The organism is Streptomyces sp. NPDC029466, from assembly GCF_055574515.1.
Genome location: NZ_JBVHZH010000014.1, coordinates 111,264 through 155,368 on the forward strand (window position 1 = coordinate 111,264; position 44,105 = coordinate 155,368).

Annotated in this window: 37 protein-coding genes and 1 rRNA gene; 13 read left to right on the top strand and 25 right to left on the bottom strand. The window is 72.2% G+C overall.

Going from position 1 to position 44,105, the window contains the following annotated elements; all coding sequences use genetic code 11:
* Positions 1–146: 146 nt before the first annotated feature.
* The 9 genes from ACZ4XD_RS13970 to ACZ4XD_RS14010 all read right to left on the bottom strand — a co-directional run bounded on the left by ACZ4XD_RS13970 (position 147) and on the right by ACZ4XD_RS14010 (position 11,614).
* Complete coding sequence (locus ACZ4XD_RS13970) at positions 147–1,292, bottom strand: pseudouridine synthase (RefSeq protein ID WP_468041743.1); 1,146 nt, start codon at positions 1,290–1,292, stop codon at positions 147–149.
* Positions 1,292–1,990, bottom strand: coding sequence for an SMC-Scp complex subunit ScpB (scpB, locus tag ACZ4XD_RS13975; protein ID WP_468041745.1), 699 nt, complete (start codon positions 1,988–1,990; stop codon positions 1,292–1,294). Before scpB ends, ACZ4XD_RS13970 begins: the two co-directional genes overlap by 1 nt.
* Positions 1,987–3,276, bottom strand: a complete 1,290-nt coding sequence (locus ACZ4XD_RS13980; RefSeq protein ID WP_468041747.1) for a segregation and condensation protein A — start codon at positions 3,274–3,276, stop codon at positions 1,987–1,989. The genes scpB and ACZ4XD_RS13980 overlap by 4 nt, the downstream gene beginning before the upstream one ends.
* A 212-nt stretch (positions 3,277–3,488) precedes the next feature.
* Positions 3,489–4,154, bottom strand: coding sequence for a hypothetical protein (locus ACZ4XD_RS13985; protein ID WP_468041749.1), 666 nt, complete (start codon positions 4,152–4,154; stop codon positions 3,489–3,491).
* Positions 4,139–5,155, bottom strand: coding sequence for a ParA family protein (locus ACZ4XD_RS13990; RefSeq protein WP_018087947.1), 1,017 nt, complete (start codon positions 5,153–5,155; stop codon positions 4,139–4,141). The genes ACZ4XD_RS13985 and ACZ4XD_RS13990 overlap by 16 nt, the downstream gene beginning before the upstream one ends.
* Positions 5,156–5,644: 489 nt before the next feature.
* Entirely contained in the window at positions 5,645–6,760 is a 1,116-nt protein-coding gene (ald, locus tag ACZ4XD_RS13995; RefSeq protein WP_168483645.1) for an alanine dehydrogenase, read from the bottom strand.
* 168 nt (positions 6,761–6,928) lie between these two features.
* Positions 6,929–9,067: a tetratricopeptide repeat protein gene (locus ACZ4XD_RS14000; protein ID WP_468041752.1), complete on the bottom strand. Its 2,139-nt coding sequence runs from the start codon at positions 9,065–9,067 to the stop codon at positions 6,929–6,931.
* 169 nt (positions 9,068–9,236) lie between these two features.
* Positions 9,237–9,863 (bottom strand): NUDIX domain-containing protein, encoded by a 627-nt coding sequence (locus ACZ4XD_RS14005; RefSeq protein ID WP_042157481.1) that lies wholly within the window; start codon positions 9,861–9,863, stop codon positions 9,237–9,239.
* A 95-nt stretch (positions 9,864–9,958) separates the two neighbouring features.
* Positions 9,959–11,614 carry a CTP synthase gene (locus ACZ4XD_RS14010; protein WP_042157483.1) on the bottom strand — a complete coding sequence of 552 codons (1,656 nt, stop codon included), beginning with the start codon at positions 11,612–11,614 and terminating at the stop codon, positions 9,959–9,961.
* Positions 11,615–11,996: 382 nt separating this feature from the next.
* Between ACZ4XD_RS14010 and ACZ4XD_RS14015 the strand changes: the two genes are divergently transcribed.
* Positions 11,997–13,838 (top strand): glycoside hydrolase family 15 protein, encoded by a 1,842-nt coding sequence (locus ACZ4XD_RS14015; protein ID WP_468041756.1) that lies wholly within the window; start codon positions 11,997–11,999, stop codon positions 13,836–13,838.
* Between the two features lie 71 nt (positions 13,839–13,909).
* Here ACZ4XD_RS14015 and ACZ4XD_RS14020 read toward each other — a convergent pair whose 3' ends face one another.
* Entirely contained in the window at positions 13,910–15,127 is a 1,218-nt protein-coding gene (locus ACZ4XD_RS14020; RefSeq protein ID WP_468041758.1) for a beta-1,3-glucanase family protein, read from the bottom strand.
* 260 nt (positions 15,128–15,387) lie between these two features.
* On the opposite strand from ACZ4XD_RS14020, the gene ACZ4XD_RS14025 reads away from it, so the two are divergent.
* Both ACZ4XD_RS14025 and ACZ4XD_RS14030 read left to right on the top strand, forming a co-directional pair.
* Positions 15,388–16,440, top strand: a complete 1,053-nt coding sequence (locus tag ACZ4XD_RS14025) for a LacI family DNA-binding transcriptional regulator (protein ID WP_468041760.1) — start codon at positions 15,388–15,390, stop codon at positions 16,438–16,440.
* Between the two features lie 104 nt (positions 16,441–16,544).
* The gene (locus ACZ4XD_RS14030) at positions 16,545–18,176 is read left to right on the top strand and encodes a PucR family transcriptional regulator (protein ID WP_468041762.1); all 1,632 of its coding nucleotides are present in this window, start codon (positions 16,545–16,547) and stop codon (positions 18,174–18,176) included.
* Between the two features lie 26 nt (positions 18,177–18,202).
* Here the strand turns inward: ACZ4XD_RS14030 and ACZ4XD_RS14035 are convergent, their stop codons facing one another.
* Together ACZ4XD_RS14035 and ACZ4XD_RS14040 are read right to left on the bottom strand one after the other, a co-directional pair.
* Complete coding sequence (locus tag ACZ4XD_RS14035) at positions 18,203–18,439, bottom strand: hypothetical protein (protein WP_468041764.1); 237 nt, start codon at positions 18,437–18,439, stop codon at positions 18,203–18,205.
* A 168-nt stretch (positions 18,440–18,607) separates the two neighbouring features.
* The gene (locus tag ACZ4XD_RS14040; RefSeq protein ID WP_468041766.1) at positions 18,608–19,771 is read right to left on the bottom strand and encodes a glycosyltransferase family 4 protein; all 1,164 of its coding nucleotides are present in this window, start codon (positions 19,769–19,771) and stop codon (positions 18,608–18,610) included.
* Positions 19,772–20,439: 668 nt separating this feature from the next.
* On the opposite strand from ACZ4XD_RS14040, the gene ACZ4XD_RS14045 reads away from it, so the two are divergent.
* Positions 20,440–20,859, top strand: coding sequence for a YciI family protein (locus ACZ4XD_RS14045; RefSeq protein ID WP_468041809.1), 420 nt, complete (start codon positions 20,440–20,442; stop codon positions 20,857–20,859).
* Between the two features lie 36 nt (positions 20,860–20,895).
* Positions 20,896–22,041: an RNA polymerase sigma factor gene (locus ACZ4XD_RS14050; protein ID WP_468041768.1), complete on the top strand. Its 1,146-nt coding sequence runs from the start codon at positions 20,896–20,898 to the stop codon at positions 22,039–22,041.
* Between the two features lie 149 nt (positions 22,042–22,190).
* On the opposite strand, the gene ACZ4XD_RS14055 is transcribed toward ACZ4XD_RS14050, so the two are convergent.
* The 6 genes from ACZ4XD_RS14055 to ACZ4XD_RS14080 all read right to left on the bottom strand — a co-directional run bounded on the left by ACZ4XD_RS14055 (position 22,191) and on the right by ACZ4XD_RS14080 (position 27,615).
* The gene (locus tag ACZ4XD_RS14055) at positions 22,191–22,982 is read right to left on the bottom strand and encodes a hypothetical protein (RefSeq protein WP_468041770.1); all 792 of its coding nucleotides are present in this window, start codon (positions 22,980–22,982) and stop codon (positions 22,191–22,193) included.
* A gap of 208 nt (positions 22,983–23,190) precedes the next feature.
* The gene (recN, locus tag ACZ4XD_RS14060; RefSeq protein ID WP_468041811.1) at positions 23,191–24,918 is read right to left on the bottom strand and encodes a DNA repair protein RecN; all 1,728 of its coding nucleotides are present in this window, start codon (positions 24,916–24,918) and stop codon (positions 23,191–23,193) included.
* Positions 24,919–25,139: 221 nt separating this feature from the next.
* A complete protein-coding gene (locus tag ACZ4XD_RS14065; protein ID WP_468041772.1) occupies positions 25,140–25,370 on the bottom strand; it encodes a hypothetical protein in 231 nt (76 codons plus the stop codon).
* A gap of 106 nt (positions 25,371–25,476) precedes the next feature.
* The gene (locus ACZ4XD_RS14070) at positions 25,477–26,418 is read right to left on the bottom strand and encodes an NAD kinase (RefSeq protein WP_245698632.1); all 942 of its coding nucleotides are present in this window, start codon (positions 26,416–26,418) and stop codon (positions 25,477–25,479) included.
* On the bottom strand, positions 26,415–27,230 hold the full coding sequence (locus tag ACZ4XD_RS14075; protein ID WP_467163346.1) for a TlyA family RNA methyltransferase: 816 nt from the start codon (positions 27,228–27,230) through the stop codon (positions 26,415–26,417). The genes ACZ4XD_RS14070 and ACZ4XD_RS14075 overlap by 4 nt, the downstream gene beginning before the upstream one ends.
* 7 nt (positions 27,231–27,237) lie before the next feature.
* Positions 27,238–27,615 carry a hypothetical protein gene (locus tag ACZ4XD_RS14080; RefSeq protein ID WP_468041776.1) on the bottom strand — a complete coding sequence of 126 codons (378 nt, stop codon included), beginning with the start codon at positions 27,613–27,615 and terminating at the stop codon, positions 27,238–27,240.
* A 194-nt stretch (positions 27,616–27,809) separates the two neighbouring features.
* On the opposite strand from ACZ4XD_RS14080, the gene ACZ4XD_RS14085 reads away from it, so the two are divergent.
* Positions 27,810–28,157 (top strand): SCP2 sterol-binding domain-containing protein, encoded by a 348-nt coding sequence (locus ACZ4XD_RS14085; protein ID WP_468041778.1) that lies wholly within the window; start codon positions 27,810–27,812, stop codon positions 28,155–28,157.
* Between the two features lie 207 nt (positions 28,158–28,364).
* Here ACZ4XD_RS14085 and ACZ4XD_RS14090 read toward each other — a convergent pair whose 3' ends face one another.
* The 3 genes from ACZ4XD_RS14090 to ACZ4XD_RS14100 form a co-directional block, all read right to left on the bottom strand.
* Entirely contained in the window at positions 28,365–29,318 is a 954-nt protein-coding gene (locus ACZ4XD_RS14090; protein ID WP_468041780.1) for an ABC transporter ATP-binding protein, read from the bottom strand.
* A 256-nt stretch (positions 29,319–29,574) separates the two neighbouring features.
* A complete protein-coding gene (locus tag ACZ4XD_RS14095) occupies positions 29,575–30,720 on the bottom strand; it encodes a FecCD family ABC transporter permease (protein ID WP_468041782.1) in 1,146 nt (381 codons plus the stop codon).
* Positions 30,717–31,766, bottom strand: a complete 1,050-nt coding sequence (locus ACZ4XD_RS14100) for a FecCD family ABC transporter permease (RefSeq protein ID WP_468041785.1) — start codon at positions 31,764–31,766, stop codon at positions 30,717–30,719. Before ACZ4XD_RS14100 ends, ACZ4XD_RS14095 begins: the two co-directional genes overlap by 4 nt.
* 62 nt (positions 31,767–31,828) lie before the next feature.
* On the opposite strand from ACZ4XD_RS14100, the gene ACZ4XD_RS14105 reads away from it, so the two are divergent.
* On the top strand, positions 31,829–32,857 hold the full coding sequence (locus tag ACZ4XD_RS14105) for an ABC transporter substrate-binding protein (protein WP_468041788.1): 1,029 nt from the start codon (positions 31,829–31,831) through the stop codon (positions 32,855–32,857).
* A gap of 173 nt (positions 32,858–33,030) precedes the next feature.
* Positions 33,031–33,921, top strand: coding sequence for a siderophore-interacting protein (locus ACZ4XD_RS14110; RefSeq protein ID WP_468041791.1), 891 nt, complete (start codon positions 33,031–33,033; stop codon positions 33,919–33,921).
* A gap of 22 nt (positions 33,922–33,943) precedes the next feature.
* Here ACZ4XD_RS14110 and ACZ4XD_RS14115 read toward each other — a convergent pair whose 3' ends face one another.
* Complete coding sequence (locus ACZ4XD_RS14115) at positions 33,944–34,969, bottom strand: HAD-IIA family hydrolase (protein ID WP_468041793.1); 1,026 nt, start codon at positions 34,967–34,969, stop codon at positions 33,944–33,946.
* 171 nt (positions 34,970–35,140) lie between these two features.
* Between ACZ4XD_RS14115 and ACZ4XD_RS14120 the strand changes: the two genes are divergently transcribed.
* The 5 genes from ACZ4XD_RS14120 (at position 35,141) to ACZ4XD_RS14140 (ending at position 41,833) form a co-directional block, all read left to right on the top strand.
* Positions 35,141–36,406, top strand: a complete 1,266-nt coding sequence (locus ACZ4XD_RS14120; protein ID WP_468041796.1) for a DUF1015 family protein — start codon at positions 35,141–35,143, stop codon at positions 36,404–36,406.
* A gap of 153 nt (positions 36,407–36,559) precedes the next feature.
* Entirely contained in the window at positions 36,560–38,089 is a 1,530-nt protein-coding gene (locus ACZ4XD_RS14125) for a pyridoxal phosphate-dependent decarboxylase family protein (RefSeq protein ID WP_468041798.1), read from the top strand.
* Positions 38,090–38,124: 35 nt separating this feature from the next.
* Positions 38,125–39,453 carry a lysine N(6)-hydroxylase/L-ornithine N(5)-oxygenase family protein gene (locus ACZ4XD_RS14130; RefSeq protein WP_468041801.1) on the top strand — a complete coding sequence of 443 codons (1,329 nt, stop codon included), beginning with the start codon at positions 38,125–38,127 and terminating at the stop codon, positions 39,451–39,453.
* Positions 39,450–40,016 carry a GNAT family N-acetyltransferase gene (locus tag ACZ4XD_RS14135; RefSeq protein WP_468041803.1) on the top strand — a complete coding sequence of 189 codons (567 nt, stop codon included), beginning with the start codon at positions 39,450–39,452 and terminating at the stop codon, positions 40,014–40,016. The genes ACZ4XD_RS14130 and ACZ4XD_RS14135 overlap by 4 nt, the downstream gene beginning before the upstream one ends.
* The gene (locus ACZ4XD_RS14140) at positions 40,016–41,833 is read left to right on the top strand and encodes an IucA/IucC family protein (RefSeq protein WP_468041805.1); all 1,818 of its coding nucleotides are present in this window, start codon (positions 40,016–40,018) and stop codon (positions 41,831–41,833) included. Before ACZ4XD_RS14135 ends, ACZ4XD_RS14140 begins: the two co-directional genes overlap by 1 nt.
* A 114-nt stretch (positions 41,834–41,947) precedes the next feature.
* Here the strand turns inward: ACZ4XD_RS14140 and ACZ4XD_RS14145 are convergent, their stop codons facing one another.
* The 3 genes from ACZ4XD_RS14145 to rrf all read right to left on the bottom strand — a co-directional run.
* Complete coding sequence (locus ACZ4XD_RS14145; protein ID WP_468041813.1) at positions 41,948–42,694, bottom strand: tetratricopeptide repeat protein; 747 nt, start codon at positions 42,692–42,694, stop codon at positions 41,948–41,950.
* Positions 42,631–43,809 (bottom strand): hypothetical protein, encoded by a 1,179-nt coding sequence (locus ACZ4XD_RS14150; protein ID WP_468041815.1) that lies wholly within the window; start codon positions 43,807–43,809, stop codon positions 42,631–42,633. The genes ACZ4XD_RS14145 and ACZ4XD_RS14150 overlap by 64 nt, the downstream gene beginning before the upstream one ends.
* Positions 43,810–44,013: 204 nt before the next feature.
* Positions 44,014–44,105 (bottom strand): 5S ribosomal RNA (rrf, locus tag ACZ4XD_RS14155); the annotation flags it as partial.

Sequence of the window (44,105 nt, forward strand, 5' to 3'; positions counted from 1 at the left end):
CCCCCCCCCCCCCCCCCCCCCCCCCCCCCCCCCCAGCCCCCGGAGGTCCGTCACCGCACCCACAAACCACCCGGCCCGCCGCAGGCGCAACGGCGACCAACGACCACGGCGGGACAGCCGAAGACGTGGGAAGGCAAAAGCGAACGCTAAAGCTCGACCTCGCGCATGAGCATGCCGACCTCCGTGTTCGTCATCCGGCGGAGCCAGCCGGACTTCTGGTCGCCGAGGGCGATGGGGCCGAAGCTCGTGCGGACGAGCTTGTCGACCGGGAAGCCGGCCTCGGAGAGCATCCGGCGCACGATGTGCTTGCGGCCTTCGTGGAGGGTGACCTCGACGAGGTAGTTCTTGCCGGTGTTCTCCACGACCCGGAAGTGGTCGGCGCGGGCGTAGCCGTCCTCCAGCTGGATGCCGTCCTTGAGCTGCTTGCCCAGGTCGCGCGGGAGCGGGCCCTGGATCGCGGCCAGGTAGGTCTTCTTGACGCCGTAGCGCGGGTGCGTCAGGCGGTGGGCCAGCTCACCGTGGTTGGTGAGCAGGATGATGCCCTCGGTCTCGGTGTCGAGGCGGCCGACGTGGAAGAGCCGGGTCTCGCGGTTGGTGACGTAGTCGCCGAGGCACTGGCGGCCGTCGGGGTCCTCCATCGTGGAGACGACGCCGGCCGGCTTGTTCAGCGCGAAGAAGAGGTACGACTGGGTGGCGACCGTCAGGCCGTCGACCTTGATCTCGTCCTTCTCCGGGTCGACCCGGACGCCCTGCTCCATGACGATCTGGCCGTTGACCTCGACCCGCGCCTGGTCGATCAGCTCCTCGCAGGCCCGGCGCGAGCCCATCCCGGCCCTGGCCAGCACCTTCTGGAGCCGCTCGCCGTCCTGGTCGCCGAACGTCTTGGGGGTCTTGATCTGCGGCTTGTTGTGGCGGGCGCGGTTGCGCTCCTCCACCTGGGCGTCGTACTCACGGGGCCGCGCGGGCGCCTGTCCACGGCCGCGCTGCGGGCCGCCCTTGGGACCGCCCTTGGCACCGGGACCGGACTTGGCACCGGTACGGGGCCCGCCCTTGGCGCCGCCACGGGCCGCCGCGCCCCGGCTGCCCGTGCTCTTGGGACCGCCACTCTTGGCGCCGCCGCCCTTGGACCCGCCGCGCTCGTCCTTGCCGCCCGGGCCACCGGTTCCGCCGACGTCGTAGCGACGCTCCTCGGGACGGGGACGGCCGGCGCGCTGCTGCTTCTCGTCCCTCTGGTTGCCCGCGCCGCGGTAGTTGCCCCGCCCGCTGTCGTTGTTCCTGCCGCTGCTTCGCATCAATGATCCGTCTGAGAGTCGCCGCTGTCGTCTACGTCGAACGACGGGATACCTTCCGGGGAGTCGCCCTCGACCGCGTCCGCCTCCGGGAGGAACGGTGCGAGCTCAGGGAGCTCGTCGAGGCCGCGCAGGCCCATCCGCTCCAGAAAGTAATTCGTCGTCCTGTACAGGATCGCACCTGTTTCAGGTTCCGTCCCCGCCTCCTCCACCAGGCCGCGCTGGAGGAGCGTGCGCATCACACCGTCACAGTTCACGCCGCGTACGGCCGAGACACGGGAACGGCTGACCGGCTGACGGTACGCGACCACGGCCAGAGTCTCCAAAGCCGCCTGGGTGAGCCGGGCCTGCTGCCCGTCCAGAACGAAGCTCTCCACCGCGTCCGCGTACGCGGCACGGGAGTAGAAGCGCCAGCCCCCGGCCACCAGGCGCAGATCGAAACCGCGCCCCTGGCGGGTGTAGTCGTCGGACAGCTCGCGCAGCGCCAGCGCGACCGCACGGCGGGGCCGCTGCAACACCCTGGCCAGGTGTTCCTCGGTCGCGGGCTCGTCGACGACCATGAGGACGGCCTCCAGCGCGGGCTTCAGCTCCAGCTCGGCGACACCCAGCGCCCCGGCCGGCGTCCCTGGCTGCTCTCCCGGGGTGCCGCCCGTACCGGTCTCCGTGATGTCGTACGCCTCGCCACCGGCCGCGCCGCTCATGCCCGCTCCTCTCCTGCTCGCTCTGCCCGCGCCGCCGCGGCGGCGCGCTGTGCCGGTTCCTGGTCGAACTCGTCGGTGACCACCGGCTCGGCCCCCTCCGCGCCCGTCCAGCGGACCGTCAGCGCCCCCAGGGCCTCGTCCTGGTCCAGGACGACCACCCGCTCCCGGTAGAGCTCCAGCAGGGCCAGGAAGCGCGCCACGACGGTGAGGGTGTCCGGTGCGTCCGCGCACAGCTCCTGGAAGCTGCTCTCACCCGCCCCCCGCAGCCGCGCCATCACCACCTCGGCCTGCTCCCGCACGCTCACCAGCGGCGCATGGATGTGATCGACATAGACCTGCGGCCGCGCCTTGGGCTGCATCGCCTTCACCGCGAGCTTGGCGAAGCCCTCCGCCCCGGTGCTGATGACGACCTCGGGCAGCAGCTCGGCCAGCTGCGGCTCCAGGCCGACCGTACGCGGATGGCACCGGGCCTCGTCCGCCAGCCGGCCGCTGAAGATGTCCGCGATCCGTTTGTAGGCGCGGTACTGCAGCAACCGGGCGAAGAGCAGATCACGGGCTTCCAGCAGCGCGAGGTCCGCCTCGTCCTCCACTTCGGCCGCGGGCAGCAGCCGGGCCGCCTTCAGATCCAGCAGCGTCGCCGCCACGACCAGGAACTCCGTGGTCTGGTCCAGGTCCCAGTCCGGCCCCATGGCACGGATGTGCGCCATGAACTCGTCGGTCACCTTCGACAGCGCGACCTCGGTGACGTCCAGCTTGTGCTTCGAGATCAGCTGGAGGAGGAGATCAAAGGGGCCCTCGAAGTTGTCGAGGTGGAGGGTGAAGCGACCGTCGGTGCCTTCGGGGGGCTCGGGGCCCCCGGGGTTCTCGGTGCTCTCGGTGCTCTCGGTGCCGTCGGCGTTCTCGCTGCCATCGGCGTTCTCGCTGTCGTCGGCCTTCTCGGCACCCTCGCCGCTCTCGGGCGCAGTCCGGACGGACGCGGTACCGGGGGCCGTCGCGGGGCCCTCCCCGGCGGCGGCCGTCTCCGCCGCGCCGGAATTCTCCGGCGTCTCGGGCACCACGGGCTCATCCGGCACCTCGGCCGCCACGAGCCCCTCCGGCCCCTCGGAGCCCCGCAGCTGCCCGGGCACCTCCTGCACCGAAGGTGACGCGGGCGCCTGGGGCCCGCCCGGCGCCTGGGGCCCGCCCGGCGCCACCGCCTCCCCCCGCGCCACCAGCCCCGCGCCCGCCCCGCGGCCGAGGCGTCTGCGGGGGCGGGGCGCGGGGGATTCGTCGTTGGTCGTCGGCATCGCGGTCCATGGTGCTGCGGTCCCGTGCCGGGGCGACGGGCTGGTCACGGGCGGGAGACCCCGCCGAGGAGGCAGGCTATCCCGGCCCACCCGGCGTGACGTTTCCGCACCGCGGCGGCCGGCGCGGGAATTCTCGGCCGTCCTCCGCGGGCGACCACGGCGGCGGCCCCGACGGTGCCGACCGGCGGGCACGGACCGACCGGAAGCGGGCGTCAGCGGCCCCGCAGCCGCCGCACCAGGATGCTGGCGTCGCCACGGGACTCCAGGTCGGCGAGGACGACGGCGACCGCCTCGCGGACGATCCGGCCGCGGTCTACGGCGAGGCCGTGTTCGCCGCGCAGCACCAGCCGCGCATGTTCGAGGTCCATGAGCTCCTCGGCGGAGACATAGACGGTGATCTTCTCGTCGTGCCGTTCCCGGCCGCTGGGGCGGCGGTTGGCGCCGCGGGAACCTCCGCGGCGGCGGCCCTGGCCCCCGGTCTGCCCGGTTGCGGCGGCCGGCTCGGCACCGGCCTGGCCGCCCTTGGCCGTCTTGGCCCGGTGCCCCTTGGCGGTCTCGCCGTCCGTCTCGCGGCCGCTGTGCTCGGCCGGGGAGCCGACGGCGGGCACCCGGGGCGGGGTGGCCGGTCCGCCGTCACCGGCCGTCGCCGCCGGGGTGTCCGAGCCGCCGGCCCCGGGCCGACGCTGCCGTACCGCGGTGCCCGCCTCCGGCCCGTCCGCCGCCGGATCGGGCTCGCCGGCCGGTGCGGGTACCCGGGGGGTCTCGCCGCCGGCCGGGGAGCCGTTCGCCGATCGGCGGGGGCTGGAGGGCTGTAGCCCCACTCCCCCGGTGGTACGGAACAGTTCGTCGGCTCCCGGCAGACTCACTCGGCGTGACACCGGGCGAGCACCTCCCTGGCGAGCTGACGATAGGCGGCGGCACCAACGGAGTTGGAGGCGTACGTGGTGATCGGCTCACCGGCGACGGTGGTCTCCGGGAAGCGGACCGTGCGGCCGATGACGGTGTGGTAGACGTGGTCGTCGAAGGCCTCGACGACCCGCGCCAGGACCTCACGGCTGTGCACGGTGCGGGAGTCGTACATCGTCGCCAGGATGCCGTCCAGCTCCAGCTCGGGGTTGAGCCGCTCCTGGACCTTCTCGATCGTCTCGGTGAGCAGCGCGACACCGCGCAGCGCGAAGAACTCGCACTCCAGCGGCACGATGACCTTGTGAGCCGCCGTCAGGGCGTTGACGGTGAGCAGGCCGAGGGAGGGCTGGCAGTCGATGACGATGTAGTCGTAGTCGGCCAGCAGCGGCTTCAGGGCACGCTGGAGCGTCGACTCTCGCGCGACCTCACTGACCAACTGCACCTCTGCCGCTGACAAATCGATATTGCTGGGCAGCAGGTCCATGTTGGGGACCGCGGTCTTCAGCAGCACCTCGTCGGCCGACATGCCCCGCTCCATGAGCAGGTTGTAGACCGTCAGGTCGAGCTCCATCGGGTTGACGCCGAGCCCGACCGACAGGGCGCCCTGCGGGTCGAAGTCGACGAGCAGCACCCGTCGTCCGTATTCGGCGAGCGCGGCGCCCAGGTTGATGGTCGAGGTGGTCTTGCCGACCCCGCCCTTCTGGTTGCACATCGCGATGATTTTGGCGGGGCCGTGGTCCGACAGCGGTCCCGGGATGGGGAAGTAAGGGAGCGGGCGTCCGGTCGGGCCGACGCGTTCGCGGCGCTGGCGCGCGGCGTCCGGCGCGAGCGTCGCGGCGTATTCGGGGTCCGGCTCGTACTCCGCGTCCGGATCGTAGAAGTGCCCCTCGGGCAGGTCGTCGTAGTCGGCGAGACGGGCGGGTTCTCCACTGCCCCGGTCGCCGGCCATGGCGTTCACGTGATGGCCGTCCATGCTCTGGTGGGCTGTCGTGGAAATACTCTGATGGGCTGCGAAGGTATGGACCGCAACGGAGCCGACAGCCTCGCGCCCCGAGGGACCCTGGTCCCGTACAACCACTCCTGGTTGACCGCCTCCGGGAGTAAATGTCGACTCATTCACAAGTCGTCTTACCTCCTTGGACGTGACCAGGAAACTTTATCGATAGGTCAGCGTGGCACCATGCCGACGGTTGGCGACTCTATGGCGTGTCGGGCGTCCGCAGCAACACAATCCACCGGACCCGGCACGATGTGTCGGTAACCGGACCCCCCGATGTCAAGGGCGCAAGCGGTATCGGACCGATGTTTCAGGGGTACGCGAATCGGTTAAAGGGTTACGTTCGCGGCGAGTTGAGTGCCGGCGGCGCGGAGGGCGGCGCGCCGCGGGTCGCACACGCGACCGGCCGGGCCTTGTCGACAAGGCCCGGCCGGTGGTGCGGCGTTGACGTCCGCGGTTGACGTCTCAGCCGAGGAGGGTGCGCAGTTCGACGTGCTCCAGGCCGTGCGCCTCGGCGACGGGGCCGTAGACGACCTTGCCGTCGTGCGTGTTCAGGCCCTTGGCCAGCGCCGGGTCACGGCGCAGCGCCTCGACCCAGCCGCGGTTCGCCAGCTCCACGATGTAGGGCAGCGTGGCGTTGGTGAGCGCGTGGGTGGAGGTGTTGGGCACCGCGCCGGGCATGTTGGCGACGCAGTAGAAGACCGAGTTGTGGACCGGGAAGGTCGGCTCGGCGTGCGTGGTCGGACGGGAGTCCTCGAAGCAGCCGCCCTGGTCGATCGCGATGTCGACAAGAACACTTCCGGGCTTCATCTTGGCGACGAGCTCGTTGGTGACCAGCTTCGGCGCCTTGGCGCCGGGGATCAGGACGGCACCGACGACGAGGTCGGCGTCGACGACGGCCTTCTCCAGCTCGTAGGCGTTGGAGACGATCGTCTGCACCTTGGTGCCGAAGATCTTGTCGGCCTCGCGGAGCTTGTTGATGTCCTTGTCGAGCAGGGTGACGTGGAAGCCGAGGCCCACGGCGATCTGGAGCGCGTTCCAGCCGGAGACGCCACCGCCGATGATGACGGCCTTGCCCGCGTGGACACCGGGGACGCCGCCGGGCAGCACACCGCGGCCGCCGGCCTGGCGCATCAGGTGGTAGGCGCCGACCTGCGGGGCGATACGGCCCGCGACCTCGGACATCGGGGCGAGCAGCGGCAGCTGGCGGCCGGCCGTCTCGACGGTCTCGTAGGCGATGGCGGTGGTGCCGGACTCCAGCAGGGCGTCCGTGCACTCCTTGGACGCGGCCAGGTGCAGGTACGTGAAGAGCGTCTGGTCCTTGCGGAGGCGGTGGTACTCCTCCGCGATCGGCTCCTTGACCTTCAGCAGCAGGTCAGCGGTGGTCCAGACCTCGTCGGCGGTGTCCAGGATGGACGCACCGGCGGAGACGTACTCCTCGTTCGTGATGGACGAGCCGAGACCGGCGTCCTTCTCGATGAAGACCTGGTGTCCGTGGCGGACGAGCTCGTGGACTCCGGCGGGCGTGATAGCCACGCGGAACTCGTTGTTCTTGACCTCGCGGGGGATGCCGACCTTCACGTCGATCACGGTCCTTGCTAGAGAGGGTGCAGGAGGAATTATCCCCTCATGCCTTGCATGACGGAACTGGCCGCGCCGAACGCGGTCCAGCCAGTCTATTGAAGGAGCTCCTCTTGTCTAGCCTTGCAAAGCATTAATTCTTGCGAGAAGCACCACCGATTTCGTAGGTCACTCCGGATGATCTCCAAGGAGTCGCTCTCCGGCCGCGCGATGGAGCCGTGCCGCGGCCGGATCTCCGAGCCGGTCGAGGGTGTCCGCAATCCGCAGCTGAAGGGCCGCCTCCAGTCGTCCGTCGCCCGCCTTACGGGCGGTTTCCAGGGCTTCGAGGCAGGTCCGCAGCGCTTCCTCGGGCCGCCCCGCGTACTCCTGCACCCGGGCCACCTCACCGGTCGCCCGCGCCTGGCCGGCCATGTCGCCGAGCCTCCGGAAGGCCCCGACGGCGGCCCGCCACGCCTTGAGCGCCTCGCCCCACCGGCCCGCATGGGTGAGCGCGCCGCCGATCCGGCCGTGCAGCCGCGCCGCGTCCGCGCCCTCACCCCGGGCGAGCCGCAGCTCCAGGGCCCGGCCGTACCAGTCGGCGGCCCGCTGCCAGTCGCCCAGCTCGGTGTAGGCGCCGCCCAGCGACTCCAGCGCCCGGCCGGTGGCCACCGGGTCCTTCACCGAACGGGCCGCCTCCAGCGCACCCCGGTAGCGGGTGGCCGCCTGTGCGGTCCGGCCCGCCTGGCCGTCCAGGTCCCCGAGGTTCAGGAGGGCGGCGGCCCGCTCCCGCGGCAGTCCGCGCCGCTCGGCGACCCGCAGGACGAGCCCGTGCAGCGCGTAGAGGTCCGGCGCGGCGGCCTCGGCGCCCTGGTGGGCCAGCAGGGTCCGGGTCAGCGCGGCCATCAACCGCCGGTCCAGGGTGTCGAGTTCACCGTCGGCGACGGCGATCCGGGCGGCGTCGAGCAGGGCGCCGCGGCGGCCGCGCAGCCAGTGCGCTGCGGCGGCCCGGGAGCCGAAGCGCAGCGAGCGCGGCAGCCCCGCGGTCTTCTGCCGGGCCGGGGAATCGGCCGGCTCGCCCATCGCCCGGCAGGACTGCAGCAGCCGTACGGTCCGCTCCAGCATCCGGGCGCGGGCCAGCTGGACCTCGGCCGGGCGCTCGTGCTCCGCCAGCAGATCGCGCACCAGCGGGCCGAGGCAGCCGGGAAGGCGGTACGGGAGATACAGGGCGGCGTCGGGCGCCCGGGCGCCGGGGACCTCGTCGTCCTCCGCGGTGACCGGTCGCAGCAGCCCGAGCGCGGCGAATTCGCCCAGGGTCGTGGCGGCCACCGCCACCGAGCAGCCGGCCAGCGCGGAGGCGATGTGCGCGTCCACCAGACCGCCCGGCGCCAGGGTGATCAGCCGCAGCATCCGGGCGGCGGGCGCCGGCAGCGCGTCATGGGCGAGGCGGAACGCGCGGAACAGCGGCCGGGCCCCGGTGGGCAGGTCGGGCGGCAGCGGGACGGCGTGCAGCGCCTGGCACAGATCGGCGACCGAGGACATCGGGCGGGCGGCGAGCCAGGCACCGGCCAGCACCAGGGCGGCCGGCTGGCCGCCGCACTCCTCCACCACGCGGTCGGCGGTCCGCGGGTCGACGGTGATCCGGGTCGGCCCGGCGTACCGGCTGAGGACGGCGACCCCGGCCGCGCTGTCCAGGCCACCCAGGGCGCACGGCCGGACGTCCGGAATACCGGTCAGCGGCCCCTGCGAGACCACCACGACCAGGCAGTCCGGGGCGTCCGGCAGCAGCGGTTCGACCTGGTCGGCGCCGGGTGCGTCGTCCAGGAAGAGCAGGGCCCGGCGCCCGGCGAGTGCCTCGCGCAGCCGCTCGGTCAGCTCGTCCTCGGGGGCGCCGGGCGGGGCGCCGGTGCCGAGCGCGGCCAGCAGCTCCCGTGCGGTGTGGCCGGTGTCGGCCGGTTCACCGTCCGGCCCGGTCAGGGTGGCCCGCAGCACCCCGTCGGGATGGTCGCCGGCCAGTTCCCGCAGCAGCTCCTCGGCCAGGGCCGTACGGCCGGAACCGGGGCGCCCGGCGATCAGCAGCACCCGGCTGCGGGCGCCCTTGCGGCCGGAGAGGGTGTCCAGCCCGGCACGGGCGATATCGGCGTGCAGCTCCTTGAGCTCGCGGCGCCGCCCGGTGAAGCCGCCGGGGGCAGGGGCGGCGGTCGCGGGAACGGTGGGGCGGGCGGTGGCACCGTCCTGGCGGGGCGCCCCCCGCGGTCCGGGCGCTGTCGTGGCAGGCGCTCTCGCCGCCTCCGGCGGGAGGTGCCCCCCGCCCACCGCCTGGTCCGTCACCGGCTCACGCTCCCGTCCACCTGCGCGTACGAATCCGCCGCTGGGGCGGACGCTGCCGAGCGTAGTTCACGGCACGTCACGTCTCGCGCAGCGCAGGGCGGTTACGTCACCCGATCGGATCGGCGGATCATCCGACGGGCGCGTCGTACGGCGGGGACGGGCCCGTCGGTCAGGCCTCGAAGGGGCGGGCCGGCCACGGCGCGTCGGCCGGGCGCAGCGCGTCCAGACCCGCACCGGCCTGGGCCGCGGTGAGTGCCAGCACCCCCACGACGAGGCAGTTGTTGTGCAGCTCACCGGCGAGCGCGCCACGGACCAGCTCGTCCTGCGGCACCCGCGCCAGCTCCATGTCGGCCTCCTCCTCGGAGACCTCGAAACGCTCCCCCTCGGCCTCGGACAGATCGCGGGCGAGGAAGATCCGCACGGCCTCGTCGCAGCCGCCGGGCGTGGTGTAGACATCGGTCAGCACCCGCCAGTCCTCGGCCTTGACGTGCGCTTCCTCGTACAGCTCGCGCTGCGCGGCGTGCAGCGGGTTCTCGCCGGGGATGTCGAGCAGCCCGGCGGGGATCTCCCACAGCTTCTGGCGTACGGGGTGGCGGTACTGGCGCAGCACCAGCACCCGGCCCTCCTCGTCGAGCGCGAGGACGGCCACGGAACCGGGGTGGACCTGGTAGTCGCGGGTCACGGTGGTGCCGTCCGGCATGACGACCTCATCGGTGCGCACGCTGGTCTTGTTTCCGGTGAACGGCGTCGTGGTCGCGGTGACCGTCCACTCCTCCGGGGTGTCCTTGATCGCCATGGCGCGTCCTCCTGTGTGTGCCTGTACCAACGCAGAAACCGGGGCACGACCTGCGGGAGGCCGTACCCCGGCAACCGTATCCGGCGTGGTGTCCGCTACTTCGCGGCGCCCGTCTTGCGCGCGACCGCGGCCTTCACCAGCCCGGCGAAGAGCGGGTGCGGACGGGTCGGGCGGGAGCGCAGCTCCGGGTGCGCCTGGGTGGCCACCAGGTAGGGGTGGATCTCGCGCGGGTACTCGACGTACTCGACGAGCTTGTTGTCCGGGGAGGTGCCGGAGAACAGCAGCCCGGCCTTCTTCTCCAGCTCACCGCGGTAAGCGTTGTTGACCTCGTAGCGGTGGCGGTGGCGCTCCTCGACGTAGGGCTGGTCGTCGTAGACCTCGCGGACGATCGAGCCCTCGGCGAGCTTGGCGGGGTACATACCCAGCCGCATCGTGCCGCCCATATCGCCCTCACCTGCGACGATGTCCATCTGCTCGGCCATCGTGGAGATGACCGGGTCGGCCGCGGCCGGGTCGAACTCGGTGGAGTTCGCGCCCTGGATGCCGGCCAGGTTGCGGGCCGCCTCGATGACCACGCACTGGAGGCCCAGGCACAGGCCGAGCAGCGGGAGCTTGTTCTCCCGGGCATAGGTGATCGCGCCGACCTTGCCGTCCACGCCCCGGTCACCGAAGCCGCCGGGGATGCAGACCGCGTCACAGTCCGCGAGCTGCTCGGCGGCCCCGGCCGGGGTCTTGCAGTCGTCGGAGGTGACCCACTTCACCTTCACCCGGGCCTTGTTCGCGAAGCCGCCGGCCCGCAGCGCCTCGGTGACCGAGAGGTAGGCGTCGGGGAGGTCGATGTACTTGCCGACCAGCGCGACCTTGACCTCGTGATCGGGGTTGTGGACCCGGTCGAGCAGGTCCTCCCACTGGGTCCAGTTCACGTCCCGGAAGGGCAGGTCCAGCTTGCGCACCACATAGGCGTCCAGGCCCTCGGTGTGCAGGACCTTGGGGATGTCGTAGATCGACGGGGCGTCGATCGCGGCGACCACCGCGGCCTCGTCGACATCGCACATCAGCGAGATCTTGCGCTTGATGGCGGTCGGCACCTCGCGGTCGGCGCGCAGCACGATCGCGTCGGGCTGGATACCGATGTTGCGCAGCGCGGCGACGGAGTGCTGGGTCGGCTTGGTCTTCAGCTCACCGGACGGGCCGATATAGGGGAGCAGCGAGATGTGCACGACGAAGACGTTGTCCCGGCCGACCTCGTGGCGGACCTGGCGGACGGTCTCCAGGAACGGCAGCGACTCGATGTCACCGACGGTGCCGCCGACCTCGGTGATGACGACATCAACGTCCTCGGTCGCCATCCGCCGGATGCGGTGCTTGATCTCGTTGGTGATGTGCGGGATGACCTGCACGGTGTCACCGAGGTACTCGCCGCGCCGCTCCTTGGCGATCACGGTGTTGTAGACCTGGCCGGTGGTGACGTTCGCGGAGCCGTCGAGGTCGACGTCCAGGAAGCGCTCGTAGTGGCCGATGTCCAGGTCGGTCTCGGCGCCGTCGTTGGTGACGAAGACCTCACCGTGCTGGAACGGGTTCATCGTTCCGGGGTCGACGTTCAGATACGGGTCGAGCTTCTGCATCGTGACCCGCAGGCCGCGCGCCTTGAGGAGAGCACCCAGGCTGGAGGCGGTCAGCCCCTTGCCCAGCGAGGAGGCGACGCCCCCGGTGACGAAGAGGTGCTTGGTCGTCGGAGATTTGGGCGGCATGGCCAAGAGGGGGCTCCCGTGGTCGCGAGGTGGAGAGGTGCGAAGCGGCGCCGTCCGGAGTTTTCAGGGGTGCCGTCGCTGCGGTTCGGGGGTTCTCGTGACCACCGGTCCACGGGGTACCAGGCTATCAGCGACCGGGCATGGTCGTGCCCGGCCACACAGGGCGACCGTGCGGTCACGGCCGAGGTGACAGTGTCACGTGACGGAGGCCACCCGTTCGGAGCACTTCAGTCCTTGCGAGCGTCACGCGGATCACCCACCTGCGTCGTATCCTGCTCGGACACTCGCTACGAGCCGTCCGGGAAGGCACCACCCCCGCCCGATTTCCGGTCCCGCTGCTCGGCGACGTTTCATGGGCAGGACGGACCAATACATACGTCCCATGGGGGGCGTGACTCCAGTTCGACGGGAGACGCACGTGGCCGGGCGCATCGAGGACTACGCACTTATCGGCGATATGCAAACCGCCGCTCTAGTGTGCCGGGACGGCACGGTGGACTGGCTGTGCCTGCCCCGCTTCGACTCGCCGGCGGTCTTTGCGGGGCTGCTGGGTACGGAGGAGCACGGATTCTGGCGGCTGGGGCCCGTCAACGGTCCCGGGGGGCGGCCCGCACCGGCCGACCGCCGGCGCTACCGGGGCGATTCGCTCGTCCTGGAATCGGAGTGGGACACCCCGCGCGGCACCGTCCGCGTGATCGACTTCATGCCGCCCCGTGACGGGGCGCCGCAGCTGATCCGCATCGTGGAGGGCGTCAGCGGGCGCGTCCCGATGCGTTCGGAGCTGCGGATGCGGTTCTCTTACGGCTGGGTCGTGCCGTGGGTGCACAAGATCGACGACCGGACGGTGGCGGTGGCCGGGCCCGATTCGGTGTGGCTGGACACCGAGGCGGAGACCTACGGCAAGGACCTGACGACCTTCTCCGACTTCACCGTCTCGCCGGGTGAGCGGGTCGCGTTCACGATCAGCTGGGAGCCCTCGCACAAGCAGCCCCCAGCGGTGGCCGACCCGGAGGGGTCGCTGGAGGCCACCGAGGAGTTCTGGCGCGAGTGGGTCGAGCACTGCACGTACCACGGTCCCTACCGGGACGCGGTGGTGCGCTCACTGATCACGCTGAAGGCGCTGACCTACGCGCCGACCGGCGGGATCGTGGCGGCACCGACGACCTCGCTGCCGGAGTGCCTGGGCGGGGTCCGTAACTGGGACTACCGCTTCACCTGGCTGCGGGACGCGGCGATCACCCTGTCCTCCCTGCTGCGCACCGGCTACCGCGAAGAGGCGCGGGCCTGGCGGGAGTGGCTGCTGCGGGCGGTGGCCGGCGACCCGGACAACCTCCAGATCATGTACGGCATCGCGGGCGAACGGGAGCTCGGCGAGAACGAGCTCCACTGGCTTCCCGGGTACGAGAACTCCCGTCCCGTACGGGTCGGCAACGGCGCCGCGGGACAGCTCCAGCTCGATGTCTACGGCGAGGTCACCGAGGCGCTGCACCTGGCGCACATGACGGGGCTGGCCCGTAACGACTACGCCTCGCTGCTCCAGATCAAGCTGATCCAGTGGGTGGAGAAGCACTGGGACGAGCCGGATGAGGGCATCTGGGAGGTCCGCGGCCCGCGCCGGCACTTCGTCCACTCCAAGGTCATGACCTGGGTCGCGGTCGACCGCACGGTCAAGCTGATCGAGTCCGGGGACGTCGACGGACCGCTGGAGCGCTGGAAGGACCTGCGCGAGACGATCCACCGGGACGTCTGCGAGAAGGGGTACGACAAGGAACGCAACACCTTCACCCAGTCCTACGGCTCGCAGGAGCTGGACGCCTCGCTGCTGCTCATCCCGCAGATGGGCTTCCTGCCGCCGGACGACAAGCGCGTCATCGGCACCATCGAGGCGATCCAGCGGGAACTGTCCACCGAGGACGGCTTCGTGCTGCGCTACCCGACGTCGGGTGCGCACGATCTCGGCGTGGACGGCCTGGAAGGCGAGGAAGGTGCCTTCCTGGCCTGCTCGTTCTGGCTCGCGGACGACCTCGCGATGATCGGCCGGGTCGACGAGGCCCGCAAGCTCTTCGAGAAGCTGCTCTCGCTCCGCAACGACCTGGGCCTGCTCGCGGAGGAGTGGGACCCCAAGGCCAAGCGGCAAGTGGGCAACTTCCCGCAGGCATTCAGCCATGTTCCGCTGATCGACACGGCGCTGCGGCTGACGGCCAGCGGGGCTTACGGGGGTTAGCGCCCCCTTCGGGGCGCCAACCTCCCGGCGTTCTGTGGTGCCGTCCGGCTTTCGGACGGCACCTTTCTTTGTCAGAACGGGGTCAGGGTGAGGGTGAGCTCCTTCGGGGCGGGGTCCTCGATGTAGGAGGCGAAACCGGCGACATCGTCGAAGGCGAAGCCGTAGGCCCTACCATCCCGGGTCGCGGCGTGCATGGCCCTGGCGTAGTGGTTGGTCAGCCGCTCCCGGTAGAAGGTGGCCGGGTCGGTGGTGGGCTGGGCGGCGTGCGCGGTGAGGGTGGAGCGGTTGAGGGCGGCGCCCAGGATGGCGGCGACCGGGCCGAGGGTGCTGTCGTTGGGGGCGGCGAGAGTGCCGTCGCAGAAGAGGACATCGCGGGTGGACGGCTTGCCGAAGGAGACCGTTCCGGTGGGGGCGGCCGCACCCCGGCCGATGCTCTGGGGGACAGTGAAGACGAGCTTGCCGTCGCGGACCCGGCCGGTGAAGGTGCCTGCGTTCGTGGTGACGGACAAGTCTTTGGCCGCGTAGGCGGACCATGCCTGGTCGATGGCGGGGGCGAGGTAGTCGGGGGCGAACAGTCCGCTGTCCAGGCCATGACCAGGGGCGATCACCCTCCGGTCGCCGATGACCAGCCGGTCGAAGCCGTCGGCGGCCCGGACATCGGCGAAGATCTTGGCGCGGGCGCCGTCCTTGAGCGTGCCTGTGGTCTGGTCCCTGGCCCCGGTGAGCTTGATCGCGAGCGGCACGCTGAACATGTCGACCATGGTGGTGTTGCAGTACATCCCGCCGGCGTTGTACGTGAACTCGGCGCAGTCGTGCAGCACGTCGTAGTTGGGGTCGCCGGCGACCCAGCCCGCCGGGTAGGCGAGCGCGGCCTTGCCGTTGCCGTCCTCGACCGCCTTGAACTTCAGCTTGCCGCCCAGCGCGGTGTAGATCCGGCCGGACATCCTGGGCAACTGGAGGGTCGTGGTGCCGCTCGCCGCGAGCGGTATGGCGTAGTCGGTGAAGCCGTCCGGCCCGTTGTCGGTCAGCGCCACGGGCTTGAGCTCACCGTCCGGGGTGACGTGCACCTGCTGGGTGCCGTCATTGCCCACGATGTAGATCCAGACCGAGGAGTTGGCGTAGGCGCCGGAGTTGTTGACGAGGTGCAGGGGCATTCCGGCGGCGGACCGGGCGGGCCCGCGGGGGGCTGCGGCCGGGGCGGGCGCGCCGTTCGCGCGGCCGGCCAGGGCGATTCCGGAGGCGGCGGCGCCGGCGGCGAGACCGCCGAGCAGACTGCGGCGAGTGATCACGAGGCGGCTCCTTGCGGGGCGGTGTGCCGATCGGTGGGGGTGACGTTCCGGCTGGTACCGGCCCCGGCGGGCGGCGGGACGGCGGCCGTCCGGCATCCGGGTCCGACTCTCATGCTCATGACATTCTCTCCTCGGCACGGTGGGGGGATCGTGAGGAGTTCTGGGGGTTACCGGGACTGAGAGCGCTCTCATATCGTGCGCTGTGCACCCTGCCGATTCCATGGCAGGCCGTCAAGTCATCGCAGACAAAAAGGAGTTGAATGGTGTCCGAGCCGAACGGTGCGCGGCCGACGCTGGAGGCGGTCGCGGCCCGCGCCGGGGTCTCCCGCGCCACGGTGTCCCGCGTGGTCAACGGCGGTGCGGGCGTCCGGGCAGCGGTCCAGGAACGGGTGCGCCAGGCGGTCACCGAGCTGGGCTACGTACCGAACAGCGCGGCCCGCTCCCTGGTCACCCGCCGCACCGGCGCGGTCGCCGTGGTCATCGCGGAACCGGAGACCCGGGTCTTCAGCGATCCGTTCTTCGGACGCCAACTGCGCGGCATCAGCCGGGAACTGGCCGCCGCCGACACCCAGCTGCTGTTGATGTTGGTCGAGCAGCGCGCCGACTACGACCGCATCGGCCGCTATCTGTCGGCCGGGCATGTCGACGGCGCGCTGATGTTCTCGCTGCACCGCGACGACCCGCTGCCCGCGATGGCCGAGCGCGCCGGGCTGCCCACCGTCTACGGCGGCCGGCCCGGCTGGGCGGGCGCCGGCCGGGAGCCGCGTCCGCTGTATGTCGACACCGACAACCGCGGGGGCGCCCGGCAGGCCGTACGCCATCTCCTCGGCCGCGGCCGGCGCCGGATCGCCGTGATCACGGGACCGCTCGACCAGACCTCCGCGGTGGACCGTCTCGACGGCTACCGCGAGGCGCTGGGCACGGCCGAGCCGGACCCGCGGCTGATCGCGGACGGCGGGTTCACGGCCGCCGGCGGCGAGCGGGCCATGGCCGAACTCCTGGACGCCGCACCGGATCTGGACGCCGTCTTCGTCTGCTCCGACCTGATGGCGAACGGTGCGCTGCGCACCCTGCGGGCACGCGGGCGACGGGTGCCGGAGGAGGTGGCGGTGGTCGGCTACGACGATCTGGAACCGGCGGCCTGGGCGGATCCGCCGCTGACCACGGTGCGGCAGGACGTGGAGGAGATGGGGCGGCTGATGGCCCGGCTGCTGCTGCGGCTGCTGGATCCGGGCAAGGCGGCGGAGGCGGACGCGGTGGAGCTCGCCCCGGTGATCACGGAGGCGCGGCTGGTGGTGCGGGAGTCGGGGTGAGTGGGCGGTGGCGCCGGGAGGTGCGTGTCTCCTCCCGGCGCCATACCGGACGGCGATCCGGACCGCGAAGCTCCGGATAGCGGACTACGGGTACCGTCCTCGCCATGGGGCAGGAAGCGAAGATCGAAGCCGAGGTCACGGTACGCAGGGCACTGGAGCTGCCCGCGCTGCGGCGCGGTCTGCCGGAGGTGCTGGCCGGCGGGGACCGCCTGGACCGCGCGGTCCGCTGGGTGCACGCGGGCGAGGTCCCGCATATCGCCTCCCTGCTCAAGGGCGGCGAGCTGCTGCTGACCACCGGCCTGGGGCTGGGGGCCCGGCCGTCCGAGCAGCGTGCCTTCATTCGTAAGCTCGCGGACCGCGAGATCGCCGCGCTCGTCGTGGAGCTGGGCTCCCGGTTCGCCTCCCTGCCGGTCGCGCTGGTCGATGCCGCACGGGACTGCGGGCTGCCGCTGATCCAGCTGCACCGCGAGGTCCCGTACGTCACGGTCACCGAGGCGATCCACACCGAGATCATCAACAGCCACTACGCACTGCTGCGGCGCGCCGACGAGATCCTGCGGCGCTGCACGGACGTGCTGCTGCGCGGCGGTGGCATCCCCGAGGTGCTCCGGCTGCTGGCCGTCTTCACCGGCAACCCGCTCTGCCTGGAGGCCCCCGACGGTAGCCCGCTCTACGCGGCGGGCCCGGAGGGCGAGGACGACGGTCCCGCGGAGGCCGACCCGCTGCTGGCCTGGGAGGGCCTGCGCGACACCGGTCTGCGGGTCGATGTGCCCGGCGGCGGCCACGGCCCCGATGCGGTCCGTGCCCGCCTCGTCCTGCTGCCCGTCAACACCCCCCTGGCGCCGGTGCACCGGATCGCCGCCGAACGCGCCGCCGATCTGCTCGCCGTCGTCATGCTCCAGTCCCGCCAGGAGGAGGTGCTCGCCGCCCGGGGGCGCGGCGACTTCCTGGCCGACCTCTCGGAGGGCCGGATCTCCGCGGCCGAGGCGCCCGCCCAGGCCCGCCTGCTGGGCTTCCGCCCCGGCTCCGAACCGGTGTTCCCGGTGGTGATGCGGATGCCGGCGGGGCTCCCCTCCCCCGGCAGCTGGGCGCTGCTCGCCCAGGCCCTGCGCGAGGAGCTCGCCGCCCCCGGGGTGCCCGTACTGCTCGGCGTCCGCCCCGTGGAGGGCCGGGTGCCGATACTGGTGGCGCTGCGCGCGGGTCAGGACCGGGACGCGCTGGCCGGCCGGATCGCCGAGGCGCTGCGCGCCGGGGTCGTCCGCGCGGGCCTGGACCGGCCGGCCGCGCACCGCCCGGTGGTCGTCGTCGGGACGCCCGGTGACTGGGCGGCGGCGGGCCCGGGTCTCCAGCATGCGGCGGAGGCCGCGGCCGCGGCCCAGGGCCTGCCGGAACAGCCCTGGTACGACGCCCGCCGGCTGGATATCGAGCTGCTGCTGTGGCGGATGCGCGAACACGGCGAGCAGGGTGTGCTCACCGATTTCGTGCAGCGCGCCATCGGGCCGCTGCTGGCCCATGACCGGGCCGCCCGTCAGCCGCTGCTGCCGACGCTGGAGGCCTATCTGGCCAGCGCGGGCCGCAAGGCCGAGACCGCCCGCGATCTGAATGTGAACCGGCAGACGCTCTACGACCGGCTGGCCCGCATCGCCCAGCTGCTCGGCACGGACCTGGACGATCCGCAGACCGTCCTGGGCCTGCGGCTGGCGCTGCGCGCCCGCCGCCACACGGACAAGCCGTAACGGGCGGCGGCCACCGGGTCGGCGGGTCAGCCCGCGACCGTCTCAGCCGCCGTCCCCATACCGAGCGCGATCAGCACCCCGCCCGTGGTGCGCTCCAGATTGCGGTGCACCCGGGGACGCCGCAGACGGCGCAGCAGCCGGCCCGCGCCGACCACGACCAGCAGCAGCCGGCCCGCCGCGATCACCGCGTCGACGGCCCCGAGCAGCAGCGTGGTGCCCAGCACCGAGTGCCCCTCGGGGAGGAACTGCGGCACCACGGCCACGAAGAAGATCCCGACGGCCGTACATGAATCGAATGCGGGGAGCCTATCGGTGGGGGCGGCAGGGAGCTGCTGGGCGGGTGACTGATGGGCCGACCCGCCGTAGTGGCCGTCCCGCTGTCCTGGCGGCCCGGCCGTCTCGTGGCCGGCCCGGCCGTCGGCTGAATCGGGCTAGGCCGGCTGAATGGGCTGGGTCAACTCGTCGTAGACGCTGAGGACCTGGGCGACGGTGTCGTTCTCGCTGGGCCAGCCGGCCGCCTGAGCGCGGCCCGCCTGGGCGAGCGCGTCCCGCCGCGCGGGGTCGGCGAGGAGCGCGAGAACGGTACGGGCCAGGGCGGCGGCATCCCCGTAGCGGACCAGTTCGGCGGCCCGGCCGACCAGTTCGCGGGTGCCGCCGGTGTCGGTGGCGACCAGCGGCACCCCGGCGCGCAGCGCCTCCTGGGCGATCAGCGAGCGCGCCTCCCACCGGCTGGGCAGCACCACCAGGTCGGCGGCGGCGAGGAGTTCGGGCACGTCGTCACGGCGCCCGAGCAGCTGGACGGGCAGCTGCTCGCTGTCGATCCGCCGCTGGAGCGCGCTCCGCTGGTCGCCCTCCCCCGCGATGGCGACCAGCGGCTGGGGGTCGAGCGCGCACCAGGCATGCGCCGCGTCCAGCAGCAGGTCATGGCCCTGGTTCGGATCGAGACGGCCCACCGCGAGCAGCAACGGGCGGTCCACCGCGCCCAGTTCGGCCCGTTCCTTGTGACGCGTCCGGTCGTGCTCCGCCAACGCGTCCGGTGTACCACCGGGCCGGGGGCGCGGAATCGCGACCGGCGCAAGCCGCGCATCACGGGCGCCCCGCTCACGCGCCCGGTCCACGAGATCGGAACAAGCCCCCAGCACCACGGCGGCCGCCCGTGCCACCCGCCGCTCCATCAGATGCACCACCCCGGCTCGCGCACCCTCGGTGTGCGCCTTGGTGTGCCAGGTGATGACCAGGGGGACCCGCCGCCCGCCCCGTGGGCCGCGCAGTCCGCGCAACGCCATCGAGGCCCGCAGCCCGGCCCGCAGGCCGTGCGCATGGACGAGGTCGGCGTCCCAGCAGGCGCTGCGCAGGACGGCCACGCTCGCCGGATCCATCCGCGGCGGGACCTGCACGAACCGCGCGCCCGCCCCGGTGAAGTCGTACGCCTCCTCGGTTTCCGGCGTGGCACAGACGGACACCCGTACGCCGCGTGCGACCAGCCCTTCTGCCAGCGACCGGACATGTGCCGCGCTGCCGGCGCTGCCGTGCCCGAGCACCTGGACCGTGCGCAGCGGCGACAGCCCGTGCGCCGAGGTCGGGGTGCTGATCACGTGGTCGGACTCCTGGGTCGGGGGCGGGCGGGGCCGTACCGGCGGGGTCGGCCCGCTGAGCTGCGGCGCACGGCGGCGGCCACCTGCCTGCCCGGCGAGGGGTCAGGACGCGGACAACGGGCCCGGGACTGCGCACCGCGCCCAGGATGCCAGCCCGGCGGGGTCAAATCGGCACCGTCCGGCCGCCGTTCCGGTGGGAAGTCTCACCCCAGCGCCCACCAGATCACCCACATGGGCGACAAACCGCCCGCGCGGATCAATGGCTCTTGAGGGTGACCCCACTCCCCGGAGCGCGCCTCGCGCCGTGTCACAGGGCGCGTGCGCCGCTACTCGGAGCGCGGCCGGTGTTTGGCCGAATAAGGAGTTGCCACGGGAGGCGTGATGCCGGGAATTACCGGTCTGGTCGTGTATGGCTCGTGGCAGCGGCTGTGGACAAGGCGCCGTCCCGGCGCACTCCGGTGGGGCCGCCGCTCGCTAACTGATCTTGGAGAACGTCGCTCTGCCTCGCCCTCGCCCCGCCCCGTGGACCGGACACCGCGAGGCGGCTCCCCCGGCTTCCGCCACCCGGGCCAAAAAACTTCGGGCGGCGATGTCGAGAACCCATGACCGGCTCCGTCCCCGGGGTGCACGCGACCACAATGGGACGCACCAGCACCGAGGAGACCACCATGGCCAAGTACCTGCTGCTCAAGCACTACCGAGGCGCTCCGGCCGCGGTCAACGACGTGCCCATGGACCAGTGGACGCCGGAGGAGATCTCGGCGCACATGGGGTACATGCGGGACTTCGCGGACCGGCTGGAGAAGACGGGCGAGTTCGTCGACGGTCAGGCGCTCGCCCCCGAGGGCACCTGGGTCCGGTACGACGGCGAGGGGCGCCCGCCGGTCACCGACGGCCCGTTCGCCGAGACCAAGGACCTCATCGCCGGCTGGATGGTGATCGACGTCGACAGCCACGAGCGCGCCGTCGAGCTGGCCGGGGAACTGTCGGCCGCCCCCGGGGCGGGCGGGAAGCCGATTCACGAGTGGCTGGAGGTGCGCCCGTTCCTGACCGCGACGCCCACCATCACGGAGTGCCCTCATCAATGAACGAGCCCTATGAACGAGCCCTATGAATGAGGCCCTATGAACGAGGCCCTGCTCCGGAGCCTCATACCGGGCGTCCTCGCAATCCTCGTCCGCCGCGGAGCCGACTTCGCGGCGGCCGAGGACGCCGTGCAGGACGCGCTGGTCAAGGCGGTCCGCGTCTGGCCGGCCGAGCCCCCGCGGGATCCGAAGGGCTGGCTGGTCACCGTGGCCTGGCGCCGGTTCCTCGACGCGACCCGGGCGGACGCCGCCCGCCGCCGCCGTGAGGACCTCGTCGACGAGGAGCCGGGGGGGGGGCCCGCGCCCTCGGTGGACGACACGCTCCAGCTCTACTTCCTGTGCGCCCACCCGTCGCTGACGCCGTCGTCCGCGGTGGCGCTCACCCTGCGCGCCGTCGGCGGGCTCACCACCCGCCAGATCGCCCAGGCCTACCTGGTGCCCGAGGCGACCATGGCGCAGCGCATCAGCCGCGCCAAGCGCACCGTCTCCGGCGTGGGGTTCGACCGGCCCGGCGACGTCGCCACCGTGCTGCGCGTCCTCTACCTGGTCTTCAACGAGGGCTACTCCGGCGATGTCGATCTCGCTGCCGAGGCCATCCGGCTCACCCGGCAGCTCGCGGCCGCGATCGACCATCCCGAGGTGGCGGGGCTGCTCGCCCTCATGCTGCTCCACCACGCCCGGCGCGCCACCCGGACCGCGGCCGACGGCAGCCTGGTGCCGCTCGCCGAGCAGGACCGCGGCCGGTGGGACACCGCGTCGATCGCCGAGGGCGTCGAGATCCTTCAGACGGCCCTCGCCCGCGACCGGCTGGGCGAGTTCCAGGCCCAGGCCGCCATCGCGGCACTCCACGCCGACGCGCCCACCGCCGAGGAGACCGACTGGGTGCAGATCGTCGAGTGGTACGACGAGCTCGCGCGCCTCACCGACAGCCCGGTCGTCCGGCTGAACCGCGCGGTGGCGGTCGGTGAGGCCGACGGACCACGCGCCGGCCTGGCGGCGCTCGCCGCCCTGAACGACTCCCTGCCTCGCCACGCCGCGGTGGCGGCGTACCTCCACGAGCGCGACGGCGACCTGACGACGGCGGCCCAGCTGTACGCCGAGGCGGCCCGGAGAGCGCCCAACCTCGCCGAGCGCGACTATCTGACGCGCCAGGCCGCCCGGCTCAACTCCGGGCGGGGTCGGTGACGGGTGGGGCCGGTGACGGGTGGTGCTCCCTCGCGGGGTGCTTGCCCGGAGGGGCAGGGCCGGTGACGGACGTGGCCGGTGACGGGCGGTTGCTCCCTCGCGGGGTGCTTACCCCGGCGGGGCGGCGATTCGGCAGGCCGTCAGCTGCCTCAGAGCGCTGCCGCCGCCCGGCTGACGCGGTCCCCCGCGGCCGCGGCGGCGATCAGTCCGGCGGCATGCACCGCCAGGCCGCGTCGGCCGTTGCCGGTGACGATGGCGAGGCCGAGCGCCGCGCCGAGGGCGTGCGCCCCGGCGTCCCCGATCATCGTGCGCTCCCCGAGGTCGTCGCCGAGGACGGCGGCCGCGGCCCCCATGGGCGCGGCGGACAGCGCGCCCGCCGGGCCGCGGCGCAGCAGCCCGGGGACGCCGATGGCCAGGACGGCGCCGGCCGCCCGGCCCGGCCGGACGTCCAGGAGGTTCACCAGATGCGCCGAGCCCGCGATCACCACACCTGCCAGCACTTTGTCGACCGGCCGCTCCTTGAGCAGGGCACCGGCCGCGAGCCCGGCGGCGCCGATCCCGAACAGCTTCACCGCCCCACTGGTGACCTCTTTCTGCCGGAGCGCCGAGAGGTGCGCCCGGAATCCGCGGCGTGGATCACTGGCGCCGAACACGTCGTCGTACGCGCCACAGCCCCCGGCGGCCAGTACGGCCAGCGCCCCGGCGGCCCGGGTCCGGGCGGGCAGCCCCGGTGCGGTGACGGCGGCCAGGGCGGTACCGGTGGCCGTGGCGAGACCCGCGTGCAGGTTCACGGTCCGGCCGGCGTAGTTCTTCCGCTCCCACAGGACGGCACCGCCCGGCGGGCGCTTCCTGAGCGCCGTGTACACGGCCCGGGTCGCCCCTGCCGCCCCCAGGAGCGCCGAGATCCGCCCCGACACCCTGCCGCCCGCCACCGCCGCCATGTCACGCCCCTCACCCAGGCCCTGCCGTGCTCGCTTCCCGTCACCCTAGGGGCGAGCGCCGGCGGGTCACGCGGGAACGACGTGACCGGCGACCGGTGGCAGGTGGTTGGTGGCCCAATGGCCGGTGGTTGGTGGCCGAAGTCCGGTAGCCGGTAGCCGGTAGCCGGTAGCCGGTGAGAGAGCTGAAGCACCAGGTCACGAGCCGCTGCTAGCTGCCCGTGCGCGCCGTCTCCAGCAGCTCCTCGGCATGCGCGCGGGCCGTTTCGGAGTCCTCCTGGCCGGCCAGCATCCGGGAGAGTTCGCGGACCCGCTCCTCGCCTTCCAGGACCGTGACACCGCTCCTGGTGACCGAGCCGTCGTTCGTCTTCGCCACCAGAAGCTGGCGGTCCGCGAACGCCGCGACCTGCGGGAGGTGCGTGACGACCACGACCTGCGCCGACTTCGCGAGTCTGGCCAGCCGCCGACCGACCTCGACGGCCGCCTTGCCGCCGACACCCGCGTCGACCTCGTCGAAGAGGTAGGTCGGTACGGGGGCGGAGCCGGCGAAGACCACCTCCACGGCGAGCATCACCCGGGAGAGCTCACCGCCGGACGCCCCCTTGGCGATCGGCCGGGGCGGTGCGCCCGGATGCGGCGCCAGCAGAAGTTCGACCTCATCGGCGCCGGCCGGTCCATAGGCCACCGTACGGCCGCCGACCTCGATGCCGTCGGCGTCCTCGGCGACCTCGGTCTGCCGGATCTCGACGATCACCCGGGCGTGCGGCATGGCCAGTTCGGCCAGTTCGGCGGTGACCGCGTCGGCGAAACGCTTCGCCGATTCCGTACGGGCATCGGTCAACGTTTGCGCCAGTTCGCCCAGTTCGGTACGGAGTGCGTCCCGCTCGGCGGTCAGCTCGCCGATGCGGTCGTCATCGCCGTCCAGTTCGGCGAGCCGGGCGGCGCTCTCCTCGGCCCAGGCGAGCACCGCCGCGATGTCCTGGCCGTACTTGCGGGTCAAGCTGTTCAGCGCGGCACGACGCTCCTCGACCGCGGCGAGCCGCAACGGGTCGGCGTCCAGGCCGTCCGCGTAGCCGGCCAGCTCGCCCGCCACATCCGCCATCAGGATGCCGATCTCGCCGATCCGCTCGGCGAGCCCGGCGAGCTCCCGGTCATGGCTGCGTACGGCCTCCAGCGCGCGATGGGCGCCGGCGACCAGGGTGGTGGCATCGACGCCCTCGGGGTCCTCGGGGTTGCCGGCCAGCGCGGCATGCGCCAGGGTCGCGGCGGAGGCCAGTGCCTCGGCGTGGCCGAGCCGCTCCGCCTCGGCGGCGAGTTCGGTGTCCTCACCGGGCTGCGGCTCGGCCGCCGCGATCTCGTCCAGGCCGAAGCGCAGCAGATCGGCTTCCTGTGAGCGCTCGCGGGCCCGCGTGGTCAGCTCGTCCAGCTCGGTGGCGACGGCGCGCAGCCGGCGGTGGGCGGCGGTGTACTTGGCCAGCGGGACCGCGACCGTGTCTCCGGCGTAGCGGTCCAGGGCCTGGCGCTGACGGGCCGGCCGCAGCAGGCCCTGCTGGTCGGTCTGGCCGTGTACGGCGACCAGGTCGTCGGCCAACTCCGCCAGGAGGCCGACGGGTACGGAACGGCCTCCCACATGGGCGCGCGAGCGGCCCTCCGCGGAGAGCGTGCGGCTGATCAGCAGCGCACCGTCGTCCAGCTCCGCACCGGCCTCCTCGGCCCGTACCGCGGCGGGGGCCTGGGGGCCGACGCTGATCCTGCCCTCCACGACCGCCGATTTGGCGCCGATCCGCACCAGGGCGGGGTCGGCGCGCCCGCCGAGCAGCAGGCCGAGGCTGGTGACGACCATGGTCTTGCCCGCGCCCGTCTCGCCGGTCACCGCCGTGAAGCCGGGGGACAGCTCGACAACGGCGTCGTCAATGACACCCAGGGACCGGATCCGCATCTCCTCCAACACGGATACGACCTTACGAGGTCCCGGGGTGGCCCCGCGACGGCCTCCCCTCACTCCTGCCCCCGCCCCTGCGGAAAACCGCAGCGAAAGACGGAGGAATTCCGCATGGTGCGTGATCACGCTCAGCCGTCAAGCTGATCACAGTCCGGAACGAAAGGTGTGGTCATGTCCAGCGGATCGACGTACCCGACGACGCATGCGGGGTGGTGCGGTCACCGCGCCGCGGCGGGAAAGACAGCGGTGGTCACGCGGGGTGCGGTGGCGTTTGCCGGCGCATCGATGCGGTGGCTCATCGCGTCGGTGAAGCGGCTCTTCGCGGCCGGCGCGGAGGCCCTGCCGTCCGCCGCGGACCGGGCGGCGGCGGCCGACGGCGCCGCGCCGGGCAGGGCCATCACTCCGCTCCGCGGCCGGGTCCACATGTCGATATTCGCGAGCGTCTTCACGAGCGGCCGGGCCGTCTCCCGGCAGCGCCGCGGATGCGTGACGCTCCGCGCGGCCGGCGTCCGCTGCCGCCGGAACCGACGGCAGCGGGGACGCACCGGAGACCCCTTAGTGCGGCGCCCCCCGCCACCCCGCCACGGGGAGGGCGAACTTGGCGACCAGGCGGTCCGTGAAGGAGGCATGGTGCAGACGGGCCAGGCGTACGGGTACGGCGCCACGGCGGACCTCGACGCGGGCGCCGGCGGGGAGTTCGACACTGCGGCGGCCGTCGCACCAGAGAATGCCGTGCGGCGTCTTGGGCTGGACCTCCACCGCGAGCACGGAACGCGGCGAGGTGACCAGCGGCTTGGCGAACAGGGCGTGGGCGCTGATCGGGACCATCAGCAGGGCCTCGACCTCGGGCCAGACCACCGGCCCGCCGGCCGAGAAGGCGTAGGCGGTCGAACCGGTCGGGGTCGCACAGACCACGCCGTCGCCGCCGAAGCGCGAGACCGGCCGGCCGTCGACCTCGGTCACCACCTCCAGCATCCGCTCCCGTGCGGCCTTCTCCACCGAGGCCTCGTTCAGGGCCCAATCGGTGTGTACGACATTGCCGTTGTTGCGCACGAGGACATCGAGCGTCATCCGCTCCTCGACCTCGTACGCCCGGGTGACGACCCGGTCGACGACCTTGTCGAGGTCGTCGCGCTCGGCCTCCGCGAGGAAGCCGACCCGGCCGAGGTTGACGCCGAGCATCGGGACCCCGGACGTCCGGGCGAAGTCCGCGCCGCGCAGCAGCGTGCCGTCCCCGCCCAGCACCACCAGGAGTTCGCAGCCCTCGGCGGCGCATACTTCGGAGTCGACGCGCTGGACCGACGACGGCAGCGGCAGATCCGCCGCCTCCTCCGCCAGCACACGCACCCCGATGCCGCTGCGCAGCAGCCCCTGGACAACGAGTTCGGCACTGCGGATGGCCGCGGGGCGGCCCGTGTGTGCGAGCAGGAACACCGTCCGCCCGGCTCCGGTGTTCTCGTGTGCTGCGCTGCCTTCAACTGCATGGGTAGTGGTCAACGAGGCCCCTCCGCCACTGCACGGTCGACGTCCGCCGGGTCGAGTGCAGGCGCCCCGGCGCGCAGCCACAGAAAGTACTCGACATTCCCGGAAGGTCCAGGCAGTGGGCTCGCAGTTACGCCAAGTACGCCAAATTCCAGTTCGGCGGCCCGGCTCGCGACCGCGCGGACGGCCTCGGCCCGCAGCTCCGCGCTGCGCACCACCCCGCCGCTGCCCAGCCGCTCCTTGCCGACCTCGAACTGCGGCTTGACCATCAGCACCAGATCCGCGTCGGGCGCCGCACAGCGGGCCAGCGCGGGCAGTACGAGCCCCAGCGGAATGAAGGAGAGATCGCCGACGACGAGGTCGACGGGCTCCGAGTCGATCTGCTCCAGGGTCAATTCGCGTACGTTGGTGCGGTCCTTCACGGTGACCCGCTCGTCGCTCTGGAGCGACCAGGCGAGCTGTCCGTATCCGACGTCGACGGCGACGACATGACGTGCGCCGGCCCGCAGCAGGACATCGGTGAAGCCACCGGTCGAGGCGCCCGCGTCCAGCGCCCGGCGGCCCTCGACCTTCAGGCCGAGCGGGACGAAGGCGGCGAACGCCCCGGCCAGCTTGTGCCCGCCGCGCGAGACATAGTCGGGGTCGCTCTCGTCCTCGCGGACGACCACGGCCGCGCTGGTCTCCACCTGGGTGGCCGGTTTGGTCGCGGTCGCCCCGCCGACGGTCACCCGGCCCGCGGCGATCAGCTGGCTCGCGTGCTCGCGGGAACGGGCCAGCTTGCGGCGCACCAGCTCCGCGTCGAGTCGGCGTCGTGCCACTCCTGCCACCTGTGGTTCAGCTCCTGTTGTCGTGCGTCGTCGAGGAAGGGGCGGGCGGCCCGGGGTGCTGGTCGAGACCGGCCAGCACATCGCGCAGCCCACGATGCACATCCTCGTACACCTGGAGGTGTTCGCTCGCGGGGAGGTGGTCGGCGTCGGCGAGGCGCCGCAGCCGGGCATCGACCGCGGCCTCACCGGTCGGTGCCACGTCCACCCCGATCGGCTGCGGCCCAGCGGGCCCCTCCGGCTCGCCCGCGCCGCCCGACCGGCCCCGTCCGTCAGGCTCAGCGGCACTGTCCGACTCGGCGTTGCCGCGCGGCTCAGCGACATCGTCCGGCCCTGCCACGCCGTCCGGCCCGACGAGACCGGCCGGGACTCGACCCGCGGTGCTCACGGCTCCGCTGCCCTCACCCTCGCGCTGCCCGGGCTCGTTCGGTTCCACAGGCTCTGTGGGGTCCCCTGGCGCGGCTTGCGCGGGCGCCTCCGGCTCCGGGCCGGACGTCGGCTCTTCCATGCCCCCGACGCTACCTCGGCGAAGCCGGTCGAGGAGGAACGAGCCGTCCCCGACCTGGCGTATCGTCGATCACGATGGCAACCCTCGACCAGTGCCGCGCCGCTCTCGACCGGCTGGCCCAGAACCTGTCCTCGGCCGACGGCAGCGTCCGCCAGGCCGCCACGTTCGACCGCTCACTCAGCTGCCGCATCACGGACCTCGATGTGACCTTCCTCGGGCGGCTGGCCGACGGCACCATCCAGGAGGTGACCAACGTCCCGGGCCCGCCCCCGCAAAAGGCCGACATCAGGCTGTCCATGGCGGGCGACGACCTGGTGGCCCTGGTGGACGGAGAGCTGAACTTCGCCAGGGCCTGGGGCAGCGGCCGCGTCAAGCTGGAGGCCGGCCTACGCGACCTGCTCCGCCTCAGGACACTGCTGTAACAGCAGCCCATCCCTCCGCGCCTGGCCAGGTGCAGCCCCGCTCGTGTCACACCCACGTGAGCCGGACCGCCGCCCGTCACGCCCCTTCAGCCGCGTCCCCGAGCGCCCCACCGGCCACGCCCTGACACATCACGCCCGGCGCGGCCCGACCTACCAGCCACAGCCCCACGACGCGCCCCGCCCTCTCCCTCTCCCTCCCCCTCTCCCCTACCGACCGCTCCCCCGCCCAACCCCCGCCGAAGCCTCCTCAGCCCCCGAGGCCTCCTCAGCCCCCACAGACTCCTGCACCCCCGCAGCCTTCTCCGCTGCCGGAGGCGCCCCCTCCCCCGCGGACGACTGCTCCTCCGTCGCCCGACCCCGGCGGGCACCCCCATTACGCGGCTTGCGTGCCGCCGGCACGACCAACGGAGTGCCGCTTTCCGGGTCCTCGATGATCTGGCAGCCGAGGCCGAAGACCCGCTCCACCAGTTCCGCCGTGACGATGTCGGCCGGGGCGCCCTCGGCGATGACCGCGCCGTCCTTCATGGCGATGAGATGCGTCGCGTAACGGGCCGCGTGATTGAGGTCGTGGAGGACCGCGACCAGCGTGCGTCCCTGTTCCTCGTGGAGTTCGGCGCACAGGTCCAGCACCTCGATCTGATGCTGGATGTCCAGATAGGTCGTCGGCTCGTCCAGCAGGAACAGCGGGGTCTGCTGGGCGAGCGCCATCGCGATCCACACCCGCTGCCGCTGCCCGCCGGACAGCTCGTCGACATAGCGGTCGGCCAGCTCGCCGACGCCGGTGGCCGCCATCGACTCCTCGACGATCCGCTCGTCCTCGGGCGACCACTGCCGCAGCAGCCCCTGGTGCGGATAGCGGCCGCGGGCCACCAGGTCCGACACGGTGATCCCGTCCGGGGCGATCGAGGACTGCGGCAGCAGCCCGAGTGTCCTGGCGACCTTCTTGGCCGGCAGCGAGGAGATCGCCGCGCCGTCCAGCAGGACCGATCCCCTGGCCGGTTTGAGCATCCGCGACAGCGCGCGCAGCAGCGTGGACTTACCGCAGGCGTTGGGGCCGACGATGACCGTGAAGGAGTGGTCGGGGATGGCGACCGAGAGGTTCTCGGCGATGACCCGCTGGTCGTAGGCGAGGGTGACGTTCTCGGCCGAGAGACGGCTCACTTCGGAACTCCTGGGGTTGTCGTGTCACTGCTGTGGGCCGGCCCGGTACCGGCCGCACCGTCGCCGGCCAGGGGCCGCCGCCTGCCGGGGGCCGCACCGTCGCCCGGCCCGCCGCGGGATAGCCGCCCGGCGCGGGTCGGGCCGTTCTCCGGCGTCCGCCGCCCGGCGCATCCCGCACCGCCCGCCGGCGCCCGCCTCCCGGCCGGTCCCTCCGGCGCCCGCCTCCCGGCCGGTCCTTCCGCCGTCGCCCGGCCGCTCACACCCGTCCCGCCTTGCGCTCCGTGGCCAGCAGCCACAGCAGATAGCCGCCGCCGAGGACACCGGTGAGCACCCCCACTGGCAGCTGGTCGGCGCCGAAGAGCCGCTGGGACGCCCAGTCGGCGGCGACCAGCAGCACGGCACCCATGAGGCCGGAGAGCACCAGATTGGGACCGGGCATCGGAGCACCGCCCCCGCTCCCCCCGCCCTTGAGCCAGCGCGGAAGGGTCAGCCGGCGGGCCAGCTGGGGTGCGGTGAGCGCGACGAAGGAGATCGGCCCGGCCGCCGCGGTGGCGGCGGCGACGAGCACCACCGCCGCCAGCAGCACGACGACACGGACCCGGTCGACCCGTACGCCGAGCGCGGACGCGGCGTCATCGCCCATCTCCAGCATGCGCAGCGGCCGCCCGTAGAACAGCAGCAGCGGGACGAGGACGGCGCAGACCGCGGCCAGTGGCTGGACCTGGTCCCAGTCACGGCCGTTGAGGGAACCGGTCATCCAGGTGGTGGCCCGGGTCGCCTCGACGATGTTCGCCTTGGTCATGAGGAAGAGCACCATCGCGTAGAGCATGGCGCTGGCTCCGATGCCGACGAGCACGAAGCGGTAGCCGTGGATGCCGCGCTTCCAGGCGAGCAGGAAGATGGCGATCCCGGTGCCCACCCCGCCGGCCACCGCTCCGGCCGCGACCCCGAAGGCATCGGCCTGGAAGTAGACGATGGCGGCCAGGGCGCCGACGGACGAGCCCTGGGCGAAACCCAGGACGTCCGGGCTGCCCAGCGGATTGCGGGAGACGGTCTGGAAGACGGCCCCGGAAACCCCGAACGCCGCCCCGACCAACAGCCCCACCAGAACCCGCGGCAGCCGCAGATCGTGCACGATGTACTGCTGGCCGGCGTCCCCTCCGCCGGTCAGGGCGGCGAGCACCTCGGCCGGGGTCATCGGGTAGTCGCCGGAGCCGATCAGGGCGACGGCGGCGGCCAGTGCGACGGCCAGCAGCAGCAGTCCGACGGCCGTGGCGCGTACGTCCAGGCGCACCGACAGGCCGCCCTTGGTGCGTACCGCCCGCACCCGCCGGGCCCCCGTCGCCCGGGTCTTCCCGGCCCCGGAACCCACCGCCTCACCGGACTTCACGGTCGCGCTCACAGCTGGGCCATCCTCCGACGTCGTACGAGATAGATGAAGACCGGTCCGCCGAGGACGGCCGTGACGATGCCGACCTGGAGCTCACCGGGCCGGGCCACGACCCGGCCGAGGACATCCGCACCGAGCAGCAGGACCGGTGAGAGCACCGCGGAGTACGGCAGGATCCAGCGCATATCGGGCCCGGTGACGGCGCGTACGGCATGCGGAACCATCAGGCCCACATAGACGATCGGGCCGCAGGCGGCGGTCGCCCCGCCGCACAGCAGGGTGACGGCGAGCATCGCCAGCACCCGGGTGCGGGTCAGCCGGGCACCCAGCGCCCGCGCCTGGTCGTCGCCGAGCGCGATGGCGTTCAGCGGCCGGGCGATCAGCAGCGCGAGGACGCCGCCCACCGCCAGGAACGGCGCGATCGCGGTGACCGTCGGCAGAGTGGCCGAGGCCAGCGAACCCACCGTCCAGAAGCGCATCTTGTCCAGCGCCGCGGTGTCCATCAGATTGACGGCGTTGATGTAGCCGACCAGGACGGCGGTCAGCGCGGTGCCGGCCAGGGCGAGCCGTACGGGCGTGGCGCCCCGGGTGCCGCCGAGGACGTACACCGCGACATTGACCACCGCGGCCCCGGCGAACGCGAACCACACATAGCCGGTCAGCGAGGTGATGCCGAAGAAGCTGACGGCGGTGACGACCGCGGCCGAGGCACCGGCGTTGATGCCGAGAACTCCGGGGTCCGCCAGGGGGTTTCGGGTCAGCGCCTGCATGACCGTGCCGGCCAGGCCGAGCGCGGCGCCGACGAGCAGGCCGAGCAGGGTGCGCGGGAAGCGGACATCGCGGATGACGACGTCGGTGTCGGAGCCGGAGTAGTGGAACACCCCGTGCCACACCTGGTCGAGGGGGATCTGCTTGGCGCCGACGGCGATGCCGAGGACGACGATGACGGCCAATACGGCCACCGAGACCACCAGCCCCGCGGAACGCAGGAGGGGGCGCCGCCGGGGTGTCACGGGGTCCGGAGCCGTTGCCGCTTCGGGGGGACTGTCAACCAACACGACGGTTAGGTTAGCCTACCCTCACATTCAACTCGCAGCCCCTCCCAGAGAGAAGTGCACCCATGAGCACCTCCCCACACGTCACTCTGTCCCGTCGCGGCATCCTGGCCGCGGGGGGCGCCGTCGGTATCGGCGCCCTGCTGGCCGCATGCGGCGGAGACAAGGGCTCGGGGGGTGCCGACAAGGGCGCCGACACCGGCCCGTGGTCGTTCACCGACGACCGCGAGCAGAAGGTCTCGCTGAAGAACACCCCGCAGCGCATCGTCGCCTTCACCGGCACCGCGGCCGCACTGCACGACTTCGGGATCGACGAGCAGATCGTCGGTGTCTTCGGCCCCACGAAGCTGAAGAACGGCAAGCCCGATCCGCAGGCGGGCGACCTGGATGTCGACAAGGTCACCATCATCGGCAACGCCTACAACCAGTTCAACGTCGAGAAGTACGCGTCCCTGCGCCCCGATCTGCTGGTCACGAACATGTACGAGCCGGGCGCCCTGTGGTTCGTACCGGACGACAGCAAGGACAAGATCACCCCGCTGGCGAAGACCGTCGCCATCACCTCGGCCCGGGTCCCGCTCGTCAAGATCATCGAACGCTACGCCGAGCTGGCCGAGTCGCTCGGCGCCGACCTCCGGGCGAAGAAGGTCACCGACGCCAAGGCCCGCTTCGAGAAGGCGTCCGCGGCGCTGCGCAAGGCCGCCAAGTCCCACCCGGTCAAGGTGCTCGCCTGCTCCGGCAGCCCGGACCTCTTCTACGCGTCCAACCCCGGCATCAACGCCGACCTCATGTACTACAAGTCCCTCGGCGTCGATCTGATCGTCCCCGACCACCTGGACAAGGGCGGCTACTTCGAGAGCCTGAGCTGGGAGAACGCCGACAAGTACCAGGCGGATGTGCTCCTGCTGGACAACCGGACCGCCACCCTCCAGCCCAAGGACCTGGCGGCCAAGCCCTCCTGGGCCAAGCTGCCCGCGGTCAAGGCCGGCCAGATCACCCCGTGGTCGAGCGAACCGCGCTTCTCCTACGCGGGCGCCGCCCCGCTCATCGAGTCGCTCGCCAAGGCCATCGAGGGCGCCAAGAAGACCAAGTGACGTACCGCCGCGGTGGATCGCCGGGCCCGGCCGCAGCACCTCCCGGCCGCCACGGTCCACCGCGGCACCCACGCACCTCAGCGCCTCGGCATACGCCGAAAGCCATCGCACCACCCGAAAGCCACCGCACCACCACACCGACAGTCCCCGCCCCGTCCCGGGAGGTCCCCCACATGACCACGACCGCCGCCCCCGCCACCGCACCGTTCCGCTTCTTCGACGTGCATGTCGTACGGACCCGACGGCTGAGCCCCTCCGTGGTGCGGGTCACCTTCGGCGGTGAACGGCTGGCCGAACTGGCCTCCGGCGGTCGTGACCAGCGCTTCAAGCTCTTCCTCCCGCAGCCCCACCAGGAGCGGCCGGTCTTCCACGACACCGGCGACGGCTGGTACACCACCTGGCGGGCGCAGGACCCGGCCGAGCGGCCGGTGATGCGCTCGTACACCATCCGCGAACAGCGCCATGAACCACGGGAGTTCGATGTCGACTTCGCGCTGCACGGTGCCGGGCCGGTCGCCTCGCCGCTGGCCGGCGGCCCCGCCTCCCGCTGGGCCGCGCAGGCCCGGCCCGGCGACCGGCTGACCGTCCTCGCCCCGGCCGTGGAGGACAACGGCGGTGTCGACTTCCGGCCGCCGGCCGGTACCGACTGGATCCTGATCACCGGCGACGAGACGGCACTGCCCGCGATCGCCGGCATCCTGTCCTGGCTCTCCCCCGGCACCCGCGCCAAGGTCTGGATCGAGATCGCGCACGAGGACGACCGGCAGCAGCTGCCGTCCTTCGCCGACACCGACATCACCTGGCTCGTCCGGGACGGAGCGACCGCCGCACGGCACGAGCCGGTGCTCGACGCCCTGCGCGCCGCCGAGCTTCCCGAGGGCACCCCGTACGCCTGGATCGCCGGCGAGTCCGGCACCGTCAAGGCGGTGCGCAGGCATCTCGTCCGCGAGCGCGGCATCGACCGCAGGGCCGTCAAGTTCACCGGCTACTGGCGCCGTGGCGCCTCCGAGGAAGAGCTGCTCGCGGAGCTGACGGCCGGTGCCCCGGCGCCCGAGGAGGACTGACCCCGCGCGCCGGGACACCCTCTCACCTGCCGATCCGCGCCAGCGCCGGCCCCGTGTCCGCCGCGTAACTGCCGTCCCCCGCCGCCGTCCAGGCCGCCGCGCACAGCGCCCGCAGCCCGTCGAGGGGTGCGCCCTCGCCCGCCACCCGCAGGGCGTCGCCGGCCGCCTCGGCCCGCCAGCCGCCGCACCGGAAACCGCCGTCGGCGGCGGTCACCTCCGGCTGCGGGGTCAGCAGCCCGCGCAGATCCTCGTCCACATAGGCGGGGCGGTGCTGCGGCGGGGCCGCCAGCAGCTCGGCGGGTGTGGTGACGCCGGTGAGCACAAGCAGCGAGTCGACCTCGCCGTTGCAGGCTCCCTCGATGTCGGTGTCGAGCCGGTCGCCGATCACCAGCGGCCGCCGCGCACCGGTCCGCAGCACCGTCTCGCGGTGCATCGGCGGCTGCGGCTTGCCCGCCACCTGCGGGCTGCCGCCCGCGGCGATCCGGACCACCTCCACCAACGCACCGTTGCCGGGCGCGATCCCACGCTCCTTGGGGATCGTCAGATCCGTGTTGGACGCGAACCAGGGCACTCCGCGCTGCACCGCGTACGCGGCCTCCGCCAGCCGCTCCCAGTCCAGCGAGGGGTCGTAGCCCTGCACCACGGCCGCCGGGTCGTCGTCCGCGGAGCCGACCGGGACGAGACCGCGCTCGCGCAGCGCCACCCGCAGCCCCTCGCCGCCGATGGCCAGCACCCGAGAGCCCGCCGGCACCTGCTCGGAGATCAGCCGCGCCACCGCCTGCGCCGAGGTGATCACATCGTCCGGACCGGTCGGCAGACCAAAACCGGACAGCTGGTCGGCGACGGCCTGTGGGGTCCGGGCGGCGTTGTTGGTCACATAGGCGAGGTGCATTCCGCCCTCCCGCGCCCGCGTCAGCGACGCCACGGCGTGCTCGATGGCCTGTCCGCCGGCGTAGACCACCCCGTCCAGATCCAGCAGCGCGGTGTCATATGCCTCGCTCAGCGCCTGCCGGGACCCGTCGGGCCGCCTGCGAACCTGCTCGTTCATGCCGTCTCGCTCCTCGCTCCACACATCGCGCCGGGCATCCGCCGCCCCCGGGGGCGCACTCACCGCACCGTGGGGACCCTCGCCCTCCACTTCGCGCGTACCGATATTTCCAGCCACGCACGGGCTGTCCCCCGATCTTCCCTCATCCGTCCGGCGGCATAGCATTCTTCAATGACCAGTACCGACGGCCTCCGCCTCCTCCCGTTCCGCGGGCTGCGTTACGCCCCGGAGCGGGTCAGCAGCCTGACCGCTGTGATGTCCCCGCCGTACGACGTGGTGGTCCGGCCGGACGGCGTGCGCCACTTGGAGACCGCCGATCCGTACAACATCGTCCGGCTGATCCTCCCGCACGCCGCTGACCCCACCACCCGCCACCGCCAGGCCGCCGACACCCTGCACCGCTGGCGCAGCGAGGGCGTGCTGACGCAGGACGCCGAGCCCGCGCTGTACGTCTACGAGCAGCGCGCCGGCGAGGTGCTCCAGCGCGGGCTGATCGGGGCGCTGCGGCTGGACGGTCCGGTGCTGCCGCACGAGGGCGTCATCCCCGAGGTGGTCGAGGACCGGGCCGCCCTGATGCGGGCGGCGGCCGCGAACTTCGAACCGCTGCTGCTCTCCTACCGCGGTGAGGGCACCGCGACCGGCGCCGCCGCGGTCATCGAGCGCGTGGTGGAACGGGAGCCCTTGCTCGCCACCACTACGGAGGACGGCTTCGCGCACCGCTTGTGGGCGGTCACCGACCCGGCCGACCTCACCGCCATCGACGACGACCTCACCCACCGGCAGGCCCTGATCGCCGACGGCCACCACCGCTGGGCGACCTACCAGCGGCTGTACGAGCAGCGGCCCGGCACCACCGCCGGCTCGCCCTGGGCCTCCGGCCTGGTGCTGCTGGTGGACACCGCCCGTTACCCGCTCCAGGTCCGCGCGATCCACCGGGTACTGCCGCATCTGCCGCCCGCCAAGGCACTGGCGGACCTGGCCGGCGCCTTCCGTGCCCGCGCCCTCCCCGGCGAGCTGTCCGCCGCCATGGAGGCCCTGGAGGAGACGCCCGGCACCGCCTTCGTGCTCGCCGGCGGGCCGGACTCCTTCCATCTCCTGGACCGTCCCGACCCCGGCCTGCTGGACCGGACGATCCGCCGGGACCGGCCCGAGGCCTGGCGGCAACTGGACGCCACCGTGCTGCACTCCGTCCTGCTGGACGAGGTCTGGCACATTCCTGACCACCCGTCGGACATCGGCTATCTGCATCACACCGAAGCCGCCGTCGAGCAGGCCGCCCGGCACGGCGGGACGGCCGTGCTGATGCGCGCCACCTCCGAGGAGACGGTCCGTCAGCTCGCCGAGCACGGCGTGACGATGCCGCGGAAGTCCACCTCCTTCGGCCCCAAGCCCGCCACGGGCCTGGTCCTGCGCACCCTGGACGGCGACGAGAACTGATCTTCAGGCGCCTTCACGGTCTCTCAGCCCCGCCCGGCAGTCCTAGTTAGGTTAGGCTTACCTCACTACGTCGCCGGGCGGGGTCTCCCTGCCCCTGCGCACACCCTGTCCTGCGCAGGACGTGGTCAACTCCGCACCAGGGAGGACACCTTCATGAGTCTCCTCGCGCATTCCGCCGAGGACCCGGCCGACCACCGGGCTTATCTGCTCACCAACGGCACCGCCCGGCACTACCGGAGCGCGGTCACCGAGAGCGTCACGCGGATCAGCGCCAAAATCGCCGGCACCGCCCAGCCGTTCACCGGCATCACCGTCGACGGCCTCACCCCCACCATCGCCGGCGTCGACCTCGACAGCCCGCTGCACGACGCGGCCGCCGCGCTCGACGAACTCGAAGAGGTCTACCTCCGCGACGCCGTCTACTTCCATCACCCGCGCTACCTCGCGCACCTCAACTGCCCCGTGGTGATCCCCGCCCTCGTCGGCGAGGCCGTGCTCTCCGCCGTCAACTCCTCCCTGGACACCTGGGACCAGAGCGCGGGCGGCACGCTCATCGAGCGCCGGCTGATCGACTGGACGACCGAGCGGATCGGCCTGGGCGAGGCGGCCGACGGCATCTTCACCAGCGGCGGCAGCCAGTCCAACCTCCAGGCCATGCTGCTCGCCCGCGACGAGGCCTGCCGCCGGGAGCTGAGCCGCGAGGGCGCGACCGACGCCCACCTCACCGACGTCCTGCCCCGGCTGCGCATCCTCACCTCCGAATGCAGCCACTTCAGCATCCGCAAGTCGGCCACCCTGCTCGGCATGGGCGCCGAAGCCGTCATCGCCGTCCCCTGCGACGACTCCAAGCGCATGCGCACCGACGCACTCGCCGCCGAACTGGCCCGCTGCCGGCGCGACGGCCTGATACCCATGGCCGTCGTCGCCACCGCCGGCACCACCGACTTCGGCTCCATCGACCCGCTTCCCGAGATCGCCGGCCTGTGCGCCGGATACGGCACCTGGATGCATGTCGACGCCGCCTACGGCTGCGGACTGTTGGTCTCCCGCCGCCGCGCCCTGCTGGCCGGCATCGAACGCGCCGACTCGGTGACCGTCGACTACCACAAGTCCTTCTTCCAGCCGGTCAGTTCGAGCGCCATCCTGGTCCGCGACCGCGCCACCCTGCGGCATGTCACCTACCACGCGGACTATCTCAACCCCCGCCGCATGGTGGAGCAGCGCATCCCCAACCAGGTCGACAAGTCGATCCAGACCACCCGCCGCTTCGACGCCCTCAAGCTCTGGCTCACCCTGCGCATCATGGGCGCCCAGGCCGTCGGCGAACTCTTCGACGAGGTCATCGACCGGGCCGCGGACGCCTGGAAACTGCTGCACGACGACCCCCGCTTCGAGGTCGTCGTCGAGCCCCGGCTGAGCACCCTGGTCTTCCGCTACGTGCCCTCCACCGACCAGGACCCCGAACTCAGCGACCGGGTCAATCTGCACGCCAGGGAGGCGCTGTTCGCCTCCGGCGCGGCGATCGTCGCGGGCACCGTCGTCGACGGCCGCCACTACCTCAAGTTCACCCTGCTCAACCCGGAGACCACGCTGGAGGACATCGCCACCGTCCTCGATCTGATCGCCGAGCACGCCGGCAGCTTCCTCGCCGAGCAGCCCCGGCCGGCCCTCAGCGCGCGCTGACCCTCCCCCGTCAACAGTCCCCCTCGGAGACCCCTGTGTCCGCCCCTTACGACTTCATCGCCATCGGCCTCGGCCCGTTCAACCTGGGCCTGGCCTGCCTGACCGAGCCGATCGACGGACTCGACGGCCTGTTCCTCGACGACAAGGCGTCCTTCGACTGGCACCCCGGCATGATGCTGGACAGCAGCCACCTCCAGGTGCCGTTCCTGGCCGACCTGGTCACCCTCGCCGACCCCAGCTCCCCCTTCTCGTTCCTGAACTACCTCAAGGAATCGGGGCGGCTGTACTCGTTCTACATCCGCGAGAACTTCTATCCGCTGCGCGCCGAGTTCAACGACTACTGCCGCTGGGCGGCCGGCAAACTCGACTCCATCCGCTTCGGCCACCGGGTCACCACCGTCGAGTACGACGAGCGCGAGGAGCTCTACGTCGTCCACGCCGAGCAGCTGCCCACCGGCGAACGTCACACCTTCCGCGCCCGCCGGCTCGTCCTGGGCACCGGCACCCCGCCGTACCTCCCCGACGCCTGCCGGGAGCTGGGCGGCGATCTGCTGCACAACGCCGGGTACCTCGACGCCAAGGCCGCCCTCCAGGCCAAGGACAGCATCACCCTCATCGGCAGCGGCCAGAGCGCGGCCGAGATCTACTACGACCTCCTCCAGGACATCGACAGCCACGGCTACCACCTGACCTGGGCCACCCGCTCCCCACGCTTCTTCCCCCTCGAATACACCAAGCTCACGCTGGAGATGACCTCCCCGGAGTACGTGGACTACTTCCACGCCCTCCCGCCGGCCACCCGCGACCGCCTCAACGCCACCCAGAAGCACCTGTACAAGGGCATCGACTCCGAGCTGATCAACGACATCTTCGATCTGCTCTACCAGAAGAACCTGGCCGGCCCCGTCCCCACCCGGCTCCTGACCAACACCGCCCTGCACCGGGCGCGTTACGACGAGACGTCCGGCACCTACACCCTGGGCCTGCGCCAGGAGGAACAGGGCACGGACTTCGCCCTCGACACCCAGGGCCTGATCCTCGCCACCGGCTACCGCTACCGCGTACCGGACTTCCTCTCCCCCGTCCGCGACCGCATCGTCTGGGACGACGCCGGCCGCTACGACGTCGCGCGCAACTACAGCATCGACACCACCGGCCAGGGCATCTTCGTGCAGAACGCCGAGCTGCACACCCATGGCTTCGTCACCCCCGACCTCGGCATGGCCGCCTACCGCAACGCGTGCATCATCCGCGAACTGCTCGGCCGCGAGTACTACCCGGTCGAAAAGGCCATCGCCTTCCAGGAGTTCGCCGCCCCGGCCGGTCCGGCCGGCCCGCACCACCCCATGGAGCTCCCGGCATGACCACCCCCCTCTTCACCCGCACCGACGCCGCTCTCGGGGAGTTCTCGCTCCGCCCGGTCGACCCGTACGGCGACGCCGAACTGCTGCACCGCTGGGTCACCCACCCCAAGGCCGCCTTCTGGCTGATGCAGGACTGCGACCTCGCCGCCGTCGAGAAGGAGTTCGCGCGCATCTCCGCCGACCCCTTCCACGACGCCTTCCTCGGCCTGCACAACGGCACCCCGGCCTTCCTCATGGAGCGCTACGACCCCGCCCACCGCGAACTCGTCGGCATCCACGCCGCCGAACCCGGCGACATCGGCATGCACTTCCTGTCGGCGCCCACCGACACCCCCGTGCACGGCTTCACCCGCGCCGTGATCACCACCGTCATGGAGATGCTCTTCGCCGACCCGGACACCCGCCGCGTCGTCGTCGAGCCCGACGCGCGCAACACCGCCGTCCACGCCCTCAACAAGGCCGTCGGCTTCGAGGTCCTGCGCACCGTCTCGCTCCCCTCCAAAGACGCCTACCTCAGCACCTGCACCCGCGACCAGTTCCTGGCCACCCGAGGAGACCACTGATGACCGCCCCCTCCGACGGCACCCCGCACCTGTCCGCCCGGGACGCCGTCGCCCACCTCACCCCCGGCCTGTGGGCCCGCGCCAACCGGCTGCTGATCCGCAAGGGCCTCGCCGAGTTCGCCCATGAGCGGCTGCTCACTCCCCGGCGCCTCCCGCAGGACGGCCACTACGCCGTACGCAGCGACGACGGCGCCACCGAGTACCGCTTCGCCGCCCGCAGACGCGCCCTGGACCACTGGCAGATCGACGCCGACAGCATCACCCGCCACCGCGACCACGACGAACTCCCCCTGGACGCCCTGGCGTTCTTCCTCGAACTCCGGGACTCCCTGGGCCTCGGCGAGGCGATCCTCCCGGTCTACCTGGAGGAGATCAGCTCCACCCTCTCCGGTACCGCCTACAAACTCGCCGCCGGCCGGCCCTCCGCCGCGGAGCTCGCGAAGGCCGACTTCCAGGCCATCGAGACCGGCATGACCGAGGGCCACCCCTGCTTCGTCGCCAACAACGGCCGGCTCGGCTTCGGCATCCACGAGTACCACGCCTACGCCCCCGAGACCGCGGCCCCGCTCCGGCTGATCTGGCTCGCCGCCCACCGCGACCACGCCACCTTCACCGCCGGCGCCGGCCTCGACTACGACGCCCTGATCCGCGACGAACTCCCCGACCGGACCCGCGCCCGCTTCACCGCCACCCTCACCACCCTCGGCCTCGACCCCGCCGACTACTACTTCTTCCCCACTCACCCCTGGCAGTGGTGGAACAAGCTCTCCGTCACCTTCGCCGCCGAAGTCGCCCGGCAGCGCCTGGTGTGCCTGGGCCCCGGCGACGACGACTACCTGGCCCAGCAGTCGATCCGCACCTTCTTCAACACCACCAGCCCCACCAAGCACTACGTCAAAACGGCACTCTCCGTCCTCAACATGGGCTTCATGCGCGGTCTGTCCGCGTCCTACATGGAGGCCACCCCGGCCATCAACGACTGGCTGGCCCGCCTGATCGACGCCGATGACACCTTCCGGGCCGCCCGCTTCTCGATCATCCGGGAGCGCGCCGCCCTCGGCTACCACCACCGCCAGTACGAGGCCGCCACCGCCAAGGGCTCCCCGTACCGGAAGATGCTCGCCGCCCTGTGGCGCGAGAGCCCCGTCCCCACCATCGAACCGGGCCAGCGCCTGGCCACCATGGCCTCCCTCCTGCACACCGACGAGGACGGCGGCTCCCTCGCCGCCGCCCTCATCGAGGAGTCCGGCCTGGAACCCGCCGTCTGGCTCCGCCGCTACCTGGACGCCTACCTCACGCCCGTACTCCACGCCTTCTACGCCTACGACCTGGTCTTCATGCCGCACGGCGAGAACGCCATCCTGGTCATCGAGGACGGCGCCGTGGCCCGCGTGATCTTCAAGGACATCGCCGAGGAGATCGCCGTCATGGACCCCGACGCGGTCCTGCCGCCCGCCGTCGAACGCATCCGCGCCGACGTCCCCGAGGACAAGAAACTCCTGTCCGTCTTCACCGACGTCTTCGACTGCTTCTTCCGCTTCCTCAGCAGCACCCTCGACGACCACGGCATCCTCGACGAGGACACCTTCTGGCGCACGGTCGCCGCCTGTGTCACCGACTATCAGACGGCCCACCCCCACCTCGCCGACAAGTTCGACCACTACGACCTGTTCACCGACGAGTTCGCGCTCTCCTGCCTCAACCGCCTCCAGCTGCGCAACAACCAGGAGATGGTCGACCTCCAGGACCCGGCGGGCGCCCTCCAGCTCATCGGCACCCTCCGCAACCCCCTCGCCCCGTACGCTCCGGCCTCCTGACCGCACCCCCACACGCAGAAGGGCGGGACCCCTCCCCGGGGTCCCGCCCTTCCTCATGCGTCACATCTCACGCGTCACATCTCATGCGTCACATCGGCTCAGCCGACGGCCGGCTCACTCCTTCGCGGCACCGGCCTCGCCCTGCTCGCCGTCATCCTCGGCCGTATCCGCCTCGTCGTCCTCTTCCAGCGCGTCGGTGAACTCCACGCCATCCAGCTCCGCGAGCCGGTCCGAGGCGTCCGTCGTACCGCCCTGGTCGGCCTCCAGCGCCCTGGCGAACCAGTCGCGCGCCTCCTCCTCACGCCCGACCGCCAGCAGCGCGTCCGCGTACGCGTAACGCAGCCGCGCCGTCCACGGGTGCACCGCACTCGACGCGAGCTCCGGGCTCTGGAGGGTCACCACCGCGGCGTCCGCCTGGCCCATGTCCCGCCGGGCACCCGCCGCGACCAGCCGCATCTCGACCTGGCCGGCCTTGTCGAGCTTCTGCACCTCGGGCTCACCGGCCATGGCCATCGCCTTCTCCGGACGGCCGAGACCACGCTCGCAGTCCGCCATGACGGGCCACAGCTCCACGCTGCCGGTCATCCGCCGCGCCGCCCGGAACTCCGCCAGCGCCTCGCTGTACTTGCCGACCGCGTACGCCGCGAAGCCCGCGGCCTCACGCACCGCGGCGACCCTGGACGCCAGCCGCAGCGCCACCCGCGAGTAGCCGTAGGCCTGCTCCGGGTCCTCATCCAGCAGCTTCGCCACCATCACCAGGTTCTTGGCGACATCATCGGCCAGCGTCTTCGGCAGGCTCAGCAGCTCCTGACGCACATCCTTGTCGATCTCCTCACCGGTGACATCCTCCGGAATCGGCAGCCGCTTGATCGGCTCCCGGTCCCGGTCCCGCCGGTCATCACGGCGATCGTCCCGCCGGTCATCCCGCCCCCGGCCACCGCCGTACGGCCGACGCCCCCCACGCTCGTCATCCCGCCGGAACCCCCCACGGTCATCGCGCCGCGGCCCACGGTCATCCCTACGGAACCCACCCCGGTCACCGCCACGGTCGTCCCGCCGGTCGCCACCGCGGAACCCACCACGGTCATCGCGCCGGTCATCCCGCCGGAAGCCGCCACGGTCATCGCGCCGGTCACCACCGCGGTACCCACCACGGTCACCACCGGACGGCCGGTCATCACGACGGAACCCACCACGATCATCCCGCCGGTCATCACGACGGTCATCACGCCGGAAGCCGGGACGCTCCCCGCCCCGCTCCTCCCGCCGGAACCCGCCACCACGCTCATCATCCCGCCGCGGCCCACGGTCATCCCTACGGAACCCACCCCGGTCCCCACCGCGGTCATCCCGCCGGTCACCACCACGGAACCCGCCACGGTCACCACCGGACGGCCGGTCATCCCGCCGGAACCCACCACGCTCGCCACCACGGTCATCACGACGGAACCCACCACGGTCCCCACCGCGGTCATCGCGCCGGTCACCACCGCGGTACCCACCACGGTCACCACCGGACGGCCGGTCATCCCGCCGGAACCCACCACGATCATCCCGCCGGTCATCACGACGGTCGTCACGGCGGAAGCCACCACGGTCGCCACCGGACGGCCGCTCATCACGACGGAATCCCCCACGGTCACCACCAGGGGAACGGTCGTCCCTACGGAAACCGCCACGATCGCCACCGCGGTCATCGCGCCGGTCACCACCGCGGTACCCACCACGGTCACCACCCGACGGCCGCTCATCACGACGGAACCCACCACGATCATCCCGCCGGTCGCCGCCATAAGAACGGTCATCCCGCCGCGGCCCGCGGTCATCCCTACGGAAGCCACCACGGTCCCCGCCGCGGTCATCCCGCCGGTCGCCACCGCGATAGCCGCCACGGTCGCCACCCGAGGGGCGGTCATCACGTCGGTAACCCCCGCGGTCACCGCCACGGTTGTCGCCGCGCGACCCGCGGTCGTCACGCCGGAAACCACCGCGGTCGCCGTCGTCGCGCCGCTGCGGCCGGCGCTCCGAACGATCGTCGGAAGAATTGGTGGACATCGACGTGACTCCTGTCTTCGGTACTGCATTCATTCTCGCGCACCGACCAGTTCGGCGCGCTTCGGAAAAACAAAAAGGACCCTTGGTCCCAGCGTGAACGCTGGGACCAAGGGTCCTGAAAGATTGTTCGGCGGCGTCCTACTCTCCCACAGGGTCCCCCCTGCAGTACCATCGGCGCGGAAAGGCTTAGCTTCCGGGTTCGGAATGTAACCGGGCG

What these genes read in the sequence shown, in the direction of transcription:
- ACZ4XD_RS13970 (WP_468041743.1), bottom strand. Translation starts at nt 1,292, where the DNA reads ATGCGAAGCAGCGGCAGGAACAACGACAGCGGGCGGGGCAACTACCGC.
- scpB (WP_468041745.1), bottom strand. Translation starts at nt 1,990, where the DNA reads ATGAGCGGCGCGGCCGGTGGCGAGGCGTACGACATCACGGAGACCGGT.
- ACZ4XD_RS13980 (WP_468041747.1), bottom strand. Translation starts at nt 3,276, where the DNA reads ATGCCGACGACCAACGACGAATCCCCCGCGCCCCGCCCCCGCAGACGC.
- ACZ4XD_RS13990 (WP_018087947.1), bottom strand. Translation starts at nt 5,155, where the DNA reads ATGGACGGCCATCACGTGAACGCCATGGCCGGCGACCGGGGCAGTGGA.
- ACZ4XD_RS14005 (WP_042157481.1), bottom strand. Translation starts at nt 9,863, where the DNA reads ATGGCGATCAAGGACACCCCGGAGGAGTGGACGGTCACCGCGACCACG.
- ACZ4XD_RS14010 (WP_042157483.1), bottom strand. Translation starts at nt 11,614, where the DNA reads ATGCCGCCCAAATCTCCGACGACCAAGCACCTCTTCGTCACCGGGGGC.
- ACZ4XD_RS14015 (WP_468041756.1), top strand. Translation starts at nt 11,997, where the DNA reads ATGGGGGGCGTGACTCCAGTTCGACGGGAGACGCACGTGGCCGGGCGC.
- ACZ4XD_RS14025 (WP_468041760.1), top strand. Translation starts at nt 15,388, where the DNA reads ATGGTGTCCGAGCCGAACGGTGCGCGGCCGACGCTGGAGGCGGTCGCG.
- ACZ4XD_RS14030 (WP_468041762.1), top strand. Translation starts at nt 16,545, where the DNA reads ATGGGGCAGGAAGCGAAGATCGAAGCCGAGGTCACGGTACGCAGGGCA.
- ACZ4XD_RS14045 (WP_468041809.1), top strand. Translation starts at nt 20,440, where the DNA reads ATGGCCAAGTACCTGCTGCTCAAGCACTACCGAGGCGCTCCGGCCGCG.
- ACZ4XD_RS14050 (WP_468041768.1), top strand. Translation starts at nt 20,896, where the DNA reads ATGAACGAGGCCCTGCTCCGGAGCCTCATACCGGGCGTCCTCGCAATC.
- ACZ4XD_RS14055 (WP_468041770.1), bottom strand. Translation starts at nt 22,982, where the DNA reads ATGGCGGCGGTGGCGGGCGGCAGGGTGTCGGGGCGGATCTCGGCGCTC.
- recN (WP_468041811.1), bottom strand. Translation starts at nt 24,918, where the DNA reads ATGCGGATCCGGTCCCTGGGTGTCATTGACGACGCCGTTGTCGAGCTG.
- ACZ4XD_RS14085 (WP_468041778.1), top strand. Translation starts at nt 27,810, where the DNA reads ATGGCAACCCTCGACCAGTGCCGCGCCGCTCTCGACCGGCTGGCCCAG.
- ACZ4XD_RS14105 (WP_468041788.1), top strand. Translation starts at nt 31,829, where the DNA reads ATGAGCACCTCCCCACACGTCACTCTGTCCCGTCGCGGCATCCTGGCC.
- ACZ4XD_RS14110 (WP_468041791.1), top strand. Translation starts at nt 33,031, where the DNA reads ATGACCACGACCGCCGCCCCCGCCACCGCACCGTTCCGCTTCTTCGAC.
- ACZ4XD_RS14115 (WP_468041793.1), bottom strand. Translation starts at nt 34,969, where the DNA reads ATGAACGAGCAGGTTCGCAGGCGGCCCGACGGGTCCCGGCAGGCGCTG.
- ACZ4XD_RS14120 (WP_468041796.1), top strand. Translation starts at nt 35,141, where the DNA reads ATGACCAGTACCGACGGCCTCCGCCTCCTCCCGTTCCGCGGGCTGCGT.
- ACZ4XD_RS14125 (WP_468041798.1), top strand. Translation starts at nt 36,560, where the DNA reads ATGAGTCTCCTCGCGCATTCCGCCGAGGACCCGGCCGACCACCGGGCT.
- ACZ4XD_RS14135 (WP_468041803.1), top strand. Translation starts at nt 39,450, where the DNA reads ATGACCACCCCCCTCTTCACCCGCACCGACGCCGCTCTCGGGGAGTTC.
- ACZ4XD_RS14140 (WP_468041805.1), top strand. Translation starts at nt 40,016, where the DNA reads ATGACCGCCCCCTCCGACGGCACCCCGCACCTGTCCGCCCGGGACGCC.